Genomic DNA, 55543 nt, shown 5'->3' with positions numbered 1-55543 from the left:
CTCAACTGCTTCGGCGAGGACATGTACGCGGCCCTCATCGAAACCGACGACCTCGACTGGCGCCCCGATCTGAACGTCCCCATCTCCAGGTGGCACGTCCCGGACGAACTGGCCCGGCGCGTCAGCGCGGTACTGCGACGACTCGGCCTGCGCATGGGGATCATCGACATCAAACTCACGCCGGACGGTGAACCCGTGTGGCTGGAAGTGAACCCACAGGGACAGTTCCTCTTCCTGGAACCGCTCCTGGGCGAACCGCTGGCCGACCGCTTCCTGGACTACCTGATCTCACAGACCTGAGCGCCCGGGCGGCAGTTCGGCGCGCGCTGTCCGCGCGGCCACCGCCCGGCCGTCAGCGCGCCTCGGCCGCCCGCACCTCTTCCGGCGTCGGCGCCGTGCCGCCCAGGTGGGCCGGCATCCACCAGGTGTCCTCAGGACCCTTCGGGCGTACGGGATAGGCGCGCTGGGCGGCCTCCAGCAGCTCCTGGACGCGCTCGCGCAGCCGGCGGGTGATGGCGCCCGCGTACTGGTCGCGGGGAGCCTCCACCGGCTCGCCGACCCGGATGGTGATCGGGGTGTGGCTGCGCTTGAAGTTGCGCGGCTGGTCCTTGGTCCACAGCCGCTGCGTGCCCCACACCGCCATCGGGATCAGCGGGACGCCCGCCTCCTGAGCCAGCCGGGCGGCACCCGACTTGAAGCTCTTCAGTGCGAACGACTGCGAGATCGTGGCCTCCGGGAAGACCCCGATGATCTCACCGGACTTCAGCGAGTCCAGGGCGTGCGCGTACGCCGCTTCCCCCTGCTTGCGGTCCACGGGGATGTGCTTCATGCCGCGCATCAGCGGACCGGAGATCCTGTGCCGGAAGACGGACTCCTTCGCCATGAAGCGAACGAGACGTTTCTGCGGGAGCGCCGCCAGACCGTCGAAGATGAAGTCCAGATAGCTGATGTGATTGCTCACCAGCACGGCGCCGCCCGAGCGCGGGATGTTCTCCGACCCCTTGCAGTCGATCTTGAGGTCCCACACCTTGAACAACGTGCGCGCGAGTCCGATGACGGGGCGGTAGACCAGTTCAGCCATGGACGGAGTGGACCCTTCCTTCTCTGTCTGGGAAGGGATCTCCCAGCGGGAAACTTACGCAGCCGTAGGTTTACGGCATCTCGCAGATCGTGCCCGAAGAACGGCTGGGGAGCCAGTCCTGGTGCCCGGGTGTGGCGAGATCCTCGTCACTTCGGCCGCATGATCCACCTGCGCTTTTAACCCGCCTTTACTCTGCGCGGACCGTGACGCGCCGGATGAGCAGGTACATCTCGCAGCCGAGGCAGTACCCGAACGCGGCATTGAGGAAGGCCGCCGCGAGCGCGGCCCCGGTCGCCGCCAGACCCAGCCACTGCGGACCCGCCGTGAAGCCCAGGAGCCCGACGACAGTGAAGGCGAGCCCGACCGCCTGCGCGAACTGCGGTGGCTGGGGCGCCTCGAACTCCGTCGGCGGCCCGATCCGCGGCCGTACGAACGTGCGGAACAGCCAGCCGTAGGGCGAGCGGCTCACCCCGCCGGCCGCCCCCAGCGCGAACGCGAGCAGCTGCCAGGCCAACAGCCAGGCGTTTCCGGTGATCAGAACGACCGCCAGTACGACGGTCGTCAAGGCCGCCCCGAAGCGCGGTCCCCTCACATCGATGTCCATGAGTCAAGCATTCCGTAAGACAAACTCTTCCGGGGAGTCGGGAATCTTTGCAGTCTGGTGAACGCTTGTGCAGGCGATGACCGGACTTGTGGTGTGCGTGGTGGTGCTCGCGGCGGCGAGCGCCTACGGAGTGCTGCATCGGCGGCGGAGCGGGAGGGTACGCGTGCGCGGGCGCGACGACGGAAAGTGGCTGGGAGCCGCCCAGTTGGGTGAGGAACTCGGTGAGCGTGCCACGCTCGTGCAGTTCTCCAGCGCCTTCTGTGCGCCCTGCCGGGCCACCCGGCGGGTCCTCGGTGAGGTCGCCGGACTGGTCCCGGGCGTGACCCACGTCGAGATCGACGCCGAGGCCCACTTGGACCTCGTACGCGAACTCGACATCCTCAAGACCCCGACCGTGCTCGTCCTCGACGCGGACGGACGGGTCGTACGGCGTGCCACCGGTCAGCCGCGCAAGGCGGACGTCATCGCGGCACTCGGGGAGGCGGTTTGACGCCTGTGGCGCGAACGGTGAGGCACCTCCCATATGCCGGGACGCACTTGACTGCGCGTACCACCTATCGTCAGCCTGACCGTATGCCTACGGAACTCCTTCTCTTCGGGCGGGTGCACGTCGACCTCGCCCGCACTGCGAGCGCGCGCTGTCCGGGCTGCTGAGCAGCCACGAACCCGCTCGTCCCCTCCCTCAGAAGGACAACTCCATGACGGCCACGCCCGACCTCGGCACCCCCCAGCTCGCCTCTCCCGATCTGCTGCGCTCCGTCTTCCGGCGGCACGCGGCGGGAGTCGCCGTGATCACCGCCCGCGGCGACACGGGTCCGGTCGGCTTCACCGCCACCTCCCTCAGCTCCGTCTCCGCCGAGCCCCCGATGCTCTCCTTCGGCATCAGCACCGGCGCCTCCAGCTGGCCGGCCGTGTCCGAGGCCTCCCATGTCGGCGTCCACATACTCGGCGAGCATCAGCAGGAGCTGGCCGCCACCTTCGCCCGCAGCGGCGCCGACCGGTTCGGCGCCCCGACGGGCTGGCGCGAGGGTCCCGAAGGTGTCCCCGTCCTTGACGACGTCTCCGCCTGGCTGGTGTGCCGGGTTGTCACCCGGGTGCCCGCGGGCGACCACCGCATCGTTCTCGGCGAGGTCGTCCTCGGCGATCCCGCGGGCCCCGGCCGTCCGCTCATATACCACCAGGGCCGCTTCAACGCTCTGCGTGACTGATCACGTCGCCGTGCCCCTGCGAAGCCGTCGAGTTCCGATTACGCTGCGTTGCAAAGGTCACAGTTCAAAGCGCTTGCTTAGTGGGAACGAACTGGGTGTACTGACGAGTAATATTTCGGTCGGAGCGCGGGCCGCCCCGACCGGGATCGGCCGCTTGGGGCGCCTATGCTGCCTGCAAGTAGGCAGCCGAAATAGAGACGATGCAGTAGGAGAGCCGGCGTGAGCTTGAGGATCGTTGTCACTGTGAAGTACGTGCCCGACGCCACTGGCGACCGGCACTTCGCCGATGACCTGACCGTCGACCGGGACGACGTGGACGGTCTGCTCTCGGAGCTGGACGAGTACGCGGTCGAGCAGGCGCTGCAGATCTCCGAGAACTCCGACGACGACGTGGAGATCACCGTTTTGACGGTGGGCCCGGAGGACGCCAAGGACGCGCTGCGCAAGGCGCTGTCGATGGGCGCCGACAAGGCCATCCACGTCGAGGACGACGACCTGCACGGCACGGACGTCATCGGCACCTCCCTGGTGCTGGCCAAGGCCATCGAGAAGGCCGGCTTCGACCTGGTCATCTCCGGTATGGCCTCCACCGACGGCACCGCCGGCGTGGTCCCGGCGCTGCTGGCCGAGCGCCTGGGCGTCCCGCAGGTCACCCTGCTGTCCGAGGTCTCCGTCGAGGACGGCACGGTCAAGGGCCGCCGCGACGGCGACGCCGCCTCCGAGCAGCTCGAGGCCTCCCTGCCGGCCGTCGTGTCGGTCACCGACCAGTCGGGCGAGGCGCGTTACCCGTCCTTCAAGGGCATCATGGCGGCCAAGAAGAAGCCGGTTCAGTCCTGGGACCTCGAGGACCTCGAGATCGAGGCCGAGGAGGTCGGTCTCGAGGGTGCCTGGACGAAGGTCGACTCCGCGACCGAGCGCCCCGCGCGCACCGCCGGCACGATCGTCAAGGACGAGGGCGAGGGCGGCAAGCAGCTCGCTGAGTTCCTCGCGGGCCAGAAGTTCATCTAAGGCCCGCAGTCGCTGACCGCCCCTCAACTTATCCACGCAGGAGAGCAATCCCATGGCTGAAGTCCTCGTCTACGTCGACCACGTGGACGGTGCCGTCCGCAAGCCCACCCTCGAGCTGCTGACGCTGGCCCGCCGCATCGGCGAGCCCGTCGCCGTCGCCCTGGGCGCCGGTGCCGAGAACACCGCCGCCGCGCTCGCCGAGCACGGCGCGGTGAAGGTCCTCACGCACGACGCCGCCGAGTACGCCGACTACCTGGTCGTACCGAAGGTGGAGGCGCTGCAGGCCGCCGTCGAGGCCGTCTCCCCGGCCGCCGTGCTGGTCCCCTCCTCCGCCGAGGGCAAGGAGATCGCCGCCCGCCTGGCGCTGCGCATCGGCTCCGGCATCATCACCGACGCCGTCGACCTCGAGGCCGGCGACGAGGGCCCGGTGGCCACCCAGTCGGTGTTCGCCGCGTCCTTCACCACCAAGACCCGTGTCTCCAAGGGCACCCCGGTCATCACGGTCAAGCCGAACTCGGCCGCCGTCGAGGCCGCCCCGGCCGCCGGTGCGGTCGAGGCTCTGAACGTGTCCTTCTCCGACAAGGCCACCGGCACCAAGGTCACCGGCCGCACCGCCCGTGAGTCGACGGGCCGTCCGGAGCTGACCGAGGCCGCGATCGTGGTGTCCGGCGGCCGTGGCGTGAACGGCGCGGAGAACTTCGCGATCATCGAGGCGCTCGCCGACTCGCTCGGTGCCGCCGTCGGCGCCTCGCGTGCCGCGGTGGACGCCGGCTGGTACCCGCACACCAACCAGGTCGGCCAGACCGGCAAGTCGGTCTCGCCGCAGCTGTACATCGCCTCCGGCATCTCCGGCGCGATCCAGCACCGCGCCGGTATGCAGACCTCCAAGACGATCGTGGCCATCAACAAGGACCCCGAGGCCCCGATCTTCGACCTGGTCGACTACGGCGTCGTCGGCGACCTGTTCGACGTCGTCCCGCAGCTCACCGAAGAGGTCAAGACCCGCAAGGGCTGATCACCGCCAGGCTGTACGAGGCCCCCGTGACCGCACCGGTCACGGGGGCCTCGCCTCGTCCCAGGCTCAGTGAGGCCAGCACCGGCAGATGGTCGCTCGGGTACTGGCCGTTCACCCGGAACGTGTCGACCGACTCCCGGCGGACCGCGACATCCGGCGTCGCCAGGATCCAGTCGATGCGGTCACCGTCCGGCCTCAGCGCCCCGTACCCGTGGAACGTCCCGTAGGCGGGGCCGCGCCGCCGCGCGGTGACCCACGTGTCGACGAGGCCGGTGCCCAGCAGGGTGTCGTAGGCCGGGCTGTCGTGGGCGACGGCGTTGAAGTCGCCGGTGAGCAGGACCGGCAGGGAGCGGCCGAGGGCGGTGATGCGCTCGGCGATGAGGGTGGCGGCACGCGCGCGTGCGTACTCGCTCTTGTGGTCGAGGTGGGTGTTGAGGACGTGGAACTGCCGTCCCGCGTCGAGCAGATCGCGGAAGCGGACCTGCGTGACCAGGCGGGGGTAGGCACCGCCCCAGGTGTTGGAGCCGGGCACGTCGGGCGTGTCGGAGAGCCGGAAGGTGGTGTGCTCGACCGGGGCGAGCCGACGGGTGTCGTAGAAGACGGCCACCGACTCCTCGCGGCCGCCTCCGGCAGTGCCGATCCAGGCGTAGTGCGGCCCGAGGTCGGCCTCGATGTCGCTCAACTGGGGGAGCCGGCCCTCCTGGGTGCCGATGACGTGCGGGGCCGCCCCGCGCAGGAGGGCGCGCATCACGGGACGGCGGTCCGCCCAGCTGTTGGGCTCGCTGGTGCCGGCGACGCGGAGGTTGAACGTCATGACCTCCAGCGGGGGGACGGGCGACGGCTGCACGGGCGCGTAGCGTTCGTCCCGGGCCTCGGAGGCCCGTACCGTGCCGAGCAGGGGTACGGCGGCCACGGCGGCCACGAGGGTTCTCAGCCCCGCCCGCCGGGTGGGCCCTTTGGTGCTCGCCATGTGTTCCCCTCCCCTTGGGAGCCAGGATGAAGGGGGGACCGCCTGTACGGAAGAGGGCGCCGGGGTGCGGTGAACCGCGAGGGACCAGGGCGTGGACGGGGTGTTGACCAGCGGGAAGATCGGTGGATAATTTTGTTCTACGGATTGTTGATTCCGTAGAGCGGAAAACGGGAGGGTGTGGGATGGGTCAGGGCCGGCAGGAGAAGGTGGCGACGAGCCTCGCGGGCGCGGTCAGCGAGGAGATCAGCGCCTCCCTCGCGCCGGTCGACGCCGAACTGGAGCGGAACTACCCGGGAGACCCCGGCACCCGTCAGCCCGTCCACACCGTCTACGTCCCTGGTGACGTATTTGCGGCCGACACCATCCGTTCCTGGGGCGACCGGGCGCTGGCCACCCTCGACGAACACGCTCCCGACGCGGCCTCCTTCGCCGCCGTCCTCGGTCTGAGTGACGAACTCGCCGAGCCCGTGTACGCGCGCGTGCGTGCCAAGTTGGAGCGCGAGCCGATCGAGGACCTGCGCGTCGACTTCGAGGACGGCTACGGCCCCCGCCCGGACGCCGAGGAGGACGAGGCGGCCGCCCGCGCGGCCCGGCTGATCGCCGAGGCGTACGCGAACGGCACGGCGGCCCCCTACATGGGCATCCGCATGAAGTGCATGGAGGCCGCCGTGCGTGACCGGGGCATCCGCACTCTCGACATCTTCCTCACCGGCCTGATCGAGGCCGGCGGCCTGCCCGACGGGCTCGTGCTGACCCTGCCCAAGGTGACGTACCCCGAGCAGGTCACCGCGATGGTGCGGCTCCTGGAGGCTTTCGAGAAGGCGCACGGCCTCGAGCCCGGCCGGATCGGATTCGAGATCCAGATCGAGACCAGCCAGTCCATCCTCGCTGCCGACGGCACCGCCACCGTGGCCCGCATGATCCAAGCCGCCGAGGGCCGCGCCACCGGCCTGCACTACGGCACCTTCGACTACAGCGCCTGCCTCGGCGTCTCCGCCGCCCACCAGGCCAGCGACCACCCGGCCGCCGACCACGCCAAGGCGGTCATGCAGGTCGCGGCGGCGGGCACGGGCGTACGCGTCTCGGACGGCTCCACCAACGTCCTGCCGGTCGGCCCGACGGAGAAGGTGCACGACGCCTGGCGGCTGCACTACGGCCTCACCCGGCGCGCCCTGGCCCGCGCCTACTATCAGGGCTGGGACATGCACCCCGCCCACATCCCCACCCGGTACGCGGCCGTCTTCGCCTTCTACCGCGAGGGCTTCGAACAGGCGGCGGCCCGGCTCGCCCGCTACGCCAACCGTGCCGGCGGCGACGTCATGGACGAGCCCGCGACCGCCAAGGCCCTCAGCGGCTACCTGCTGCGCGGCCTCGACTGCGGCGCGCTGGACCTCGCCGAGGTGACCGCCGCGACCGGGCTGACCCGGGCCGACCTGGAGGGCTTCGCGGCGCCGAGGCGGGGCGACCTGACGGCATCCGCCAAGTAGCGGGGCCGCCGCGGCCATCAGCCGCCGACCCCGGTCTCGGGCCGGCTCGAGGACGCCGGCGTGGGCATCGTCCGGCGAGCCTCGACAAGGTCCTGGGCCGCCAGGCCGCCGCCCGGGAACTTCGCACCCGCACCAACGCCGACGCATCCGCACCGGTCGGCTGCGGATGCGGCGCGAGGCCCGTGCGGCGGCCCGGGTGCGCCACCCCGGAGTCGTTGCCGTGCACGCCATGGCCGCGGTGGCGGCAAGCGGGGGTGCGAGCGGATCCACGCGTGGTGGACGGCGGCGACATCGGCGTCCACGTCGGCGACGTCTACGTAGAGGGCGGCGACAACGGCGCTCCGGTTCCCGGACTCCCGGTCTGCTGCGGCCGTACGAACCTCTCCAGACCGGACGCCGTCACCAGCTTCTCCTCCACGAGCAGCCGCGTGCCCCGCGCGCACAGCGCGGCGTCGGCGCGGGCCCGGGCGCAGAAGTCCTCTGCGGTGACGCCGAACAGCTTCCGTAATCGGGCCGAGTCCAGCAGGAGTTTGGTGATCAGCTCACGCTGGCCGGGATGCCTGCGCGGGGCGCCGGTGCCGTCGTGCAGGACGCCGTGGCGGTTGACGTAGACGTACGCGCCGGGGAGTGGCCGGCCCGTCTCCAGCTCGATGCGCACCTCGGGCCCGGGCAGCCACGCGCGGTCGTAGTTGCCGCCCGGCACCGGCACTCCCTCGCTCGCGTCGACGACGGCGAGCTGCTCGGCGTCCAGCCAGATGACGAACAACTCCCGTACGGCTCCCGGAGCGTGGAACGGCGACGCGGAGACGTACCCCATGCGGCTGACGTGCGCGGAGACCCCGACGTCGATGCCCGTGACCCGCGTCCGCACCATCGGGATGGGCGAGGTGATCCCGGACTGGGCCATCTTGTGGCGGAGTTGGCCTGGGCAGGCGTTGGAGCCGACGGCCAGCACCGGGGTGCGGTCGTCGTGGGTGAGGTCCTCCAGCGGCAGCAGCCGGTCGCCGTCGAGGAGCCCCGAGCTCTCGGGCCAGGCGCCGGGATAGGCCAGTGGGTGGTCGCGCGGCGCCTCGGCCAGCCCCAGGTTCTCCAGGGTGCGGTCGTCCACGGGCCACTCAGTCCGCCGGCGGCAGCTCGCCCGAGCCGCGGGTGATCAGACGGGTCGGCAACTCGATGCGCTCCGGGACGATCAGGGAGCCGTCCAGCTGGCGGAAGAGCCGATCGGCGGCGGTGCGGCCGAGGGCCGCCGCGTCCTGGGCGACGACGGTGAGGCCCGGATGGAGCAGGTCGGCGAGCTCGATGTCGTCGAAGCCGACGAGGGCCACGCGGCGGGTCTGCTCGGCGAGGACACGGATCACCGTGACGGTCACCCGGTTGTTGCCCGCGAAGACCGCGGTCACGGGGGAGGGGCCGGAGAGCATGTCCGCGGCCGCCTTGCGCACCCGCTGCGGGTCGGTGACGCCCAGGGACATCCAGGAGTCCGCCACGGGTATGCCCGCGTCCTCCATGGCGGCCCGGTAGCCGCGCAGCCGCTCGGCCGCCGTGTGGATACGCGGCATGTCGCCGATGAAGCCGATCCGGCGGTGGCCGTGGGCGATCAGGTGGGCGACGCCGTCGCGGGCACCGCCGTAGTTGTCCGACAGGACGACATCGGCGTCGATCTTCCCGGCCGGCCGGTCGACGAAGACCGTCGCGACGCCCGCTCTGATCTCCGGCTCCAGATAGCGGTGGTCGTCGCCCGCCGGGATGATGACCAGCCCGTCCACCCGGCGCGCGCACAGCGCCAGCGCCAGCTCCTGCTCGCGGTCGGGGTCCTCCGCGCTGGAGCCGTTGATCAGCAGGGCGCCGTGGGCGCGGGCCACCTCCTCGACCGAGCGGCTGAGGGGGCCGTAGAACGGGTCGGCGAGGTCCTCCAGGACCAGGCCGATGCTCGCGGTGCGGCCCTTGCGCAGCACCCGCGCGCTGTCGTTGCGGCGGAAGCCCAGGGACTCGATGGCCTCGTGGACGCGGCGCTCCGTCTCCGGGGTGACACCCTGCTCACCGTTGACGACACGAGAGACCGTTTTCAGTCCTACCCCGGCTCGTGCGGCCACGTCCTTCATGGTCGGACGGTTGCCGTAGCGGTTCTCGGATCGGCGGGGCGTGTCGGGCACGGTGCGGTGTCCTGTCCTGTCGGCCACGGGGGATGCGTCGGTCCACGGGCATGTATGAGGATGTGGCTTCGAGCATAGGGCCTGGACAACGTTGTCAGGTGCGGGAGAGACTGTCCACCACAATCTACGGCCCACGTCCCCCACCGCTGGACCGGCCAGCCCTTTTCCACGGGGAGATCCCACACTGATGCACACCGACCTCGTGGCCGCGCTCGACATCGGCGGCACCAAGATCGCCGGAGCGCTGGTCGACGGCCACGGCACGATCCTGGTGCGCGCGCAGCGCCCGACGCCCGCGCAGGAGGACGGCGACACCGTGATGAGGGCCGTCGAGGAGGTGCTCGTCGAACTGAGCGCGGCGCCGCTGTGGGAGCGCGCGGACGCCATAGGCATAGGCAGCGCGGGCCCGGTGGACGCCTCCGCCGGCACGGTGAGCCCGGTGAACGTGCCGGGCTGGCGCGACTTCCCGCTCGTCGAGCGGGTCCGGGCCGCCGTCGGAGACCTGCCCGTCGAGCTCATCGGCGACGGCGTGGCGATCACGGCGGCCGAACATTGGCAGGGCGCCGCCCGTGGCCACGCCAACGCGCTGTGCATGGTGGTCTCCACCGGCGTCGGCGGCGGGCTGGTCCTCAACGGTCAGCTCCACCCGGGCCCCACCGGCAACGCGGGCCACATCGGCCACATCAGCGTGGACCTGGACGGCGACCCGTGCCCGTGCGGTGCGCGCGGGTGCGTGGAGCGCATCGCCAGCGGCCCCAACATCGCCCGCCGTGCCCTGGAGAACGGCTGGCGTCCCGGGCCCGACGGTGACGTCTCCGCCGCCGCGGTGGCCGCCGCCGCCCAGGCCGGAGACCCGGTCGCGGTGGCCTCCTTCGAGCGGGCGGCGCAGGCCCTGGCCGCCGGAATCGCGGCCACCGCGACGCTCGTCGAGATCGACATCGCCGTCGTCGGCGGGGGAGTGGGCAAGGCGGGGGACGTGCTCTTCGCACCGCTGCGCAAGGCCCTCGGCGACTACGCGACCCTCTCCTTCGTGCAGCGTCTGACCGTGGCGCCGGCCCAGATGGGCACGGACGCAGGGCTGGTGGGAGCGGCCGCGGCCGCGCTGGCGGGGATGTCGGGTACGACGGCGGCGGGAGTCTGAGGCGCTGGTTGCGGGAACGTCGACGCGGGGCCGCCGGCCCTGCGCGGCGGTCCCGGGGCGCGCCGTCCGAGGCATGGGCGTGACCCCGTACCCCCTTGCGTAGTTGAGCGGGGCATGAAGAAGCGCAGCATGCTCGCCCTCGCCTCCCTCGCCACCGGATTCGTGGTTGCCGCGATCACCCCGTCCCACGGGGCGGGCGCCGATGACCTCGGTGACCTGAACACGGGGGACAGCGTCAGCACCCCCGACCACACCGCCGCCGGCGCCGGCCTGGACGTCCACAAGGACACCTCGGGGCAGAGCGACTGAGGGTCGCGGCAGGCGGCCAGGGGGCCTGTATCTCGGATCAGGCCGACTTCTGTATACGGCGCCGGTGCCCCGTTCCAGGGGCGTCGGCGCCTCCGTACATGCACCCTCAACTGGAGCTGGTTTCCGTGGCAGGGTGGAGCGGGCAAGCCACAGGGGGCCAACAGAAGAGGGGGAACCGTGATCGTCTGGATCAACGGTGCGTTCGGTGCGGGGAAGACCACCACCGCACGGGAACTGATCGAACTGATCCCGAACAGCACGCTCTTCGACCCCGAGGTCATCGGCGCGGCACTCACGCACCTGCTGCCGCCCAAACACCTCGCCGAGGTCGGCGACTTCCAGGACCTGCCGATCTGGCGACGGCTCGTGATCGACACCGCGGCCGCGATGCTCGCCGAACTCGGTGGCACCCTGGTGGTGCCGATGACCCTGCTGCGCCAGGAGTACCGCGACGAGATCTTCGGCGGCCTCGCCGCCCGCCGGATCGCCGTGCGCCATGTGCTCCTCGCCCCGGCGGAAACGATCCTGCGCGAGCGAATAGCCAGGCGGGAGATCCCGCCGGACCTGCCCGACGGGGAGATGCGGGTACGCCAGTGGTCGTACGACCACATCGAGCCGTACCGCACCGCCCTCGCCTCCTGGCTCACCGCCGACGCGCACCCCGTCGACACCAGTGCTCTCACCCCGTACGAGACGGCCGTCCGTATCGCCGAGGCTGTCGGCAGCGGTGCCGTGGCCACCTGCGACATCGTGCAGACCCCGGAGCCGACGGCCGAGACGATCGCCGCCGGGGTGCTGCTCTTCGACGAACAGGACCGGGTGCTGCTCGTCGACCCGACCTACAAGGCCGGCTGGGAGTTTCCCGGCGGTGTCGTCGAACCCGGTGAGGCCCCCGCGCGGGCGGGCGTGCGCGAGGTGGCGGAGGAGACCGGGATACGCCTCGACGACCTGCCCCGCCTGCTCGTCGTCGACTGGGAGCGGCCGGTACCGCCCGGCTTCGGCGGTCTGCGCCTCCTCTTCGACGGCGGACGCCTCGACTCCGCCCGGGCCGCCGGGCTGCTGCTGCCCGGACCCGAACTGCGCGAGTGGCGCTTCGTCACCGAACAGGAGGCCGCCGACCTGCTCCCGCCCGTCCGCTACGAACGCCTGCGCTGGGCCCTGCGCGCGAAGGAACGCGGGGCGGCGCTGTATCTGGAGGCGGGCACACCGATCGGCGGCTGACGCCCGACGGGATGAACCGTCGGGCGGTCCGGAGCGCCTCGAACGGGTAAGGCGTCAGTCTGCTCTCCTGCTCACGCTGCTGGATGACCGCGCGCCGTCGGCGCACGCGCGGACGAAGGCCTCGCGGTCGTCGCGGCCGTAGCCATACAGGGCAATGACCAGCCAGTTCACCAAGTGGACGGTGTTGTAGGCGCGGTCGAAGAAGGCGCGCTCGTGCGGAGAGGGCCCCTCACTGTGTGCAGAGGGCCCTCTGCTGCGGGCAGCGCGGATCAGCCGCCCGCGTAGTTGCGCAGGAACAAAGCCTCCGCCACCGACAGCCGCTCCAGCTCCTCGGGTGACACGCTCTCGTTCACCGCGTGGATCTGCGCCTCCGGCTCGCTCAGGCCGATGAGGAGGATCTCCGCGCGCGGGTAGAGCGACGCCAGGGTGTTGCACAGGGGGATGGAGCCGCCCTGGCCGGCGTACTGCATCTCCTGACCCGGATACGCCACCGCCATCGCCTCGGCCATCGCCGCGTACGCCGGGCTGGTCGTGTCGGCGCTGAACGCCTGCCCCTGACCGATCTGCTCCGTCCGCACCCGCGCACCCCACGGCGTGTGCGCCTCCAGGTGGGCCCGGAGCAGCTTCGTCGCCTCGATCGCGTCGACGCCCGGCGGCACTCGCAGGCTCACCAGCGCGCGGGCGCCCGCCTGCACGGAGGGGGTCGCGCCGACGACCGGCGGACAGTCGATGCCGAGGACTGTGACGGCCGGGCGGGCCCAGATGCGGTCGGCGACCGTGCCGGACCCGATCAGTCCGACGCCGTCGAGCACCTTGGCGTCCTTGCGGAACTGCTCCTCGTCGTACTGGAGTCCGTCCCAGTGGGATTCGGGGGCGAGCCCGTCGACCGTCGTCGAACCGTCCTCGGCGCGCAGCGAGTCCAGTACGCGGATCAGCGCGGCCAGCGCGTCCGGCGCGGCGCCGCCGAACTGGCCCGAGTGCAGGTTGCCTTCGAGCGTGTCGACCTGCACGCGGACCAGAGTCATGCCGCGCAGGGTGGAGGTGACGGTCGGCAGGCCCACGCGGAAGTTGCCCGCGTCGCCGATGACGATCGTGTCGGCCTCCAGAAGGTCCGGGTGCTCCTCGGCGTACCGCTCCAGGCCGCCCGTGCCCATCTCCTCCGAACCCTCGGCGATCACCTTGACGTGCACCGGGACGCCGCCGTTCGCCTTCAGTGCGCGCAGGGCGAGCAGGTGCATGATGACGCCGCCCTTGCAGTCGGCGGCCCCGCGGCCGTACCAGCGGCCGTCGCGCTCGGTCAGCTCGAAGGGCGGGGTGGTCCACGCGGCCTCGTCCAGCGGCGGCTGCACGTCGTAGTGGGCGTAGAGGAGGACGGTCTTCGCGCCCTCCGGGCCGGGCAGGTAGCCGTACACCGACTGCGTGCCGTCGGGGGTGTCGAGCAGGGCCACGTCCGCGAAACCCTCGGCGCGCAGGGCGTCGGCGACCCAGTTCGCGGCGCCCTCGCTCTCGCTCTTGGGGAACTGGTCGAAGTCCGCCACCGACTTGAAGGCCACCAGCTCGGTGAGCTCCGCCTTCGCCCTGGGCATCAGCGAGGCGACGGTCTCGGCGACCGGATTCGACGACATGGGCACGCTCCTCGTAGGTGCGACGTTGTACTTGTGAGTACGGATGATCGTGTCAGCGTATGCGCACTTGTGTGTGCAGGGCACATACGCTGCTGATCCTCCCACAGCGGCCTGCGGCGACAGCGGCCGTAGGATGCGGGTGACAGGTGCGGCAGCGGCTTGATCGGGAGCAGTAGACCATCGTGAGCAGCGAGAACTCTTCAGCGGACGACGTGCGGCAGGTGTGGGACGTCGTCGTGGTGGGCGCGGGACCCGCGGGGGCCTCGGCAGCCTATGCGGCGGCGGTCGCGGGGCGCCGCGTTCTGTTGCTGGAGAAAGCGGAGCTGCCCCGCTACAAGACGTGCGGCGGCGGCATCATCGGCCCGTCGCGCGATTCTCTGCCGCCCGGCTTCGAGCTGCCGCTGCGGGACCGTGTGCACGCGGTGACCTTCTCGAACAACGGCCGTTTCACCCGTACCCGCCGCTCCAGGCGGATACTGTTCGGGCTGATCAACCGGCCCGAGTTCGACCAGCAGCTGGTCGAGCACGCGCAGAAGGCGGGCGCCGAACTGCGTACGGGCGTCACCGTGCAGCGGGTGGAGCAGCACGGGTCGGCCGTGCCGGATCGGCGTACGGTCGCCGTCGTGCTGCAGGGCGGCGAGACGCTCTTCGCGCGGGCGGTCGTCGGCGCGGACGGCAGCGCCAGCCGCATAGGGGCGCACGTCGGGGTGAAGCTCGACCAGGTGGACCTCGGCCTGGAGGCGGAGATCCCGGTGCCGGACACGGTCGCCGAGGACTGGCAGGGGCGGGTCCTCATCGACTGGGGGCCGATGCCCGGCAGCTACGGCTGGGTGTTCCCCAAGGGGGACACGCTGACGGTCGGTGTGATCTCGGCCCGCGGTGAAGGCGCGGCGACCAAGCGCTACTTGGAGGACTTCATCGCCCGGCTCGGCCTCGCCGGCTTCGAACCGAGCGTCTCCTCCGGCCACTTGACCCGCTGCCGGGCGGACGACTCGCCGCTGTCGCGCGGGCGGGTCCTCGTGTGTGGAGACGCGGCGGGGCTCCTTGAGCCGTGGACGCGCGAGGGCATCTCGTTCGCGCTGCGCTCGGGGCGGCTCGCGGGGGAGTGGGCGGTCCGGATCGCCGAGGCGCACGACGCCGTGGACGCACGCCGACAGGCCCTGAACTACGCGTTCGCGATCAAGGCAGGGCTGGGTGTGGAGATGAGCGTCGGCAAGCGGCTGCTGTCGGCGTTCGAGCGGCGGCCCGGTGTCTTCCACGCGGCTCTTACGGGGTTCCGGCCCGCCTGGCGGGCGTTCACGGACATCACGCGGGGTGCGACGTCGTTGGGTGAGCTGGTGCGCAGCCACCCCTTCGCCCAGCGCGCCCTGACCGCGCTGGACCGCCGGCCCGCGGCGGCGGCCGCGGGCGCCTCGGACGGTGGGGTCGCCGAGGTCCGCGAGGCCGGCGAGGCCGGTTCCTGATGCTGGTTCAGCTCTTGACGCTGATGCGGAAGACCGGGTGGTCCGGGGCGATCCGGCGCAGCTCGTCGTCGGGGGAGTCGGGGCCGACTCCGTTGAAGAAGACGCCGACCTCGGCCTTCCAGCGCTTGAGGTAGGCGCGCAGCAGCGGGACCTTGTCGTCGTCGGTGACCTCGGTCGCGGTGAACGTGTCCACGTTCTTGCCGAGGCGCAGTTCGCCGCCGCCCGCCGCGCGCATGTTGTGTGTCCACTGGACGTGACCGCGGGGGGCGACCAGGTACTGCAGGCCGTCCACCGTCAGGAGGTTCACGGGGGTGGTCCGCCACTCGCCGCTCTTGCGGCCGCGGACCGCCAGGACCCGGGAGCCCCAGACGCTGATGCCGCGGCGGGTCATCCACGCCACGGCACGGTTGAAGACGTTGACGGTGAACCAGCCGGGCTTCTTGACGTGCGTGGACATGGCAACTTCCTCCTGGAAGTCCTGGGCGCGCTGAGGGCCCGGGATGCGGACTTTGTGAGCAGTGCTCTCGCTTGAGAACAGTCTGCTGTAGATCGGTGATCCAAAGCAAGAGCACCGCTCTCTTTTTGGGGCGGTGCTCTTGAATGTGTTCGCCGCTCTTGAATGTGTGCACTGCTCCAAATACGTGGGACACTCGCTCCTATGAGCAACAGCGCACGCGGCACCACGCACGGAGCGACGAGCGGCGCCCGAGCCCGCGCCAGGATCGAAGTGACCGCGGCCATCAAGGACGAGGCGCGCAGACAGCTCGCCGCGGAGGGTGCCGCCAAGCTCTCGCTGCGGGCCGTGGCCCGCGAGCTCGGGATGGTCTCCTCCGCGCTGTACCGCTACTTCCCCAGCCGTGACGACCTGCTCACCGCACTCATCATCGACGCCTACAACTCCCTTGGCCAGAGCGCGGAGGCGGCGGAGGCCACGGTCGCCGAGGCCGGTCCGGTACAACGGTGGACCACGGTCTGCGAGGCCGCGCGCGGGTGGGCGATCGCGCACCCGCACGAGTACGCGCTGATCTACGGATCGCCGGTACCGGGATACTCCGCGCCCGAGACGACCGTCCCGGCCGCCGCCCGCGTCGGCGCCGTCCTCATCGGCATCGTGCGGGACGCGCACCGGGGACTCGGCGTGGCCAAGCCGCCGCTGCCGGCCGAGCTGCGCGCCGAGGCCGAGCGGATGGCGGCCGACCTCGCGCCCGATCTGCCCCCAGGGGTGGTCACGGCACTCGTCGCGGCCTGGGCGCAGCTGTTCGGGCTGATCGGGTTCGAGCTGTTCGGGCAGTTCAACCGGGTCGTGGAGGACCGGGAGCCGTTCTTCCGGCACGCCGTGACCCAGCTCGCGCACGGTGTGGGGCTGGTGTACCCGCAGCAGGGGCGGGCTGACTGAGCGCTCCGCTGGAAGCGCGGTCACGAACCTGCGGGCCGGTGGGGGCTGGTCGCGCCCACGCGGCGGAGCCGCATATCGACACAGCCCCGCGCCCCTTACCGGGGCGCGATACCGCACCGGACTTCGTCAAGGTTGCTGAGGACCTGTCTTAGGCCGTCTTGGGTTGTCTTGGGTCCGGATTGCTCAGGCGCATTTCGTCCGGGCTGTACCAAGGGCCCCGGGTAGGGCAGTGCGCAAGCCGGGGCACGGGACGTACTCCGCGGGGAGTACGCGTGATCGCCCCGCCCGGTGGACGCCCGCCGCGGTTCGCGGCGTCTAGCGTGGCGGGCATGGACGAGCAGCGCGTACCCGGCGGTGGCCCGCCCCAGTGGCGGCGGCACGGGCCGTCGTGGGGGAACCTCCGGGACGGCGGCGACTGGGGCGCCCGGTGGCCGTGGCGCTCCACCGTGCTGGTCACCGTGTTCGTGCTCATCGGGTCGAACTTCGCGGCCCACGCGCAGGAGGGCGGGCGGGCCTCACTCGACGTCTTCGCACGCGTGTTGCTGTTCGCGGGCGCGGGCCTGCTGCTGTGGCGGAAGCGGTATCCGGTGGTCGTCGCGTTCGGCACGGCTGCGGCCGCGATGGTCTACCTGGGCGCCGGATACGCCTACGGGCCGGTCTTCCTGACCGTCGCAGTGGCGTGCTTCAGCGCGGTCGTCGCGGGGCACCGCTGGGCCGCCTGGTCGGCGGCGGGGATGCTCTGGGCCGGGCATGTGCTGGTGGCGCACTGGCTCTACCGGTGGCTGCCGCCGTCCGGTGACTCGTCCGCCTCCTGGTGGCAGGAGGTCGGCGCCGCCACCTGGGTGGTGGCGATCGTGGCGCTGTCCGAGCTGGCCCGGGTACGACGTGAGCAGTGGGCCCGGGAACGGGCCGAGCGCGCGCAGGCCGCGCGGCGGCGCGCCGACGAGGAGCGGCTGCGGATCGCCCGGGAGCTGCACGACGTCCTCGCGCACAGCATCTCCGTGATCAACGTGCAGGCGGGCGTTGGCCTGGCGCTCCTCGACACGGACCCGGAGCAGGCGCGCACGGCGCTCACGACCATCAAGGCCGCGAGCAAAGAGGCGCTCGGGGAGGTCCGTCAGGTGCTCGACACATTGCGTACACCGGGTGACGCGCCGCGCACGCCGGCGCCCGGCCTCGGGAGGCTGCCCGAGCTGGTGGAACAGGCGGCGGGCGCGGGCCTCACGGTCGAGGTCGAGGGGCAGCCTCCAGGGCTTCCGCCCGGCGCGGACCTCGCCGCGTTCCGCATCGTCCAGGAGGCCCTCACCAACGTCGTACGGCACTCGGGTTCGCGGCACGCGCGCGTGCACCTCGAGTACGGGGGAGGGGCGCTGCGCCTGTGCATCGACGACGACGGGCCCGCGACCGGCGCCGACGTGGGAGGCAGTGGCAACGGCCTGGCCGGAATGCGGGAGCGGGCGGCCGCGCTGGGTGGCACGATCGAGGCGGGGCCGCGCCCGGACGGCGGCTTCCGGGTGCTCGCCGTACTGCCGCTGAAGGCCGAGGAGGACCGGTGATCCGTGTACTGCTCGCTGACGACCAGTCCCTGGTCCGGGCCGGTTTCCGGGCGTTGCTCGACGCGCAGTCGGACATCGAGGTGGCCGGGGAGGCCGCCGACGGCGAGGAGGCGCTGCACGCGGTGCGTGAACTGCGCCCCGACGTCGTCCTGATGGACATCCGCATGCCCCGCCTCGACGGCCTGGCCGCGACCCGCGGCATCACCGGCGACCCCGGCCTGACGGACGTCAAGGTGGTCATGCTGACCACCTTCGAGCTCGACGAGTACGTCTTCGAGGCGATTCGCTCGGGCGCCTCCGGCTTCCTGGTCAAGGACACCGAGCCCGACGAACTCCTGCGCGCTGTAAGGGCAGTGGTCGAGGGTGACGCGCTGCTCTCGCCGGGCGTGACGCGCCGGCTGATCGCCGAGTTCGCGGCCCGCTCGAAGGAGCCCGCGGCCGCCGACGCCCTCGACCGGCTCACCGAGCGGGAACGCGAGGTGATGGCCCTGGTCGGCATCGGCCTGTCCAACGAGGAGATCGCCCGCCGTCTGGTCGTCAGTCCGCTGACCGCGAAGACCCATGTGAGCCGCACGATGGTGAAGCTGGGCGCGCGTGACCGGGCCCAACTGGTCGTGCTGGCCTACGAGTCGGGGCTGGTGCGGCCGGGTTGGCTGGGCTGAGGTCCCTACCGGACATCGTCGTCGGCACCGGGGACGGCCCGGCCCCGGAAGCGGAGCAGCACACCGACCACGCGGGCGGCGAAGAGCACGGGCGCGAGTACGAGCGCAGTGCGCAGCAGCAGCGTCTCCACCGCACCCGGCAGTTCGAACAGCAGCGCAGGACCGGCGACCGCGCCGGAGACGACCGCCGCCGCGAACGCCGCGCTGCACAGCGCGTATCCGATCTCGACGGTGATCGCGTCCCGCTCCGCCTGGGTGCGCCGTCCCCCGTGACCAGTCATGCCGTGAGTCAAACAGGCGTGTGCCCGGCGGGGCAAGCAACCCCGCCGGGCCCACGCACTACTGGAGGCGGCGCCCCCTGAGCAGCCTTGACGAAGTCCGGTGCGGTATCGCGCCCCGTAAGGGGCGCTGGGCTGTGTCGATCTGCGGCTCCGCCGCGTGGGCGCGACCAGCCCCCACCGGCCCGCGGGTTCGTGACCGCGCTTCCGGCGGAGCGCTCAGTCGCGGACCGCAACGCGCTCCGCATCCGCCTCCTTCACGGTGGACTTGGCGACCACGACGGTCTGCTGCGCATGCGGGCGCACGCGTCGCAGGCCGGTGAGCGTGATCAGGAGTCCGGCGAGGGCGATACCCGTGACGACCACGAGCCCGGGGCGGTAGCTGTCCAGCACTGCCTGCGGATCGGCTTCGGCGGGGGTGTGCGCGGTGACGACCGCTGTCACGACGGCCAGGAAGATCGCGCCACCCACCTGCACCGAGGTGTTGAGCAGACCGGAGACCATGCCCTGCTCGTGGTCCTCGACGCCGTTGGTGGCCTGGATGTTGAGCGAGGGGAAGACCAGTGCGCAGGCCGCGCCGATCAGCAGCATGCTCGGCAGGATCACGGCCGCGTACACCGGGTCGAGGTCGACGCGCAGGAACAGCCCGTACCCGACGACCATGAGCGCGAAGCCCACGGCGATCAGCCGCTGCGTACCGAACCGGTCGACGATCGCGCCGACCTTGCTCGACGACATCGCCACCAGCGCGCCGGCCGGCAGGAACGCGAGCGCGGTGTGCAGCGCCGACCAGCCGAGCAGCGACTGCATGTACAGCGTGACCAGGAACTGGAAGCCGACGTACGACCCGAAGAAGGCCATCGCGCCGAGCTGGGCGCGGATCTGGCTGCCGGAGCGCAGCACGCCGAGCCGGATCAGCGGCCCCGGCGAGCGCCGCTCGACCAGGACGAAGACGGTCAGCAGGGCGGCGACGGCGAGGAAGGACAGCAGCGTGCGGGCCGATGCCCAGCCGGCCTCCGGTGCCTGGACGACGGTGAAGACCAGCAGCAGCATCGAGGCGGTGCCGAGGACGGCGCCGGGGATGTCGTAGCCCTGGTGGTCCTTCTCGCGTTCGCTGCGCGGCAGCAGCCGCAGTCCCGCCGCCAGCGCGACCAGGGCGATGGGCGCGGGCAGCAGCATGGTGAGGCGCCAGCTGGCCTCGGTGAGCAGGCCGGACAGCACCAGGCCCATGGAGAAGCCGGTGGCGGCGCAGGTGGTGTAGATGGACAGGGCACGGTTGCGCAGCGGGCCCTCGGGGAAGGTCGTCGTGATGATCGACAGGCCGGCCGGTGCCGTGAAGGCCGCGCTCAGGCCCTTGATGAAGCGGCTGGCGATCAGCAGTGGGCCCGAGTCGACGAGGCCGCCGAGCAGGGACGCCAGCGCGAACACACCCAGGGCCACCAGGAAGACCTGGCGCCGCCCCAGCAGGTCGGCGGTCCGGCCGCCGAGGAGCAGCAGGCCGCCGTAACCCAGGATGTAGCCGCTGACGATCCATTGCAGCGTCGAGGTCGACAGGTGGAGGTCGGAGCCGATGGACGGCAGGGCGACGCCGACCATCGACACGTCCAGCGCGTCCAGGAACATGGCGGCGCACAGCACCAGCAGGGTGCCCCACAGCCGCGGGGTCCAGCGTCCGTCGGACGCAGGAGTGGTGAGCGGAGAGGTCATGACGCCGAGACTACATGCGCATGCATCGAATGCAAGTGCATTTAATTCCGATGCAACAATCCCGTTTCTCTGCTACGGTGCCGACATGGCGGCGAAGAAGGCCGAGCAGGCGCTCGTGGATCAGTGGCGGGACATCCTGGCGCTCCATGCGCGCACCCAGTGCGAGCTCGACCGCGCCCTGCATCAACACGGCCTGTGCGCCAGCGACTTCGAGGTGCTGGAGGTGCTGTCCGAAGGGGCGGCGGCGGACGGCTCCTGCACCTACCGCGTTCAGGAGATCGCCGAGCGGGTCCATCTCAGCCAGAGCGCGCTGTCGCGGCTGATCGCCCGCCTGGAGAAGGACGGTCTCGTCGAGCGGGCCATGTGTCCGGAGGACCGACGGGGCGTGCGCGTGGCCCTCACCACCCAGGGCCGCGACCTGCACGGCGAGGTGCGGCCGGTGCAGCGCGCCGTGCTGACGCGGATGCTGGCGGACGGCCCCGCCGACTGACGCCCGCCGCCGTCGGCCTTCGGTGTCCGACGGTCAGTTGATCGCCGACTTCTCCCGCCACAGCGCGGCCAGCGACGCGTCCCCGGTCACGCTCGGCATCGGCCGCCGGTTCCACAGCGCCAGGTACAACTGCTCGGCCGTACCCGCCAGTTCGCACTCCGCGGTCCCCGTCTCGTCCCGCGTGGTCACGGGCGGTTCCGTCGACAGCCGTACGGTCCACACCGCGTCCGTGTCCGTCGCGCGCACCCGCAGTACGCGCGGAGCCTCGGTGCGGACCCGGCTCTTGGGCCGGGCGTGGAAGCCGCGCAGGAGCTCGTCGATGCCGTCCGCCGCGAAGTCCACGGCGACCGGGCCCGGGGTGCCGCCGAGCGCCGACTCCGCGTCGTAGCGGTGGACGGCCGTCTCGTGGGCCTGCCGGCGGGCCCAGAAGAACAGGGGGGAGGGCGCGGGCGCGGGGTGGAAGGTCCAGGCCGCCGTGTCGGGCGGCGCCGCGGTCAGGGTGTCGACGAGGAGGCGGTGGCTGTCGCGGTACCAGGCCAGGAGTTCGGCGCCGTCGAGGTCCGGAGCATCGTCGAGGGGCCGGGGCGCCGTGTGTCCCTCGGCGACGAAGGAGGCGGCCCAGCAGTGCACCGCTCCCGTGTGCCGCAGCAGGTCCCGCACCTGCCACCCCGGGCAGGTCGGCACCTTGGCGTCGACCCCCGCCGCCTCGGCGGCCGCGGCCAGCGACCGTCCCTCTCGGTCGAGGAAACCAATGAACTCGGCAGTTTGCATGGGGCGAGTGTGCCCGACGGAGTGCGGTCGAAGGCAAGCCGGGTACGGCCGCTGGTGGTTGCCCGGTGGCGGCTGTGTGTCGTGTGGTGGGTCCGAGGAGGGGTGGCGGTGCGGGCGAGGGCGGTGAGCGGTGGCGTGAGCAGGCCGGTCCGTGGGGTGAGTGTGCCGGGTGGAGTGCCGTGGAAGGCGGGATTGGTACGGCTGCCTGTGGCTACTCGGTGGCGGTTGCCCGCCGCGTGGTGAATCCGATGAGGGCGGCCACGCCGGCCAGTGCCGCGACGCTGGTGAGGGCGGTGGGCAGGGAGAACCAGTCGGCCATGAACCCGATGGCGGGCGGTCCGAGGAGCATGCCGCCGTAACCGAGTGTGGAGACGGTCGCGACGCCGGCCGGTCCGGCGAGGCTGCCGGCGTGCTCGACCGCGATCGGGAAGAGGTTGGCGAGACCGATCCCCGTGACGGCGAAGCCGAGCAGAGCCGCCCACGCGGACGGGGCGAGGGAGCCGACCAGCATGCCGACGGAGGCGACGGTGCCGCCCGCGACCACGGTGCGGGTGCGGCCCAGCCGCACGAGCAGCGCCGTACCCGACAGCCGTCCGGCCGTCATCGCGAGCGCGAAGCAGGAGTACCCCACCGCCGCGATCCCCGGCGAGGTGTCCAGGTCCTCTTTGAGGTGCAGGGCGCCCCAGTCGGCCATGGCTCCTTCGCCGTACGTCGTGCAGAGGGCGATCAGGCCGAGGACGGCGACCAGTCCCCGGATGCGGGTGTCCGGCCGGCGGGTGCCGTCCCGGCTGCCGGGGCGTGCGTCGTCCGGCGGCGTAGGGGGCTCGTGGCGCAGGAGCGTGCGCCCCGCGACAGCGGTCACCAGCAGGCCCGTGAGTGTGAGGCCGAGCAGGTGGCGGGTGGGCGAGAGCGAGGCCGCGACCAGACCGCCAAGACCCGCGCCGACCATGCCGCCCAGGCTGAAGGCCGCATGGAAGCTGGGCATCACCGGCCGTCGCAGCGCGGCGACCAGGTCTACGGCGGCGCTGTTGAAGGCGACGTTGATCCCGCCGTACGCGGCACCGAAGACCAGCAGTACGGCGCCGAGTGCCGGTGCGGAGTGCGTGAGCGGGGGCAGGGCGACACTCAGCGAGAGCAGGACGGCGCAGACGACGGTGACCTGATGGTTGCCGTAGCGGCGGCAGAGGCGGCCGGTGAGCGTCATGGTGATGACTGCGCCGGCGGAGACGCCGAGGAGGGCGAGGCCGAGCGTGCTGGGTGATGCGTCGGTCTGTTCCTTGATCGCGGGGATGCGGACGACCCAGCCGGCGAAGATGAAGCCGTCGAGGGCGAAGAAGACGGTGATGGCGATGCGGAGCCGGGTCAGGTCGTGGCCCGGCACGGCGTTGTGCGTTCGGGCTTTGTTTATTAGCGGCACAAATTCAGGCTAGGTGTCGGTCGGTGGCTGGGCAAGGGAGTCGACGGGCGGCCCGCCGCTCCACGCCGCCCCGAGACCCCCGAGACTGCAAGGCCCCGAGGTGCACGATGTGGTGCGCAATTTGACATTAGCTTCCCTTATGGAAGATAAAGAAGGTGCTTTGGGCATCGGTTCACGCAGTGTGACCTTCGAGGCCTGACAGTCGAAGATCGTCTACGCGAATGAGAAACCGTGTCCCACACCGCCGCCCCGGACCAGCCGACCGCCGACCCCGCAGGGGAGTGGCGGGAATGGTGTGCCGAGCGGCGGCGGTCGCTCACCGCGCCGACCGGCAACCTCGCCCTCGTCGAGACCCGCTGGCTCCCGGCCGGTGAGCGGTCCGACCTCGATGCGGCCCGTGCCGGACAGTCGGAGCACGTCACCGTCACCCCGGTCGAGCGTACCGACCTCGTCACCGGCGAGCCCGAGTACGGCCTGCGCTTCTGGGACGCCCGGTCGCCGGCCATCCAGCACTTCGAGCGCACCGACGTCTTCCCGTACGACCCGGCGTGGGTCCTGGAGGCCGCGTACACCCCGGTGCCGGGCGCGCGGAAGGTCGCCTTCGAGCACATCCGGGACAACGGCGGCAGCCGTGACCTCGTCGTACCCGGTGACATCACCCTCACCGTGGACGGCCGCGCCTACACGCTGAGCGCCTTCGACGACGACGGCACCCTCCTGCTGGTCTTCGGCGACCCCACCAACGGCGACAGCACCTACGGTGCCGGGCGCTTCCTCTTCGTGCAGCGCACCCCCGACGACGGCCGCGTCGTCCTCGACTTCAACCGCGCCTTCGTGCCGCCCTGCGGATTCTCCGACCAGTACAACTGTCCGATGCCGCCGCGGCAGAACCGCTTCCACCTGCCCGTCGAGGCGGGCGAGAAGCTTCCCGTTTTCCGCGACGGCTTCCTCGCGCAGCACTGATCACCGCTCCGGTGCCCGGCTGCTCCGGCGACCGGGCACTCCGGCTTCTCACTTTCCCGCATCACGAAGGCGCTAGTTCCTCATGAGTATCAAGAAGACCTCCCTGTACGGCGGCGCGACCGCGGCCGCACTCGCTCTCACTCTCACCGCCTGCGGCGGCGGTGCAGGCGGCGGCAGCGCCTCGGGCGGAGCGGTCGACAAGAACGCCACCGTCAACATCGGCTCCCTCTACGAGCCGCAGAACCTCGACAACACCGCGGGTGGCGGCCAGGGCGTCACCGAAGCCCTCAACGGCAATGTCTACGAAGGGCTGTTCGGGCTCACCGACGACGGCAAGGTCGAGAAGCTGCTCGCCCAGGACTACAAGGTCAGCGGTGACGGCCTCACGTACACCTTCACGCTGCGCGACGGCGTGAAGTTCCACAGCGGCAAGGCGCTCACCAGCCAGGACGTCAAGTACAGCCTGGAGAAGGTCATCGCGAAGGACTCGCAGTCCGCGCGCAAGAGCAACCTCGAAGTCATCAAGGACGTCGCCACGCCCGACACGAAGACCGTCAAGGTCACGCTGTCGAAGAAGTCGATCTCCTTCGTCTACAACCTCTCCTACGTCTGGATCATCAACTCCGAGGCGAAGGGTCTGAAGACGGGCGAGGACGGCACCGGTCCGTACAAGCTGAACAAGTGGACCCGCGGCTCCGCCCTCAGCCTCGACCGGTTCGCGGGCTACTGGGGCGACGCCGCGAGCAACAAGCAGGTCGTCTTCCACTACTACAAGGACGCGACGGCGCTGAACAACGCGTTGCTGACCAACGCGGTGGACGTCGTCACGAGCGAGCAGTCGCCCGACGCCCTCGACCAGTTCAAGTCCAACCAGAACTACAAGGTCAACGACGGCAATTCGACGACCAAGCTGCTGCTCGCCTTCAACGACAAGGCCAAGCCGTTCACGGACGTCAAGGTGCGGCAGGCCGTCTCCGCCGCGATCGACGACAAGAAGCTCCTCGAATCGGTCTGGGGCGGGTACGGCAAGCTCATCGGCTCGATGGTGCCGCCCACCGACCCCTGGTACGAGGACCTGACCAAGGTCAACGCGTACGACACCGCGCGCGCCAAGAAGCTGCTGAAGGAAGCCGGGTACGCGAACGGCTTCACCTTCACGCTCGACACCCCGAACTACGACCCGCACCCGACCGCCGCGACCTTCATCAAGTCGCAGCTCGCCAAGGTCGGCATCACCGTCAAGATCAACACGATCACGCCGGACGAGTGGTACACGAAGGTCTACAAGAACCACGACTTCACGGCCACCCTCCAGGAACACGTCAACGACCGCGACCTGGTCTGGTACGGCAACCCCGACTTCTACTGGGGTTACGACAACAAGCAGGTCACCCAGTGGGTCGAGCAGGCCGAGGAGGCCTCCAGCACGGCCGAGCAGACCGCCCTGCTGAAGAAGGTCAACCAGCAGACCGCCGAGGACGCGGCCAGCGACTGGCTCTACCTGTACCCGCAGATCGTCGTCGCGAGCAGCAAGCTGTCCGGCTACCCGCTCAACGGCCTCAACTCGCAGTTCTACGCCTACGACATCAAGAAGAAGGGCTGATGGCGCGCTATCTCCTGCGTCGCTTCGCCTTCCTGCTGGTGTCGCTGGCGCTCGCGAGCGTGGTGCTGTTCGTGCTGCTGCGCATGTTGCCCGGCGACCCCGCCAACGCGCTCACCTCGGTGGGCGCGAGCCCCGAGCAGATCGCGGCGGCACGGCACTCCATCGGCTCCGACAAGCCGCTGCCCGAACAGTTCACCCACTGGATCGGGCAGTTGGCCAGCGGCGACCTCGGTACCTCGTTCGTCAGCTCGCTGCCGGTCGGGCCCGAGGTCGGCTCGCGGCTGAACGTCACGATTCCGCTGACGCTCGCCGCGTTCGTCCTCGCCGTCCTCATCGCGGTACCGACCGGCTTCCTCGCCGCGTACAAACGACGCACCTGGTACGGCGCTCTCCTGAGCGGAGTGTCCCAACTGGGGATCGCCGTGCCGGTGTTCTGGCTCGGCATGATTCTCATCGACGTCTTCGCGCTGAACGCGGGCTGGCTTCCGGCGGGAGGTTTCCCGCCGGACGGCTGGTCCCAGCCCGGTGAGGCGATCCGCTCACTCGTGCTGCCGGTCGTGACCATCGCGCTCGTCATGAGTGCGTCCCTGATCCGCTACGTCCGCTCCGCCACCCTCGACATCCTGGGCAGCGACTACCTGCGGACCGCGCGGGCGCTGGGCTCGTCGTTCGGGCGGGCCATGTGGCGGCACGGGCTGCGCAACGCCTCCGTACCGGTGATCTCGATCCTCGGCATCGAGCTGGCGTCCACGCTGCTCGGCGCGGTCGTCGTGGAGTCGGTGTACGCGCTGCCGGGCCTCGGCTCGATGCTCGCCACCGGCATCGCCCAGCACGACTACCCCGTCATCCAGGGGGTGCTGTTCGTCTCCACGCTCGCGGTCCTGCTCATCGGCTTCGCGGCCGACCTCGTCCAGCGGATCATCGACCCACGGCTGCGCGGCAGGCTGTCGGGAGGCACCCGATGACGCACCTGTCGCAGACACCGCCCGTGACCCGGACGAAGCAGTCGGCCAAGCGCTCGTACACGCTCGTCGTCGGATGCGTCCTGACCGGTCTGATCGCCCTGCTCGCACTGGTCTCGGCCTTCTGGCTTCCGTACGCCGCCGACGACACGTCGGGCGGACGGCTCACCGGCCCCGGCGCAGGTCACCTCCTCGGCACGGACAAGCTCGGCCGCGACCTGTTCACCCAGTTGATGACCGGCTCCCGGATCGCCTTCGAGGCGGGCCTGGGATCGGTGCTCATCGCGGTCGCCGTCGGCGTCTCGCTGGGCATCCTCGCGGCGTTCGCGCAGGGCTGGCTCGACGACACGCTCTCCGCGTTCCTCGACATCCTGATCGCCTTCCCGACGCTGCTGCTGGCCATGCTCATCGTCGCCGCCCGCTCGGCCACACTGGGCTCCGCCGTGCTGGCCATCGGCCTCGCACAGAGCGCCGTCGTGGCGCGACTGGTACGCATCCTGGTCAAGCGGGTGCTGGCGCAGGACTACATCACGGCCGCCCGCACATCGGGTACGTCCTGGCCGCGGATCGTGGCCGGACACGTCCTGCCCAACATCTGGCCCACCCTCGTGGTGAACCTGGCGCTCCAGTTCGGCCTCGCGGTACTGGCCGAGGCCGGCCTGTCGTACCTGGGCCTCGGGGCGCCGCCGCCCAACGCCTCGTGGGGCCGCATGCTCCAGGAGGCTCAGGCCACCTTCACCACGGCCCCGGCGGGTGCGCTCGCTCCCGGCATCCTGCTCGTCCTGCTCGTGGTCGGCGTGAACCTCATCGCCGACGGCCTGCGCGACACCCTCGACCCGGCGACCCGGCGGAGGCGCACGTGACCATCCTCGACGTACGCGGACTGACGATCCGCACGGCGGACGGCCGCACCCTGGTCGACGACCTCTCGCTCACCATCGCCCCCGGTGAACGGCTCGGCCTCATCGGCGAGTCCGGCTCCGGGAAGTCGCTGACCACGCTCGCCGTGCTCGGTCTGCTGCCCGACGGCATGACGGCCACCGGCAGCGTCGAACTGGCCGGCACCCAGATCGTCGGAGCGCAGGAGAAACTGCTCACGGGCGTGCGTGGCCAGGACGCCGCCATCGTCTTCCAGGAGCCGCTCACCGCACTCGACCCGCTGATGCGCGTCGGCCGGCAGATAGCCGAACCGCTCGGCAGGAGGCGGGGGCTGAGGGGCGCGCAGCTGAAGCGGGCCGTCGCCGAGGCCCTGGAGCAGGTGCGGCTGCCCGAACCCGACCGCATCGCCCGCGCCTTCCCGCACGAGATCTCCGGCGGTCAGCGCCAGCGCGTCGCCCTCGCCATGGCGCTGGCCTGCGAGCCGAAGCTGCTCATCGCGGACGAACCGACCACCGCCCTGGACGTGTCCGTCCAGTCGGAGATGCTCGACCTGATCGACACCCTCGTACGCGAACGGGACATGGCCGTCCTCTTTGTCAGCCACGACCTCGCGGTCGTCGCGAGGATCACCGACCGTGCCCTGGTGATGAAGGACGGCCGCGCCGTCGAGGAGGGCGACGTCCGGCAGATCGTCCGGGCCCCCCGCGCCGAGTACACCAAGGCATTGGTCGACAGCGCTCGGCGACTGGAGTCAGCCCTGGACCTGAGGAGCGCCCGATGACCCCCGTACTGGAGCTGACCGAGACATCCCTGCGCTACCGGGGGAGCGCCGCCCCCGTCGTGCAGGACATCTCACTGGCGGTGGAGACAGGACAGAGCCTCGCCCTGGTCGGCGAGTCGGGTGCGGGCAAGACGACGCTGCTGCGCCTGCTGCTCGGGCTCGCCCGGCCCACCTCGGGCACCGTGCGCTTCGACGGTGACGAGCTGCGACTGCGCGACCGCGAGCAGATGCGCCGGTTCCGGCGCAGCGTGCAATGCGTCTTCCAGGACCCGTACTCGTCGCTGGACCCGCGCCGTCGCGTGGGCAGCATCGTGGCCGAGCCGCTGCGCTCCCTCGGTATCGACACCAGGCACTCGGCCGCGCCCAAGGTGGCCGAAGCCCTGGAGCGGGTCGGGCTGCCGGCCGACACCGCGGAACGCTATCCGCACGAGTTCTCCGGCGGCCAGCGCCAGCGCATCGCGATCGCCCGCGCCACCGTCTGCGATCCCCGGGTGCTGCTCGCCGACGAACCCGTCAGCGCGCTCGATGTCACGACCCGGGTGAAAGTCGTCGACCTGCTGGCCGAGTTGAAGGAGGAGCGGGGCCTGACGCTCGTCATGGTCTCCCACGACCTGTCGGTCGTCGCCTCCCTCTGCGAACGCACCGCGGTCCTCGAACGCGGTCGCGTCGTCGAACAGGGGGCCACTGACCAGGTGCTGGGCGACCCCGAACACCCGTACACCCGCCGCCTCATCGACAGCGTGCCGCGCCTGCCTGTCTGAGAGCGGAACCAGTACGTGGGGAGGGCTGCCAGGGCGTGGTGGCCGGCGGCATCCCGCGTCTCGGATCGGGGGCGAGCAGGGTCTCGTTGCCGTAGTCGAAGATGCACATGGTGTCGCCGTCCTAAGCGAAACCCCCACCAGTTGAAGACCCTGGTGGCGCTGCCGTGCTGTGCCTGATCACCAGACTGGTCGGGACGAGGTCGGTCCCGGGCTGGGAGCCGCCGCGGGTGTGGATCTGTCGCAGGACGCCCTGGACGCAGCGGCGACCCACCTCGGCGAAGTCCTGGTGGACGGTGGTGAGGGGCGGGACGAAGTAGGCGGCGTCGGCGATGTCGTCGAAGCCGACGACGCTGATGTCGGTGGGGACGGAGAGGCCGCGCTCATGGAAGGCGCGCAGCAGGCCCAGGGCCATCTGGTCGTTGGAGGCGAACACGGCGGTGCAGTCGGGTTCCCCGGCGAGCGCGAGACCGGCCGCGTAGCCGGATTCGGCCGACCAGTCGCCGTGCAGGGGTGGCGGCACGGGGCGTCCGGCCTCCTCCAGGACGGTGCGCCAGGCGTGGGTCCGGCGCTGGCCGGCGAAGGACGTCTGGGGGCCGGTCACATGCCATACGGTTCGGTGTCCCAGGTCGAGAAGGTGCCTGACGGCTTTCCGGGCGCCGTTGGCCTGGTCCGTGTCGACCACGCTGTAGCGGTCCCCGGCGTCGGAGTCCACGACGACGACCTGCACACCGGGCGGCAGCTGCACCGTGCCGGTGTCGAGCAGATGGATCTCCATGATGACGATGACGGCGTCGACGGCCAGCTCGCCCATCCGGGTGAAGGCCCCCAGTACGTTGTCCTGGGTCGGGACGTCGATGGGGATCAGGGTGATCGCGTATCCCTCGGCTGCGGCGTGTGTGGCGATCGCCTCCACGGTGCGGCTGTTGCCCGTCGAGGACAGGCTGAAGAGGATCACGCCGATGGTGTTGAACTGGCCGTAACGCAGGGCGCGCGCGGCGCTGTTGGGCCGGTAGCCCAGTTCCCGCATCGCTGCGAGCACCTGCTCCCGGGTCGAACTGATCACCCCGGGATGGCCGTTGGAGACCCGCGAGACCGTCTGTGACGAGACGCCCGCGAGTTTGGCGACATCGGCCATGGATACGCGCTGCTTACGGCGCCCGCCGGGCACGCCGGAGCCGCCCCGCTGGGCACCGCCCGCGGGTGCGGAGACCTGCTCGTCCTGGTGGTTCAGGTTCATCGCTCCACCACCCGCCTCTCTCGACCCCGGGGCCGGGGCTTCGTCATGCAGTGCAACGGATGTTACGCGTGGGAAACCTTGACGATCGCTGGAGCTGCTGTCACGATTCCGACGCCCTGAAGTTTACGTAAACATCGCCGCGGGAGCAGCGCCGATGCAAGATCCGGTCACCGTCGCGTCTCCCGGATGTTTACGTAAACATGGTGTCGCGGTTGGTGGAGCAAGGAGGAGCGCGTCGATGGTCCCAGCACCGCAGACGAGGCTGCACAGTGCGTGGCGGCCGTCCGCCTCGGGACGGCGATCCTGGACCGGCCGCCGGCGCGACGGCGCAAGCCCGCCCGCCGCTACGGGGACCGGCACCGCCAAGAACCCCGCCTTACGCGTTTCCTGAGGACTCCGACACCGACGTGGGCGTGCAGAGACGCGTCGGCGGTGCCCTCTCCGCGACTCCCGCGCAGCTGAGCTCTCCCGATTTCAGGGAGGGCGGCGGCGACATGCCGCCCGCGCGGACGGCATGACCGCCTTCCCCTCTCCTGCACGCCAACTGCAAAGGGCACTGAGACCCGCCCGTCATCACGGGCCAGCCAACGGCGAGCCGAGACCACGCCACCGGCCCGTCACACCTCCCGACGGCCGCTCCTCCGTGCGCAGACTCCCCCTGCGCCGAGCCGGCATTTCCTGAAAGGGCAAGCTGATGCGCAAGACCCCCGCCAGAACCCGCTTCACCCCTCGCCTGCGCGGCGCCTTCGTGGCGGTCGCGATCGCCGCGATCAGTGGTACGACCCTGGCCGGCACCCCCGCCTCCGCCGCCGCGCCGGGCACGGACACCACCCAGTTCAAGGGCGTCAACTGGGCCGACCCTCGCGACAACTTCGCCGACGACCCCGTCGTACTGTCCGGCTTGTCGCTCTCGGACAGCTACGCCCAGACCTACGCCAAGGCGAGCCGGATCATCTCGGCCTTCCGCGCCAACCTCGGCGCCAACACGGTCCGGCTGCCCATCAACCCGTACACGGTCAACGGGTCCTACTGGAAGTCGTACCGCGGGGTCATCGACGCGGCGTCCGACAAGGGCTTCAAGGTCATCGTCTCCTACTGGGAGGGCACGGGCGCCCAGAAGGACGGCTACATCGACGACGAGGCCACGTACTGGCCGATGTGGAACACGGTCGTCAAGGACTACAAGAACGACAAGCACGTCTACTTCGAGCCGATGAACGAGCCGCACGGCTACACCGAGACCGAGTGGGCCGACATCGCCGCGATGTGGCTCGCGACCTACCCGTCGGTCCCGCGCAACCGGGTCTTCGTCAGCGGCGCCGGCTACAACGACCACGTCACCTCGGTCTGTGCCGACCCGCGTCTGAAGGGCACTTACCTCTCCCTGCACCACTACGGCTTCTGGAAGGAGTACGCCACGTACGACCAGTGGGTGTCCGACCTGAAGGAGCGCATCGGCGACTGCGCGAACCGGACCGTGGCGGACGAGTTCGGCGCCCCGATGACGACCGGCCTGAACTACAACGTGAAGACCCCGGACGACAACTTCATCAACTACGTCCAGGCCGTCACCGACACCTTCCGCGAGCTGAAGATGGGCTCGGTGTACTGGCCGGGCCTGCGCACCGACGACACCTACTCGTTGCAGACGCTCACCGGCACCACCGCCCGCCCCTGGCTGGCCACCACCAACCAGTCCGGCGCCGACCGCCTCGCCTGGGGTTGGGGACGCGGCAAGCCCGTCCAGCCCTGACCAGGTCCTCGGTGTAACCGCCGGTCGGCCGCGGTGCTCGCGCGCGGCGGCCGACCGCACCCGTGGTGTGCGCAAACGAACAGGGCGCACATCGCTTCTTCCCCGTCCGTGGAGGCGCCGGCTCTACCGCGCCCGTACCGGGACCGCTGACCCGTCCTCCCTTCCGACAGCGCCCGCCGGGCGCCCTCCGGGATTCCACGCGGGCCGGTGCTCTGCCGGCGCGTCCCGCAGAGGGGGGGGCAAGCCCACGCCGGGAATCCTTAGGTTGCGGTGGCGGGAGTGCGGGGCGCGCCGACACCTGGTAGCCAGGGGTGGACGGCCCGCCCCGCGAAGCCGCCGTACGGCCTGCCGCTCCGGAGGGCCGTACTTCCTGCCACCCCGGGAGTCACCATGCCCCGCTCGGAAGCCCGCGTCGCCACCGACCGCCCGCACCGTTACGCCAAGCAACTCGCCGCCCACCTCGGTCGGCGCGCCGAGACCAGCTGGGACGAGGACACCGGCGAGGGCCGCCTCGTCTTCGCGGACGGGACCGGGTCCCTCGCCGCCACCGAGGGGGCCCTGCTGCTCACCGTGGAGGCCGAGACCGAACACCTGGCCAGGCTCGAGGACGTCGTGGGCCGTCACCTGGTCCGCTTCGGCACCAAGGACGAACTGGTCGTCGCGTGGCGGCGCGACAGCGGTGAGCCCGGCACCACGCAGCGGGGCGGGGGAGATCCCGCATGACGGCTCCGGGCCGGATCGGACCGTCACCCGTGCATCGAGTCCACGGCGCATCGGACCGTCACCCGTGCATCGAGTCCACGGCGCAGAGGCTGCGCAGCCGGCGTCGCTGAGGACGCCGAGCCGGTGCTTCGCCCGCGCTCGCGGCGAGGAGATCGATCTCGTGCACGTGACGCTGAGCTGAGCCCGCGCGCCAGGACGGCGCCGAGGGCCGCCCCACAGTGACCTGCGCTCCGACGGTCGCGAGCACCGCGTCGACCAGTTCCGGGACGGACCGGCCGTCGCCCGAGTCGACGCGGGCCGGGCCCGGCCGGTCCATGGTGCCCAGCCTGAGCTGCCGGTAGCGCGCGGTGCGGCCCAAGAACGGTCCATCAGGAGGCGTTCGCCGGCCGCCGGGCAGGCGCCACCGGGTGCGGCCGCGCAGGTACGCCTGGCGCATGGTGCGTTCGGCCGCCGGGCGCCGTTCCGTCTCGTACGTCGCGGGCAACCCCGGGCGCACCGTGCCGCGCGGCACCGCGGCCGGTTTCCGGGCGAGGTCGTGGGCGTCCGCGATGCCGGTGGTGCCGCCGAGGCACCCGGTGGGCGGCATCAGTGCGCTGCGTCTTCGGTGCCGATCCACATCCAGGTTTCTGCGCTGTGTCAAGAGTGCCGTGTGCAAGGGCAGTTCGACCAGGAAACCGATTCAGGCCGGCTGCCGGGCACCACCCCCGGCGGCGAGCCGTCGACGTCGCCGCGCCAATTCACCAGTCGTGTCAGAAGTGTTGACCGCCTCACTGAAAACGTTTTAACTACCTCTCACTCGACACCTTGAGGGGAGGACGCTCCGTGGCGACGTTGCTGCGAGAGAGCCCCGGTAAAGCGGCAGATGGCAAGTCGCTCCGCGGTCCGGGCGGCCCGGGAAGCAAGCGAAAACGTTTTCACTCAGGCCGCAGTCGGACGCTGTTCCTGCTGATGCTGCCCGGGCTCGCCTACTTCCTCGTGTTCCACTACGGGGCGCTGATCGGGAACGTCATCGCCTTCAAGGAGTACGTGCCGTTCGACGGCATCTGGGGCAGTCCGTGGGTGGGCTTCGGCAACTTCCAGCGGATGTTCGAGGACGGCGAGTTCTGGGACGCGGTCCTCAACACGCTCTGGATCGCGATCCTCCAGCTCGTCTTCTACTTCCCCGTCCCGCTCGCCCTCGCCCTGCTCCTGCACAGCCTGACCTGGAGCACGGTCCGCCGCTTCGTGCAGTCGGTGGCGTACCTGCCGCACTTCATCTCATGGGTGATCGTCGTCGCCCTCTTCCAGCAGGTCCTGGGCGACACCGGGATGTTGAACGGCTACCTCGGTGACGCGGGGCTGCACAGCGTCGACATCATCGGCAACCCCGACGCCTTCAAGCCACTCGTCGTCGCCCAGGTGATCTGGAAGGACGCCGGCTGGGGCACGATCATCTTTCTCGCCGCGCTCTCCCAGGTCGACGAGCAGCAGTACGAGGCCGCCGCGATCGACGGTGCCGGGCCCTGGCGGCGCTTCTGGCACGTCACCCTGCCCGCCATCCGCCCGGTGATCATCCTGCTGCTCATCATGCGCCTGGGGGACATCCTCTCCGTCGGCTTCGAGCAGATGCTGCTCCAGCGCGACGCGGTCGGCCCGCAGGCCGCCGAGATCATCGACACCTTCGTCTACTACCGGGGCATCGTGGGCGGCGACTACGGATTCGCCGCCGCCGCGGGCCTGTTCAAGGGCTTGATCGGCGCCGTGCTCGTCTACGCGGCCAACAAGGTCGCCCACCGCCTCGGCGAACAGGGGGTCTACAGGTGAGCGCCCAGGTCCGGCCCGGCTGGATGGAGAAGCCGAAGCCCGCCACCCAGGCAGCCAAAGCGGTCGCCCTCGTCGCGGTCGTCCTGCTGGTCTGCGTGCCGTTCCTCGTCATCCTGTCGACCTCGCTCGCCTCCCAGCGCGAGGTCGTGGCGAACGGCGGCTGGGTGCTGTGGCCGACGCACCCCACCCTCCAGGCGTACCGTGACATCCTCGACGGCGGGATCGTCACCCACGCCCTCGGCGTCAGCGCCGGCGTCACCGTTGTCGGCACCCTGCTCAGTCTCGCCTGCACGGTGAGCCTCGCCTACGCCCTGTCCCGCCCCGGCGTGTTCGGCGGCAGACCGGTCCTGCTGCTGATCCTGTTCACCTTCCTCTTCCCGCCCGGCATGATCCCGAGCTTCCTGCTCGTCAAGGAGCTCAACCTCCTCGACAACTACGGCTCGCTGATCCTCCCGGTGCTCGTCAACGTCTTCAACCTGGTCGTCCTGCGCGGCTTCTTCCAGGGAATCCCCGAGGAGCTGTACGAGGCGGCGCGCCTGGACGGGGCCGGCGACCTCCGGGTCCTGTGGTCGATCGTGCTGCCCCTGTCGAAGGCGGCCCTCGCCGTCGTCGGACTGTTCTACGCCGTGGCGTACTGGAACTCCTGGTTCTACGCCTCGCTCTACCTCGAGAGCGACCACTGGCCGCTCCAACAGGTCCTGCGTACTTACGTCGTGGCGGGCTCGGGCCTCACCGACACGACCACCGGCGAGGGCACGGTCAACGCGCCGCAGACGATCCAGATGGCGGTCCTGGTCATCGCCACCGTGCCGATCCTGCTCGTCTATCCCTTGCTCCAGAAGTACTTCACCAAGGGCGTGCTCACCGGCGCCATCAAGAGCTGAACACCGGCCGACTCCGGCCGACAGATCATCAAGAGCCGCATCCAGAAAGGTCGCTCGCCATGCCCAGCATGTCCCGACGCAAGCTGCTGCGCACCGTGGCCGCGGGTGGTGCCGTCGTCTCCGTCCCCGGTCTGCTGACCGCGTGCTCCACCGGTTCGGACGACGGTGACGTCTCCAACGCGGGGAAGAAACTGGCCCCTTGGCCCGCCTACACGGCGGCCGCCGGGCCGAAGCCCGACCTCGCCCCGACCGACGCCGGCGTCCAGGCCGGCTACACCTCCTACCCCGCCGACCTGGTCACCTCGGTCGCGCGCACGCCCGGCGACGGTTCCACGATCAAGGTCATGTCCGTCACGTTCGGCACACCGCCGAAGGGAGCGTCACAGAACCAGTACTGGCGGGCGGTCGAGAAGGCCCTGGGCGTCAAGATCGAGTTCACCGTGATCCCGCAGGCCGACTACCAGAAGAAGATGGCCACCGTGATGGCCGGCGACCCCGACTCGCTCCCGGACATCCTCAACGTCTTCTCCGGGTTCACGCTGCCCCGCGAGGCCCAGTTCGTACAGCGCAGGGCCGAGGACCTGACGCCGTACCTCTCCGGCGACGCGATCAAGGAGTACCCCAACCTGGCGGGCATCCCCACGCACGCCTGGCGCGACATGGGCCGCATCGGCGGGCAAATCTACGGCATCCCCCTCGAACGCCCGCTGCCCGGCTCGACGCTCTGGCTCAACCAGGGCCTGTTCACCGACGCGGGCATGAAGGAGGGCTGGACCTCCGAGGACTTCGCCGCCGTGGCCAAGAAGGGCACCCACGGCCGGACGTACGCACTCGGCGCCGCCGCCGGCTCGCTCTTCGGCAACGGAGTGCACGCCGCCGCCCACAACGCCCCCAACGCCTGGGCCGTGGACAAGAACGGCGCCTTCCACCCCAACTACACCGACGAGCGCTACAAGGCAGCCGTCGCCTACCAGGCACAGCTGCGCAAGAACGGCTCCTACCACCCAGACGCCACCTCGCTGTCGTCCGTGGACCTGAGCACCCTGTTCCTCAACGGAACCGTCGGCTCCCTCCAGGACGGCTTCGGCGCCTACCAGACCCGCTACCCCGACTCCAAGGGCCTGCTGACCCCGGCGCCCGCGTTGCCGTACAGCGTCGACGGCACCCCCGGCGGCATCGTCGCCGCCCGCCGCTCCTTCGGCTACACCATCCTGAAGAAGGCCAAGAAGGAACGCATCGAACTCCTGCTGCGCCTCCTCGACTACCTGGCCGCCCCGTTCGGCTCCAAGGAGTGGGAGCTCGCGCACTACGGCCTGGAGGGCGTGCACTTCACCCGTGGCAAGGACGGCTCGCCGGAGGCGACGAAGCTCGGCGAGGTGGAGAACGTCTCCAACCTGCCCTTCCGGTACCTCGCCGAGGGCCCTCAGGTGCTGTTCGTATCGGGCATGCCCGAAGCCGTTCGCGCCCTGCACGCCTGGCAGCAGAAGGTCGTCCCGGTCGCGATCCGCAACGCCTCCTACGGACTCAAGTCCACCACCGACACCGCCCAGGGCGCCACGCTCAAGGCCCTCATGGACGACACGATCACCGCGGTCGTCGCCGGCCGCTCCCCGATGTCCGACTACGACACCGCCGTGAAGAACTGGCGGTCCCGCGGCGGCGACAGAATGGCCGAGGAATACGCCAAGGAGCATGCCGCCAACGTGTGAGGCGGCACCGGCGGACACGTACACGGCGCGACACAAAGGGACGGGGAGACACATGGCGGCACAAGGGCGGGTGACCATCCGTGAGGTGGCGGAACGGGCGGGCGTGTCCGTGGCCACGGTCTCGCGCGTCCTCAGCGGCAACTACCCGGTCCCGCCGGCCACCCGCGCCCGGGTCCTGCGCGCCGCCACCGCCCTCGACTACGTCGCCAACGCCCACGCCCGGGCGCTGGTCGGCGGTGGCCGCAAGATGGTCGCCGTCGTCCTGCGCCAGGTCACCAGCCCTTTCTACGCCCAGGTCGCCGAGGGCGTGGAGGCGGAGGCCGCCACCCACGGCTGGCTCTGCCTGGTCGGCACCACGGGCGGCGACCCGCAGCGCGAGCTGGAGTTCGTGCAGCTCATGCGGGAGGAGGGCGCCCGGCTGGTGATCCTCGTCGGCGGGGTCGTCGAGGACGACGCCTACCGTGAGCGCGTCGCCCACTACGCGCAGGCCCTCGACTCCTCCGGCGCCCGGCTCGTCCTGTGCGGACGGCCTGCCCCCGACCCCGACATCCCGGCGCTGGTCGTCGAGTTCGACAACGAGGCCGGGGCCCGCGCCATCACCGCGCATCTGCTCTCCGCGGGGCACCGCAGGATCGTCTTCCTCGGCGGGCTGCCCGGCAACACGGCCCTGGACGCCCGCGTCACCGGCTACCGGGCCGCTCTCGCCGAGCACGGGCTGCCGCCCGAGGCCGCGCACGTCGTCGACTGCGGACTCGGCCGGACGGCCGGACACCACGCGATGACCGAACTCCTCAAGGAAGGCCCGGAGTTCACGGCCGTCTTCGCCGGGGACGACATGGTCGCCGCCGGCGCCCTGCGCGCCATCGCCGACGCGGGCCTGCGCGTACCCGACGACATCTCGGTCGTCGGCTACAACGACATACCGCTCGCCGAGGACTTCAACCCCCCTCTCACCACGGTCCGCACCCCCGCCGAGGAACTCGGCCGCGCCGCCGTGCGCATCGCCCTGCGCGACCCCGAACACGCCGCCGGCATCCACCACCTGCTCGGCACCCACATCGTCGTACGCGACAGCGTCGCCGCGCCCCCGCCCGGGCGCCCCCACTGACCGACGGAGGATCCACCCCCGTATGACCGCGCCGCACCTGTCGGCCGACGCCGGCCACCTGCCCTCCCCCGACCTCGCGCTGTCCCCCCGCACCGGCTACACCCGGGCCCACTGGGAGGCCACCGCCGACCGACTGCTGACCGGGCTCCGCCCGTACGCCACACCCGGCCTCGCCCAGTACCGCCTCCCCGGCCGCGCCAGTCACTCCGGTGCCTGGTCGGACGGGCTGGAGGGCTACGCCCGCTCCTTCCTGCTCGCCGCGTTCCGCATCGCCGGATCCGACGGGCAGGCTGGTCCCGAACTGATCGAGCGCTACGCCACCGGCCTCGCCGCCGGCACCGACCCGCACCATCCGGAACACTGGCCGCCGATCACCGACCGCTCCCAGCCCATGGTCGAGGCGGCGTCCGTCGCGATCGCCCTGCACGAGACCCGCCCGTGGCTCTGGGACCAACTGCCCGAAGCCGTACGGCAGAGGACCGCCGCATGGCTGGGCGGTTTCGTGGGCGCCACCGCCAACGACTCCAACTGGCGGCTCTTCCAGGTCATCACGGAGGAGTTCCTCGCCTCGGTCGGCGCCCCGCACAACCGCGCCGAGATCGACGCGGGTCTCGCTCGCCTGGACGACTGGTACCGGGGCGGAGGCTGGTACACCGACGGCGCCGGTCGGAAGTTCGACTACTACAACGCCTGGGCCCTGCACCTGTACCCCGTCCTGTGGGCGCGCATCGCCGGCCCGCACGCCGACCCCGCCCTCGTCGCGACACACCGCGCCCGGCTGCGGGAATTCCTGGAGGTCCATCAGTACTTCTTCGGCTCCGACGGTGCGCCCGTCCACCAGGGCCGCTCCCTGACCTACCGCTTCGCCACCGCCGCCCCGCTGTGGGCGGGCGCCCTCGCCGACGCCACCCCGCTGCCGCCCGGCCGTACCCGCCGTCTCGCCTCCGGCGCCCTGAAGCACTTCGCCGACCGCCAAGTACCCGATGAGAACGGCCTGTTGAGCCTGGGCTGGTACCGCCCCTACCTCCCGGTCACCCAGCCCTACTCGGGACCCGCCTCCCCGTACTGGGCGAGCAAGGCGTTCCTCGGCCTGCTGCTGCCCGCCGACCACCCGGTGTGGACGGCGCCCGAGGAGCCGGGCCCCGTCGACACCGCCGACCAGTACCTGGCGCTGCCCGCACCCGGCTGGCTGCTGCACTCCACGGCCGCCGACGGGATCGTACGACTGGTCAACCACGGCAGCGACCGGCTCCCGCCCCCGCCCGCCGCCTCCGACGACAGCCCGCACTACACCAGGTTCGCCTACTCCACCGCGACGGCCCCGCAGACCCCGCCCGGCGACGAACCCTACGTCCCCGACAATCACCTCGCCCTGCTGACGGCCGCCGGAGCCTCCCGCCGTGGCCGTATCGACCCGCTGTACGCCGACGGCCGCTGCGCCGCGTCGACGCACGCCCCGCTCGCGCCGGACGGCGACAACCTCGACGCCATCGTCACGACCAGCGTCGTGCACGGCCCCTGGGAGGTGCGCGTGCACCGCGTCGACGCGCCGGCCGGGACCGTCGTCCGCGAGGGCGGCTGGGCGGTCGCCTGCGACACCGCACCGCCGGTCGCGGACACCGGCCCGGGCTGGGCGGTGGCCCGGCGCGCCGACGGTCTGACCTCGGCGGCCGTGGGCCTGCTCGGCTGGGACGAGGCCGACACCGCCGTCGCGCGGACCCGCGGCCACAACGCCTACGGCGACCACTCGGCCGTCCCCGTACTCACCGCGTCCCACCCCGGCGGCACCCGCCTCCTGGTCACCCTGGTGGTCCTCACGGCCGACCCGCTCGTGTCCGGGGACACCCATGCCCTGCGGACGGGTGCGCAGGCGCGGTTGACCGGCGACGGAGACCTCGAGGTCCGCTTCCCGGACGGTACGACCGAACGCGTGGCGGCCGTCAGCCCAGGGCCCGGTCCAGGTTGAAGGCCGCGCTGATGAGGGCGAGATGGGTGAACGCCTGCGGGAAGTTGCCCTGCTGTTCGCCCGTCTGGCTGATCTCCTCGGCGTACAGGCCCAGATGGTTGGCGTACGTGAGCATCTTCTCGAAGGCCAGCCGTGCCTCGTCGACCCGGCCGGCGTGGACCATGGCCTCGACGTACCAGAAGGAGCAGATGGAGAAGGTGCCCTCGTCGCCGCGCAGGCCGTCCGGGCTGGCCTGGGGGTCGTAGCGGTAGACCAGCGAGTCGGAGACCAGGTCGTTGGTGAGCGCGTCGAGCGTGGACAACCACTTGGGGTCGGTGGGGGCGATGAACTTGCTGAGCGGCATCATCAGCACGGCCGCGTCCAGTACGTCGCTGCCCTCGTGCTGCACGAACGCCTGGCGCGTCTCGGACCAGCCCCGGCTGTGGATGCGCCGGTAGATCGAGTCGCGGCACTCCCGCCAGCGGATCAGGTCGGCGGGCAGGCCGCGCCGGTTGGCCATCCGGATGGCCCGTTCGATCGCCACCCAGCACATCAGCCGTGAGTACAGGAAGTTCTTGCGGCCGCCGCGGGTCTCCCAGACGCCCTCGTCGGGCTGGTCCCAGTGCTCGCAGACCCAGTAGACCAGCTCGCACACGTCGTCCCACTGGTCGCTGGAGATGGGCTCCGCCCACTTGTCGTAGAGGTAGATGGAGTCGATCAGGGCGCCGTAGATGTCGAGCTGGAGCTGCTCGGCGGCCGAGTTGCCGACGCGCACCGGCGCGGAGCCGTGATGCCCCTCCAGATGGGCCAGCTCACGCTCGGCCAGATCGGTGCGCCCGTCGATGCCGTACATGATCTGCAGCGGGCCGGAGGGTTTGCTGTCGCCCGGACTGACGTGCCGGGTCACGAACTCCATGAACGCCTTGGCCTCGCCGGTGAAGCCCAGTCGCAGCAGTGCGTAGACGCAGAAGGCGGCGTCGCGCACCCACACGTAGCGGTAGTCCCAGTTGCGTTCGCCGCCGAGCTGCTCGGGCAGGCTCGTGGTCGGCGCGGCCACGATCGCGCCCGAGGGGGCGTAGGTGAGCAGCTTCAGGGTGAGGGCCGAACGGTGCACCTGCTCCCGCCAGCGGCCCCGGTACTTGGAGGCGGACAGCCAGCGCCGCCAGTACGCGACGGTGGCGCAGAACTGCTCCTCCGCCTCCATGTGGGGGCACCGGCGCGGTGCCACCTCGGCGCCCAGCTGGTCGAGGGCGAACACCGCCGCCTCTCCCTCGCCGAGCTTGAAGTCCGCCCGCGCGTCCGGCCCGTGAACCTCCAAAGGCACCGTGGCTGTCAGCCCGAGCGAGAGCTTCTCGGATTCGAAGACGGCCACGTCGCCGGCCAGGCGGAGGGTGTGCGGCTCGGCGCCGTAGCCGAAGCGCGGTGCCACTCGGGTGCGGAAGGGGATGGAGCCGCGTACGCACAGCACGCGCCGGATCAGCCGGTGGCGTTCGGCCTCGGAGCCCGTCTCGCCGGTGATGGGCATGAAGTCCTGCACCTCGCCGACGCCGTCCTCGGTGAAGAACCTGGTGATCAGGACGTTGGTGTCGGGGAAGTAGAACTGCTTGGTCTTCGCCGGCACGGTCGCCGCCAGCTCGAAACAGCCGCCCCGCTCGGCGTCCAGGATCGAGCCGAAGACGCTGGGGGAGTCGAAGGAGGGGCAGCAGTACCAGTCGATCGTGCCGTTCGTCCCCACCAGGGCCACGCTGCGCAGGTCGCCGATCAGCCCGTGCTCGGCGATCGGCAGGTAGCGGGCGCCGCCGGGCACGTCCTGGCAGAACGATGTCTCCGCCATCGCAGCCTCCCTGGGTCGGCCCGTACCACGCGGGTCTCCAGCTTAGGCCGAACCGGCCCAGAGAGCGCCGGGAAGCTGTTCGACGCCGCGTACTGTCAGACGACGAGGACCCGGATCCCCGCCTCCTCGAACCGCCGTACCGTGTCGGCGTCGGCCGCCGTGTCCGTGACCAGCGTGTTCACCGACTCGGCCGCGCAGATCCGGGCGAAGGCCCGGCGGCCCAGCTTGCTGGAGTCAGCGGCGACGACCACCCGCTCGGCGCGCTCGCACAGCAGCCGGTTGATGGCGGCCTCCGCCTCGTCGTGGGCGGCGGCGCCATGGGTGACGTCGAAGGAGACGACACCGAGGACCGCGACATCCAGCGTGATCTGGCCCAGTACGCCGTCCGCGAGCGGTCCGATCAGCTCGTACGACTGTGCCCGCGCGACCCCGCCGGTCACCACGATCTTGAACTGTGGCCGAACGGCCAGTTCGGTGGCGATGTTGAGCGCGTTCGTCACGACGGTCAGCGCGGGTGAGCCGGAGGCGAGGTCGCCGCGTACGGCCAGGGCTCGTGCCACCTCGGTGGTGGTCGTACCGCCGGTCAGCCCGACCGCCTCGCCGGGCGTGATGAGCTCGGCCACGGCCTTGGCGATGCGCTGCTTCTCGGAGGCGCGGCGGGCGGTCTTGTAGCGCAGCGGCAGCTCGTACGACACCCCGTGTACGACCGCCCCGCCCCGGGTCCGGACGAGCATCTGCTGTTCGGCCAGCTGGTCGAAGTCGCGGCGGATCGTGGCGGACGAGACGTCCAGGTCGGCGGCCGCCTCCTCCACGTCCAGCCGGCCGCGCTCGACGAGCAGCTCCAGCAGCGCCTTCCAGCGGGCGTCGCGCGACATCCGCACCTCTCCGTTCGTCCACGGCACTCGATCGTTCCCGCGACCATAGCGCACCCCCACTTCCGCCAAATGCTTGAAGATGCTCGAAAGATCGCTATATCTTGCAAGAACAAGCATCACGGGGAGGGGTGCGACATGACCCATGTCGAGGACGAGCTGATCAGCCAGCCCGAGTGCTGGACACGCGCCGCCACGGAGGCGGCGGGACACGGCGGTGTGCTGCCGGCGCCGGGGGAGCGGGTCGCGCTCGTCGGCTGCGGCACCTCGTACTTCATGGCGCAGGCGGCGGCGGGGCTGCGGGAGGAGGCCGGCCTGGGGGAGACGGACGCCTTCGCCGCCTCGGAGTTCCCGTACGGCCGGACGTACGACCGGGTCGTCGCCCTCACCCGCTCGGGCACCACCACGGAGGTGCTGGAGCTGCTGGCGCGGCTGCGCGGCCGTACCCGCACGACCGCGCTCACCGCCGACCCGGACACGCCCGTGATGGCCGCGGCCGACGACGTGGTCCTGCTGGACTACGCCGACGAACGCTCCGTGGTCCAGACACGCTTCGCCACCACGGCTCTCACCCTGCTCCGCGCCCACTTCGGACTGCACTGCGACGCCGTGGTCGACGACGCCCGCACGGCGCTCACCGCCGACCTGCCCCAAGGGCTCGTCGACTGCGTCCAGTTCACCTTCCTCGGCCGCGGCTGGACGGTCGGCCTGGCCAACGAGGCCGGGCTGAAGATGCGCGAGGCCTCGCTGTCGTGGACCGAGGCCTATCCGGCGATGGAGTACCGGCACGGGCCCATCAGCGTCACCACCCGGGGGACGGCGACCTGGATGTTCGGCGCAGCGCCGGAGGGGCTGGCCGGACAGGTGGGCGCCACTGGCGGCCTGTGGGTCCACGGCAGCCTCGACCCGCTCGCCGAACTGGTGCGCGCCCAACGGCTCGCGGTCGCCGTCGCCGCGACCCGCGGCCTCGACCCGGACAGCCCGCGCCACCTCACCCGCTCGGTGATCCTCGCCCCCTGACGCCGCAGGACTCCCGGATCCTCCCCGCACCGGAAAGGAACGGCCGTGCCCCTCACGACCACCGGCGAGCTCGTCACCCGGGCCGCCGCGACCCGCTCCGCCGTCGCCGCCTTCAACATCATCACGCTGGAACACGTCGAGGCCGTCATCGCCGGCGCCGAGTCGGCCGAATCACCGGTCGTCCTCCAGGTCAGCGAGAACGCCGTCAGGTTCCGCTACGGCGGCCTGCTCCCGCTCGCCCGCGCGGCGGTCGCCGCCGCCGAACGCGCCACCGTACCCGTGGCGTTGCACCTCGACCACGTCCAGAGCGACGCCCTGCTGCGCCAGGCACCGGCCGCCGGCTTCAGCTCCGTGATGTATGACGCCGCCCGCCTGCCGTACGAGGAGAACCTCGCCGCGACCCGGGCTGCCGCCGACTGGGCACACGCCCAAGGGCTGTGGATCGAGGCGGAGTTGGGTCAGGTCGGCGGCAAGGACGGGGCACCGCCACTCGATCCCCATGCACCCGGCGCCCGCACCGATCCCGCCGGCGCCCGCGCCTTCGTGACCGACGCAGGCGTCGATGCCCTGGCCGTCGCGATCGGCAGCTCCCACGCCATGACCACCCGCACCGCGACCCTCGACCACGCCCTCCTCGAGCGCCTCTCCGGCGCCCTCGACGTCCCCCTCGTCCTGCACGGTTCGTCCGGACTCCCGGACGACGAACTGACCGCGGCGGTCACCGGCGGCATCGCCAAGGTGAACGTTGGCACCGCCCTCAATATCGCCATGACCGGCGCGATCAGACACTTCCTCGCCACACACCCCGAGGCGGTCGACTCACGCAAGTACCTCAGCGTGGGCAGGGCGGCGATGGCGGGGGTGGTGGCGCGGATCATCGGGGTGCTGGGCTGACTCGCGCCGGCGTCAGGGGTGGCCGCCGCGCACCGCGGGCTTTACTCCGAGCGCCCCCTGTGATCCTCTCTGTCATGTCATGTACAGGCGGCCTCTGGGGAGAGCGCCGCGCGGCAGGGGGGAGCGTGCGCCATGCGCACCGTCGTGGGGGAGACGGTTCAGCCGTGTCCCGAGTGCGGGGCCGAGATCCGTGTCGACAGCCGGTTCACCACGTGGTGTGCCGCCTGTGACTGGAACGTGGATCCGGCGCGGCCGGAGGAGAAGCCGGGACGGCTGGCCGGGGCCCGGCGTGCGCTGGCCCGACGCCACGGGGAGAAGCTGCTGGCCGAGGTGATGGCCGGCGGGACGCTGCGCGCGCGGCGGGATCTCTCGTCGGTCCTCGCCTACACGGTCGCGCTTGTCGTGCACGGCATGACCCTTGCGCTGGCCGCGGGCGGGATCTGGTTCGTCGTGAGGGGGTGGGGCGGCCTGTGGACGGTGCCGGGCGTGTTCCTCCTGGCACTGGCATGGTCACTCCGGCCGCGGACGCCCCGGCTGCCCGAGGACGTGCCGCTACTGCGGCGCGCCGACGCGCCCGCGCTGTTCGCGCTCGTCGACGAGGTCGCCCGGGAGGCCGGCACCCGCGGTGTCGACGTGATCGCGGTCGACGCCGAGTTCAACGCGAGCGTGATGACCTACGGCGTGCGTGGGCGCCGCCTGCTGACGCTGGGGGTGCCCCTGTGGGAGACCCTCGGTCCGCGGCAGCGGATCGCACTGCTCGGCCATGAACTCGGCCACTACGGCAACGGGGACACCCGTCACGGGGCGGTGGTCGGGACCGCGTACCGCTCCCTGACCACCTGGCACTTCTACTTCTCCCCGACCCCGAACCCGACGACCGCCATGCAGATGCTCATCAACCTGGCCTGTCTCGTGCCCTGTTGGCTCGTCCAGGGCGTGCTGATGCTGCTGGACCGGCTGACCCTGCGCGCCACCCAGCGCGCCGAGTACCTCGCCGACCGCATGGCCGCCCGCGCAGGGTCCACCGTGGCCGCGGTGGAACTCATGGACCGGCTCCTGGTCGCGGACTCGGCCGCCACCACTCTGCGGCGCGAGGTCAACAACGCGCGCGTGGGCGGACCGCGCGCCGCGAGGAAGACCGAGGATCCCGCGGACGGGCTGTGGGAGCGGCTCACCGCGCACATGGCGTCGATCCCGGACCACGAGCGCGAGCGCCAGCGGCGCGCCGGCGCCCTGCGGGGACACAGCGTCGACACGACCCATCCACCGACGCATCTGCGGCGTGCCTGCCTGCTGGTCGGTCCGCCGGTGCCCGCGGCCGTCGGGATCGACGACGACCGGGAGCGCCGGATCACGGCGGAGCTCACCGACGCGCGCGGCAAGGTGGCACGCCGGATCCTGCGGGACGGCTTCGAGGGCTAGCCGGCCGCCCCGCTCACCCCCGCTTGACCGCCTTGAGCACCACGAACTTCGGGTCGCTGGCGACCAGTTGACTGTTGCCGAACAGTCGCCGCAGCGTGACGTGGTAGCCCAGGTGCCGGTTGCCGATCACCCACAGCTCGCCGCCCGGCCGCAGGGCGCGCCGCGCCCCGGTGAACATCCGCCGGGCCGCCGCGTCGGTCGTCGCCTGGTGGGAGTGGAACGGGGGATTGTTGAGGACGACGTCCACGCTGCCGGCCGGCACCCCGGAGAGGCCGTCCCCGACCCGGAACTCGGCGTGCCCCGGCACCCCGTTCGCCTTGTACGTCGCTTCCGCCGAGGCCACGGCCTGGAACGACTCGTCGACGAACAGCACCTCGGCCTCCGGGTTGGCCAGCGCCACCGCCGTACCGACGACACCGTTGCCGCAGCCCAGGTCCACCACCCGCTGGGTGCCACGGCTGTCGGGCAGGTGCTGGAGGAAGAATCGGGTGCCGATGTCGAGGCGGTCGGCGCAGAAGACACCGGCGTGGTTGACGACCGTGCGTCCGGAGGCGGGGCCGATGCCGTCGGGGAGCGGGTAGGCATACGGCCACGGACTGGCGGGCCGTTCCAGCGCGGGATCCGGGGCGCAGAAGATCAGACGCGCCTTCTGCGCGGCCAGCGACGTGCGGGTCGGGCCGAGGATCCGCTCGAACAGCTGGAGCGTCGAGGTGTGGATCTCCTTCACCATGCCGGTGCCGACCACGACCGTGCCCTCGTGCACCGCGGGCGCCAGCCGCAGCAGCTGGTCCTCCAGCAGCGCCAGGCTCTTCGGCACCCGCACCAGGAGCACGTCGACCCGGTCGGGCGGGGGGTCCTGGGTCGTGAGCAGCCGTACGGACCCGGTCTCGACGCCGTTGCGGGCGAGGTTGGCCCGCGTCGCCTCCTGCGCGAGGAACGAGTCGGTGATCTGCGTCGGCCCGTGCGCCGCGAGCGCGGTGACCAAGGCGCCCCAGCGGTCACCGACGACCACGACCGTCCCGGACAGCGGAATGCGCTGCTCGGCGAGGTGTCGCAGGAGATACGCGTCGGAGGCGTCCCAGGCCCGCAGCTGCTCGCGGGGGTCCTCGGGGAAGCGGGCCAGCGCGAGCTCGCCCCAGGGAGTCGTCATACGGTCGTTCATCGTGTGTCAAGGCTAGCCGAGCCGCAGCTCACAGCTGGTGGGGGAGGATGGGGCCATGGACGCCGAGCTGTTCCCCCGGGACCGTACGGTCGTCGCGCCGGGCGCGGTGCACGTGCCGGACTGGCTCGACGCCCGGCACCAGCGGGAACTGCTCGACGCCTGCCGCGGGTGGGCCCGCCCGCCGGCCGGGCTGCGCACGGTCAGTACCCCCGGCGGCGGCACCATGACGGCCCGGCAGGTCTGCCTGGGCTGGCACTGGTACCCGTACGCCTACGCCCGCACGGTCGTCGACGGCGACGGTACCCCGGTGAAGCCCTTCCCCGCCTGGCTGGGTGAGCTGGGCCGGCGCGCGGTGGCCGACGCGCTCGGCCCGGCGGCGGCCGCGGGAGCGGGGTACGACATCGCACTGATCAACTTCTACGACGGCGACGCCCGTATGGGCATGCACCGCGACGCCGACGAGCAGTCCGACGCGCCGGTGGTGTCCCTGAGCCTCGGCGACACCTGCGTCTTCCGCTTCGGCAACACCGAGACGCGGACGCGTCCGTACACGGACGTCGAGCTGCGCAGTGGCGACCTGTTCGTGTTCGGCGGGCCGTCCCGGCTCGCGTACCACGGGGTACCGCGGGTGCACCCGGGCACGGCGCCGCCCGGGCTGGGCCTGACCGGGCGGCTGAACGTCACCCTGCGGGTGAGCGGGTTCCGGTGAGCCGCCGCCCCTGCCGCGCCGGGTTCCGGCGGGGGAGCGGCAGCGGGGGTGGCCAGGAGGAGCAGACCGGCGAGCGCGAGCGCCGTGCGGGGGCCGGCGAGACCGGCCGGCAGCTCCCACAGGGCCGTCAGGGCCGCGATGGTGGCCTTGCTGGAGACCGACCAGGCGGACAGCGCGCGGGATCTGGACACCGCAGTGGGCGCGGTGACCGGGCCGCGATCGCCGGCATGCGAGCGGATCATGGGAGACTCCCCCTTATGAGCGGCAAGGCGGACCCCCGGCAGGCGGGGGAAGGGACCACCTCGAGGACGCGGCTGGACCGGGGGCGCGGTGCGCTCGGGCCCGCGTTGGAGCTCGTGCACACCGGGCGCGCACCGACCCGCGCCGTGCTCACCGCCGAACTGGGCGTCACGCGCGCGACGGCGGGCGCGGTGGCCGCGGAACTGGAGGCGCTCGGCCTGATCAGGGTCGACGCCCGGCCCGGCGCCGCCGCCGGATCGCAGGGCCGTCCCTCGCACCGGCTCGAACTCGCCGAGGACGGCCCGGTGGCACTGGCCGCCCAGGTGCACGCCGACGGGTTCCGCGCCGCGCTGGTCGGACTCGGCGGCCGGATCGTCGCGACCGCGCCCGGCTGCGAGACCGTCGACGCCGACCCCGCGAAGGTGCTCGGCTCTGTCGTGGACGCGGGCGCGGAACTGCTGCGGCAGACCGGGCGGCGGTGCGTGGGCGCCGGGCTCGCCGTGCCGTCCGCGGTCGCCGAGCCGGAGGGCCTGGCGCTGAACCCGCTGCACCTGGCCTGGCCGGCGGGGGCGCCCGTACGGGAGATCTTCGCCGGCTGCGTCCGCGCCGCGGGCATCACCGGACCGGCCTTCGCGGCCAACGACATCAACCTCGCCGCGCTCGCCGAACACCGCCACGGCGCCGGCCGCGGATCCCGCGACCTGCTGTGCGTGGCCACCGGGCACCGGGGCGTCGGCGGCGCGCTGGTCCTCGACGGGCGCCTGCACACCGGCAGTTCGGGCCTGGCCCTCGAAGTCGGCCACCTCACCGTCAACCCCGAGGGCGGCCGCCCCTGTCACTGCGGCAGCCGCGGCTGCCTCGACGTCGAGGCCGACCCGCTGGCCCTCCTCATGGCGGCGGGCCGTGCGCCGGGCCCCGAGGTGTCGTTGCTGAAGCAGGCCGACGACCTGATCCGCGACGAGTACGACGACCCGACGGTCCGCGCGGCCGTCGCGGCCCTGATCGACCGGCTGGGCCTGGGACTCGCCGGCCTGGTGAACATCCTCAACCCGGACCGGATCATCCTCGGCGGCCTGCACCGTACCCTCATCGACGCCGACCCGGACCGGCTGCGCGCGGTGGTCGCCGACCGCAGCCTGTGGGGGCGCAGCGGAGGCGTGCCCATCCTGGCTTGTTCGCTGGACCACAACAGCCTGGTCGGCGCGGCGGAGTTGGCGTGGCAACCGGTGCTCGACGATCCGCTGGGAGCGCTGGCAGCGCAGTGAGCCCGGGTATCACCGGTACTTACAGCGCCGCCCCGCCGTCGATCACCAGATCCGTGCCCACGACGGACGCGGCCGCGTCCGAGGCCAGGTACAGCACGGCCTGAGCCACCTCCTCGGTCGACGAGACCCGGCCGAGCGGCGACAGCTCCTTCATCCGTGCGGCACGGTCCGCCGCCGACTCGCCGGGCCGCAACGACATGGCCGTGTCGGACGGGCCGGGGCTCACGGCGTTGATACGGACGCCGTCCGCGATGTGGTCGAGGGCGGCCCCGCGGGTGAGAGCGGAGACAGCGGCCTTCGACGCGCCGTAGGCGGCGATGCCGCGCGCCTGCCGGTGGGGGCCCAGGTTGGACGAGACGTTGACGATCGCGCCACCGTCCGGCTGGCTGCGCATCTGCCGGATCTCGGCCCGCAGGGCGAGGAAGACGCCCGTGACGTTGACGTCGAGCAGCGTCCGCCAGTCCTCCTCGGCCACATCCGCTACGGGCCCGGCGCCGCGGAAGACCCCCGCGTTGTTGACGGCGACGTCGAGCGCACCGAAGCGGTCCACCACCGCCCGGACCAGCGCGTCGACATCGGCAGCCCTCGTCACGTCGGCGACGAGGGCGACCGCGCTGCCGCCGGTTCCCTCCACCAGGGCGACGGTCTCGTCGAGCGCCGCCCGACCGCGCCCGGCCACCACGACCCGGGCCCCCTCGGCGGCGAACGCCAGGGCGACGGCCCGTCCGATGCCGGATCCGCCTCCGGTGACGAGGGCGGTGTGGTCGGTGAAGCGGGGGAGGGGCATGGCGTGACGTTCCTTCCGGGAAGGCTTTCTCAGGCTTTCGCATGCTCAGTTTTCTTGACCATTCATTCCAGAAAGGTCAGTGCCTGCTCCGCCGCGTCCCGCACCCGCGCCGGGTCCGTCGAGACCTTGCCCACCACCCGCAGCCCCTGCATCAGCACGAGCAGCATGCGGGCCAGCGCCCGGGGTTCGCGTGCCGCGGGCAGCTCGCCCTGCGCCTGGGCCCGTACGAGCGCCGAGTGCAGCAGGGTCTCCAGGTGCTCCCAGCTGAGCTCCACGCGGCGGGCCGCCGCGTCGTCGTGCGGGGCCAGTTCGGCCGCCGTGTTGGTGACGAAACAGCCGCGTGTACGACCGCTGTCGTCGGCGGCCTCCGCGGCGAACCGCCGCACCACCGCGCGTACGGCCGGCAGCGCCGGGCCAGGCTGGGACAGCTCGCGCAGCAGCCGGGAATCCCGCGTCTCGCCGTACCGCTCCAGCGCCTTGAGGTACAGGTCCCGCTTGTTGCCGTAGGTGGCGTAGATGCTCGCCCGTCCGATGCCGAGACGGTCCACGAGGTCGGCCACCGAGGTTGCCTCGTACCCCCGCCGCCAGAACAGTTCGAGGGCCGACTCCAGCGCCGCGTCCGGATCGAATTCCTTGCTCCTGGCCATGGAGCGACGCTAGAGCAATCAAGAACGATCGGTCAAGTAAGAGGCTGAGGAGGCTGACGGGTTGAGGAGGCTGAAGGGCTGCGGGGCTCAGGCGAGAGCCTTCTGCGCCGTGAGGCTCCACAGCGCCGCCACCGCCGCCCGACGCAGATCGGCCCGCCGCACGCACAGCCCGATCCGCAACGGCTCGGGCGACGGATCGGCGGGGATCACCGTCAGTCGGTCGCGCACCGCGCTGTGCTCCAGTACGAGGCGGGGGATCACGCCCGTGCCGCAGCCCAGCGCGACCAGTGTCAACAGCCCCTCGTGGCCGTCCGGTTCGCAGGCCACGTCGGGTGCCGTGCCGCGGGCGCGCAACCAGCGGTCGGCGGCCTCGCGGACCAGTCCGCGGTGCGGCAGGACGAAGGGGCCGTCCAGATCGGGATCGGGCACGTCCCGCGCGGTGACGAGGACCAGTTCGCTGACCGCGACCGTCCGGCTCACCAGCGGCTCCGGCAGCCGCGCCGGGATTCCCGCGAACGCCGCGTCGACCTCGCCCTCGTCGAGTCGGGCCAGGGCCGCCGCCGCGTCCCCGGTGCGCAGATCGAGGCGGACCTGGGGGTGCGCGGCGCGGAAAGGGGCCAGCAGGTCCGGCAGTAGGGCCTGGCAGGCGGTCACCGTGGCGAACACGGCCAGTCGGCCGGTGAGTTGAGCGGGGTCGGGATGCTCGTCGCGGTAGGAACGCCACAGCTCCAGTGCCTGGACGGCGTATTCACGGAACCGGTGCCCCTCCGCCGTCAACGACACCCCGCGCGGACCCCGGTCGAACAGCCGGTGCCCCAGGTCCGACTCCAGCCGCTGCACGGTCCGGGTGAGCGTCGCCGGGCTGACATGGCAGTCGAGGCTCGTCCGGCCGAAGTTCAGCGTCTGCGCCAGATGCAGGAAAAGGCGCAGCTCCCGTTGGTCGTCCCGCATGCCGTGACCTCGCCCTTTCGCTTTCCGCAACAGGCCGCTGCAGAAGTTGCGCTTGTCGCAACGATCGCGCGGAGCCTACAACTCGACCATGACCGAGACCACATACACCTCCCGCGTCTTCCCCCTCGAAACGATGGACGTGCCCGGCGGCACCGAGACCATCCTGCGCGGCGGCCGCCACCTCTTCCCGCTGCTGCCGCGGGCCTTCGCGGGCGTCCGGCGCATCGGCGTCATCGGCTGGGGCCCGCAGGGCCGCGCGCAGGCGCAGAACCTGCGGGACTCCCTCGCCGGCACGGACATCACGGTCGCCGTCGGCCTGCGCCGCGGATCGGCCTCGGCCGCCGACGCCCGCGCCCACGGCTTCACCGAGGAGGACGGCACGCTCGGCGACTGGCTCGCCGTCACCGCCGCCAGTGACCTGGTGATCCTGCTGATCGCGGACGCCGCACTGGCCGCCCACCACCAGGAGCTCTTCGCGACCCTCAAGCCGGACGCCGTCATCGGCCTCTCGCACGGCTTCCTGCTCGGCCACCTCCGGGAAACGGGCGGCGAGTTCCCGCCCGGACACGGGGTGATCGCCGTCTGCCCCAAGGGTATGGGCGACTCCGTGCGGCGCCTGTACCAGCAGGGCGAGGAGATCAACGGCGCCGGGATCAACAGCAGTTACGCCGTCCACGCCGACCCCGACGGACGGGCCACGGACCTCGCCCTCGGCTGGTCGGTCGCGCTGGGCTCGCCGTACACCTTCCGCACCACCCTCGACAGCGAGTACCTCTCCGACATCGTCGGCGAGCGCGCCGTCCTGCTCGGCGCCGTCCACGGCATCGTCGAGAGCCTGTACACCCGCTTCCGCCTCGCCGGGGACGACGAGGTGACGGCCTACGAGCGGTCCTGCGAGAACATCACAGGGCCGATCGCCCGCACCATCTCGCACACCGGCCTGCATGCCGTGCGCGAAGGCCTCGACGCGGCCGGTCGGGAGATCTTCGACCGCGCGTACACGGCCACCTACGAGCCCGCCCGGGAGATCGTGGCCGAGATCTACGACGAAGTCGCCGACGGCACCGAGCTGCGCAGTGTGATCCTCGCCGAACGGCGCCTCGGCAGCCGTCCGATGAGCGAGATCGGGGGCTCGCCGATGTGGGCGGTGAGCGACCGGGCGCATGCCCGCCGCGGCGAACACGACCTGCCGGTCGACCCGTTCACCGCGGGTGTGTTCGTCGCCACCATGACGGCCCAGATCGACGAGTTCGCCGAACGCGGCCACCCCTGGTCGGAGATCGTCAACGAGTCCGTCATCGAGGCCGTCGACTCCCTCCTGCCCTACATGCACGCCCGCAACGTGGCCTACATGGTCGACAACTGCTCCCGCACGGCCCGCCTCGGCGCCCGCCGCTGGGGCCCGCGCTTCCAGGCGGCCTACGAGCAGATCGCGTACCCGGGGGCCGAACATCCCGCGGACTCCGCCCTGTTGGCGGCCTTCGACAGCCACCCCGTCCACGAGGCCCTGGCCGCGGCGGCCAAGCTGCGGCCGTCGGTGGACATCTCCGTCACCTAGGGCGTGTGTCGAAAGTGGATCTTGAACGTGGGATGATCTCGGTTCGTGGCACGTGGAGATCTGACGGACGTGCAATGGGCGGTGCTGGAACCGCTGTTGTCGAAGGGCAAGAAGCCTGGACGGCCGCCGACCTGGGCCAGGCGGCATCTGATCGACGGCATACGGTTCCGGGTCCGCACCGGCGTCCCCTGGCGGGACCTGCCAGCCGAATACGGGCCGTGGGGCCGGGCGTACGACTTGTTCCGCCGCTGGCAGCGGGACGGCACCTGGCATCGGATCTTCACCGAACTCCAGGTGCGGGCCGACGCGAAAGAGCTGATCACCTGGGACATCAACATCGACTCCACCGTCGTCCGGGCCCACCAGCACGCTGCCGGGGCGAGGAAAGAGGGGAGCTGCAGAAGGAGCCGCCCGGCGGCGTCACCGCCGAGCCGAACGACCACGGGCTCGGGCGCCCGCGCGGCGGCCTGACCACCAAGCTGCACTTGGCCGTCGAACAGGGCCAGAAGCCCATGTCCATCGTGATCACCGCTGGCCAGCGCGGCGATTCCCCGCAGTTCGAGCCCGTCCTGAACAAGGTCCGTGTCCCGCGTCTTGGGCCGGGCAGGCCGCGCACCCGACCCGATCGTGTGCGCGCCGACAAGGCGTACGCCTCCCGGAAGAACCGTGCTTACCTACGGCGGCGCGGGATCCGCTGCACCATCCCGGACAAGGCCGACCAGGTACGCAACCGCAAGAAGCGCGGATCGCGCGGCGGCCGACCGCCGAAGTTCGACCCACAGGACTACAAGGCTCGGCACGCGGTCGAGTGCGGAATCAATCGCCTCAAAAGGCGCCGGGCTGTGGCCACACGGTACGACAAGCTCGCGGTCCGCTACGAGGCGACCGTCCTCGTCGCGGCAATCAACGAGTGTCTGCAGGTCTGCACGCTGTGTTCCCGCTGACGCTGTACTGGATGCACAGGCCAGCGCACGCCCTGGTGACCGCTGAACGCCCGGCATAGCCTGAGGGGTGAGTCGCACCAGCGGCCACTCGCCCGGACGGCGGGCAGGTCAGTACGAGTTGCAGTCCCAATAGCCGTTGTGCCAGTAGTGGTGACTGTCGTACCAGCCGCTGTGCCACGAGCAGCCCGTGGGAACCGAGGCGGTCGTCGTGGCGGGGGCGGCTGCTGCGGCAGTGCCCGCCGCTCCGATTGCGGTGCCGCCGGCCAGCAGGAAGCCGGCCGCGACGCAGGCGAAGGCGCGCTTGACGCGATGTGCTTGCATGGCTCTGCTCTTTCTTCCACGTTCTCGCGCTGTCCCAGCACGAAAGGGATGGCCGCGGCCTCACGCCGAAGCGTAGGGTCCGGCGATGGCTGGATGGTGCCGCTCGAAGACCGATGCGGCGCTGTCGTCGAGGTCGCCGCGTGAAAGCGAGGAACGCACGTCTCCCGGCTGCAGGCCCACCGTTGCGGGAGCGCGTCGCGGGACGTGTCCTGAATCGCGACCTCACCTCTTTCGACGGTAGCGG

The 55543-nt window shown here is 71.4% G+C and carries 54 protein-coding genes (1 of these 54 only partly in view); 34 read left to right on the top strand and 20 right to left on the bottom strand.

Going from position 1 to position 55543, the window contains the following annotated elements; translation table 11 throughout:
• On the top strand, positions 1 to 300 hold the 3' end of the coding sequence (locus ABT114_RS11755) for an ATP-grasp domain-containing protein (RefSeq protein ID WP_351141237.1). The gene continues 612 nt to the left of window position 1, outside the view; only the last 300 of its 912 coding nucleotides appear in the window; its start codon lies off the left edge, out of view; it ends in the stop codon at positions 298 to 300.
• Between the two features lie 52 nt (positions 301 to 352).
• Here ABT114_RS11755 and ABT114_RS11750 read toward each other — a convergent pair whose 3' ends face one another.
• Positions 353 to 1081, bottom strand: a complete 729-nt coding sequence (locus ABT114_RS11750; protein WP_351141235.1) for a lysophospholipid acyltransferase family protein — start codon at positions 1079 to 1081, stop codon at positions 353 to 355.
• A gap of 187 nt (positions 1082 to 1268) precedes the next feature.
• Complete coding sequence (locus ABT114_RS11745; protein ID WP_351141233.1) at positions 1269 to 1685, bottom strand: DUF4395 domain-containing protein; 417 nt, start codon at positions 1683 to 1685, stop codon at positions 1269 to 1271.
• A 76-nt stretch (positions 1686 to 1761) separates the two neighbouring features.
• Between ABT114_RS11745 and ABT114_RS11740 the strand changes: the two genes are divergently transcribed.
• The 4 genes from ABT114_RS11740 to ABT114_RS11725 all read left to right on the top strand — a co-directional run bounded on the left by ABT114_RS11740 (position 1762) and on the right by ABT114_RS11725 (position 4916).
• Positions 1762 to 2175: a thioredoxin family protein gene (locus ABT114_RS11740; protein ID WP_351141231.1), complete on the top strand. Its 414-nt coding sequence runs from the start codon at positions 1762 to 1764 to the stop codon at positions 2173 to 2175.
• Positions 2176 to 2383: 208 nt separating this feature from the next.
• The gene (locus tag ABT114_RS11735) at positions 2384 to 2893 is read left to right on the top strand and encodes a flavin reductase family protein (protein ID WP_351141229.1); all 510 of its coding nucleotides are present in this window, start codon (positions 2384 to 2386) and stop codon (positions 2891 to 2893) included.
• Between the two features lie 219 nt (positions 2894 to 3112).
• Positions 3113 to 3901, top strand: a complete 789-nt coding sequence (locus tag ABT114_RS11730; protein ID WP_351141227.1) for an electron transfer flavoprotein subunit beta/FixA family protein — start codon at positions 3113 to 3115, stop codon at positions 3899 to 3901.
• A gap of 52 nt (positions 3902 to 3953) precedes the next feature.
• Complete coding sequence (locus tag ABT114_RS11725) at positions 3954 to 4916, top strand: electron transfer flavoprotein subunit alpha/FixB family protein (protein ID WP_351141225.1); 963 nt, start codon at positions 3954 to 3956, stop codon at positions 4914 to 4916.
• On the opposite strand, the gene ABT114_RS11720 is transcribed toward ABT114_RS11725, so the two are convergent.
• The gene (locus ABT114_RS11720) at positions 4897 to 5886 is read right to left on the bottom strand and encodes an endonuclease/exonuclease/phosphatase family protein (protein WP_351141223.1); all 990 of its coding nucleotides are present in this window, start codon (positions 5884 to 5886) and stop codon (positions 4897 to 4899) included. The two genes, ABT114_RS11725 and ABT114_RS11720, sit on opposite strands and share 20 nt — an antisense overlap.
• Positions 5887 to 6068: 182 nt before the next feature.
• Here ABT114_RS11720 and ABT114_RS11715 point away from each other — a divergent pair, with 182 nt between their 5' ends.
• Positions 6069 to 7373: a DUF6986 family protein gene (locus ABT114_RS11715; protein ID WP_351141221.1), complete on the top strand. Its 1305-nt coding sequence runs from the start codon at positions 6069 to 6071 to the stop codon at positions 7371 to 7373.
• 313 nt (positions 7374 to 7686) lie between these two features.
• Here ABT114_RS11715 and ABT114_RS11710 read toward each other — a convergent pair whose 3' ends face one another.
• Both ABT114_RS11710 and ABT114_RS11705 read right to left on the bottom strand, forming a co-directional pair.
• Positions 7687 to 8481 (bottom strand): hypothetical protein, encoded by a 795-nt coding sequence (locus ABT114_RS11710; protein WP_351141219.1) that lies wholly within the window; start codon positions 8479 to 8481, stop codon positions 7687 to 7689.
• 7 nt (positions 8482 to 8488) lie between these two features.
• Complete coding sequence (locus ABT114_RS11705; protein ID WP_351141217.1) at positions 8489 to 9553, bottom strand: LacI family DNA-binding transcriptional regulator; 1065 nt, start codon at positions 9551 to 9553, stop codon at positions 8489 to 8491.
• A gap of 160 nt (positions 9554 to 9713) precedes the next feature.
• Between ABT114_RS11705 and ABT114_RS11700 the strand changes: the two genes are divergently transcribed.
• The 3 genes from ABT114_RS11700 (at position 9714) to ABT114_RS11690 (ending at position 12197) form a co-directional block, all read left to right on the top strand.
• Entirely contained in the window at positions 9714 to 10667 is a 954-nt protein-coding gene (locus tag ABT114_RS11700; RefSeq protein ID WP_351141215.1) for an ROK family protein, read from the top strand.
• Between the two features lie 114 nt (positions 10668 to 10781).
• On the top strand, positions 10782 to 10976 hold the full coding sequence (locus ABT114_RS11695) for a hypothetical protein (RefSeq protein ID WP_351141213.1): 195 nt from the start codon (positions 10782 to 10784) through the stop codon (positions 10974 to 10976).
• Positions 10977 to 11153: 177 nt separating this feature from the next.
• Positions 11154 to 12197 (top strand): NUDIX hydrolase, encoded by a 1044-nt coding sequence (locus ABT114_RS11690; protein ID WP_351141211.1) that lies wholly within the window; start codon positions 11154 to 11156, stop codon positions 12195 to 12197.
• Between the two features lie 269 nt (positions 12198 to 12466).
• On the opposite strand, the gene ABT114_RS11685 is transcribed toward ABT114_RS11690, so the two are convergent.
• A complete protein-coding gene (locus ABT114_RS11685; RefSeq protein WP_351141209.1) occupies positions 12467 to 13822 on the bottom strand; it encodes a dipeptidase in 1356 nt (451 codons plus the stop codon).
• Positions 13823 to 14004: 182 nt separating this feature from the next.
• Between ABT114_RS11685 and ABT114_RS11680 the strand changes: the two genes are divergently transcribed.
• The gene (locus ABT114_RS11680; RefSeq protein WP_351141207.1) at positions 14005 to 15285 is read left to right on the top strand and encodes a geranylgeranyl reductase family protein; all 1281 of its coding nucleotides are present in this window, start codon (positions 14005 to 14007) and stop codon (positions 15283 to 15285) included.
• A gap of 7 nt (positions 15286 to 15292) precedes the next feature.
• Here ABT114_RS11680 and ABT114_RS11675 read toward each other — a convergent pair whose 3' ends face one another.
• Complete coding sequence (locus tag ABT114_RS11675; protein WP_351141206.1) at positions 15293 to 15742, bottom strand: nitroreductase family deazaflavin-dependent oxidoreductase; 450 nt, start codon at positions 15740 to 15742, stop codon at positions 15293 to 15295.
• Between the two features lie 201 nt (positions 15743 to 15943).
• Between ABT114_RS11675 and ABT114_RS11670 the strand changes: the two genes are divergently transcribed.
• The 3 genes from ABT114_RS11670 to ABT114_RS11660 all read left to right on the top strand — a co-directional run bounded on the left by ABT114_RS11670 (position 15944) and on the right by ABT114_RS11660 (position 18899).
• Positions 15944 to 16681, top strand: a complete 738-nt coding sequence (locus tag ABT114_RS11670) for a TetR/AcrR family transcriptional regulator (RefSeq protein WP_351141204.1) — start codon at positions 15944 to 15946, stop codon at positions 16679 to 16681.
• A gap of 329 nt (positions 16682 to 17010) precedes the next feature.
• Positions 17011 to 18237, top strand: coding sequence for a sensor histidine kinase (locus ABT114_RS11665; protein WP_351141202.1), 1227 nt, complete (start codon positions 17011 to 17013; stop codon positions 18235 to 18237).
• Positions 18234 to 18899, top strand: a complete 666-nt coding sequence (locus ABT114_RS11660) for a response regulator transcription factor (protein ID WP_351141200.1) — start codon at positions 18234 to 18236, stop codon at positions 18897 to 18899. The genes ABT114_RS11665 and ABT114_RS11660 overlap by 4 nt, the downstream gene beginning before the upstream one ends.
• A gap of 5 nt (positions 18900 to 18904) precedes the next feature.
• Here the strand turns inward: ABT114_RS11660 and ABT114_RS11655 are convergent, their stop codons facing one another.
• Positions 18905 to 19180 (bottom strand): DUF6332 family protein, encoded by a 276-nt coding sequence (locus ABT114_RS11655; protein WP_351141198.1) that lies wholly within the window; start codon positions 19178 to 19180, stop codon positions 18905 to 18907.
• Positions 19181 to 19396: 216 nt separating this feature from the next.
• On the bottom strand, positions 19397 to 20884 hold the full coding sequence (locus ABT114_RS11650) for an MFS transporter (RefSeq protein ID WP_351141196.1): 1488 nt from the start codon (positions 20882 to 20884) through the stop codon (positions 19397 to 19399).
• An 85-nt stretch (positions 20885 to 20969) separates the two neighbouring features.
• Between ABT114_RS11650 and ABT114_RS11645 the strand changes: the two genes are divergently transcribed.
• Positions 20970 to 21374: a MarR family winged helix-turn-helix transcriptional regulator gene (locus tag ABT114_RS11645; protein ID WP_351141194.1), complete on the top strand. Its 405-nt coding sequence runs from the start codon at positions 20970 to 20972 to the stop codon at positions 21372 to 21374.
• Between the two features lie 33 nt (positions 21375 to 21407).
• On the opposite strand, the gene ABT114_RS11640 is transcribed toward ABT114_RS11645, so the two are convergent.
• Both ABT114_RS11640 and ABT114_RS11635 read right to left on the bottom strand, forming a co-directional pair.
• Positions 21408 to 22145, bottom strand: a complete 738-nt coding sequence (locus ABT114_RS11640) for a maleylpyruvate isomerase family mycothiol-dependent enzyme (RefSeq protein WP_351141192.1) — start codon at positions 22143 to 22145, stop codon at positions 21408 to 21410.
• A gap of 211 nt (positions 22146 to 22356) precedes the next feature.
• Positions 22357 to 23526 (bottom strand): MFS transporter, encoded by a 1170-nt coding sequence (locus ABT114_RS11635; RefSeq protein ID WP_351141190.1) that lies wholly within the window; start codon positions 23524 to 23526, stop codon positions 22357 to 22359.
• Between the two features lie 267 nt (positions 23527 to 23793).
• Between ABT114_RS11635 and ABT114_RS11630 the strand changes: the two genes are divergently transcribed.
• The 6 genes from ABT114_RS11630 to ABT114_RS11605 all read left to right on the top strand — a co-directional run bounded on the left by ABT114_RS11630 (position 23794) and on the right by ABT114_RS11605 (position 29511).
• Positions 23794 to 24525, top strand: coding sequence for a DUF1684 domain-containing protein (locus ABT114_RS11630; RefSeq protein ID WP_351141188.1), 732 nt, complete (start codon positions 23794 to 23796; stop codon positions 24523 to 24525).
• An 82-nt stretch (positions 24526 to 24607) separates the two neighbouring features.
• Positions 24608 to 26128 (top strand): ABC transporter substrate-binding protein, encoded by a 1521-nt coding sequence (locus ABT114_RS11625; protein ID WP_351141186.1) that lies wholly within the window; start codon positions 24608 to 24610, stop codon positions 26126 to 26128.
• A complete protein-coding gene (locus ABT114_RS11620) occupies positions 26128 to 27093 on the top strand; it encodes an ABC transporter permease (RefSeq protein ID WP_351141184.1) in 966 nt (321 codons plus the stop codon). The genes ABT114_RS11625 and ABT114_RS11620 overlap by 1 nt, the downstream gene beginning before the upstream one ends.
• Positions 27090 to 27953 carry an ABC transporter permease gene (locus ABT114_RS11615; protein WP_351141182.1) on the top strand — a complete coding sequence of 288 codons (864 nt, stop codon included), beginning with the start codon at positions 27090 to 27092 and terminating at the stop codon, positions 27951 to 27953. Before ABT114_RS11620 ends, ABT114_RS11615 begins: the two co-directional genes overlap by 4 nt.
• On the top strand, positions 27950 to 28750 hold the full coding sequence (locus tag ABT114_RS11610) for an ATP-binding cassette domain-containing protein (RefSeq protein WP_351141180.1): 801 nt from the start codon (positions 27950 to 27952) through the stop codon (positions 28748 to 28750). Before ABT114_RS11615 ends, ABT114_RS11610 begins: the two co-directional genes overlap by 4 nt.
• Entirely contained in the window at positions 28747 to 29511 is a 765-nt protein-coding gene (locus tag ABT114_RS11605) for an ABC transporter ATP-binding protein (protein ID WP_351141178.1), read from the top strand. The genes ABT114_RS11610 and ABT114_RS11605 overlap by 4 nt, the downstream gene beginning before the upstream one ends.
• A 121-nt stretch (positions 29512 to 29632) precedes the next feature.
• Here ABT114_RS11605 and ABT114_RS11600 read toward each other — a convergent pair whose 3' ends face one another.
• On the bottom strand, positions 29633 to 30646 hold the full coding sequence (locus tag ABT114_RS11600; RefSeq protein ID WP_351141370.1) for a LacI family DNA-binding transcriptional regulator: 1014 nt from the start codon (positions 30644 to 30646) through the stop codon (positions 29633 to 29635).
• 796 nt (positions 30647 to 31442) lie between these two features.
• Between ABT114_RS11600 and ABT114_RS11595 the strand changes: the two genes are divergently transcribed.
• The gene (locus ABT114_RS11595; RefSeq protein WP_351141176.1) at positions 31443 to 32501 is read left to right on the top strand and encodes a glycoside hydrolase family 5 protein; all 1059 of its coding nucleotides are present in this window, start codon (positions 31443 to 31445) and stop codon (positions 32499 to 32501) included.
• A gap of 390 nt (positions 32502 to 32891) precedes the next feature.
• Entirely contained in the window at positions 32892 to 33224 is a 333-nt protein-coding gene (locus ABT114_RS11590; protein ID WP_351141174.1) for a DUF2218 domain-containing protein, read from the top strand.
• Positions 33225 to 33282: 58 nt separating this feature from the next.
• Here the strand turns inward: ABT114_RS11590 and ABT114_RS11585 are convergent, their stop codons facing one another.
• On the bottom strand, positions 33283 to 33810 hold the full coding sequence (locus ABT114_RS11585) for an FAD-dependent monooxygenase (RefSeq protein ID WP_351141172.1): 528 nt from the start codon (positions 33808 to 33810) through the stop codon (positions 33283 to 33285).
• A gap of 362 nt (positions 33811 to 34172) precedes the next feature.
• Here ABT114_RS11585 and ABT114_RS11580 point away from each other — a divergent pair, with 362 nt between their 5' ends.
• Genes ABT114_RS11580 through ABT114_RS11560 form a run of 5 tightly spaced genes read left to right on the top strand, consistent with a single transcriptional unit; the run spans position 34173 to position 40694 of the window.
• Positions 34173 to 35027: an ABC transporter permease gene (locus ABT114_RS11580; protein WP_351141170.1), complete on the top strand. Its 855-nt coding sequence runs from the start codon at positions 34173 to 34175 to the stop codon at positions 35025 to 35027.
• Positions 35024 to 35911 carry a carbohydrate ABC transporter permease gene (locus ABT114_RS11575; RefSeq protein WP_351141168.1) on the top strand — a complete coding sequence of 296 codons (888 nt, stop codon included), beginning with the start codon at positions 35024 to 35026 and terminating at the stop codon, positions 35909 to 35911. Before ABT114_RS11580 ends, ABT114_RS11575 begins: the two co-directional genes overlap by 4 nt.
• A 59-nt stretch (positions 35912 to 35970) precedes the next feature.
• Positions 35971 to 37620, top strand: a complete 1650-nt coding sequence (locus tag ABT114_RS11570) for a type 2 periplasmic-binding domain-containing protein (protein WP_351141166.1) — start codon at positions 35971 to 35973, stop codon at positions 37618 to 37620.
• 52 nt (positions 37621 to 37672) lie between these two features.
• Positions 37673 to 38728, top strand: a complete 1056-nt coding sequence (locus ABT114_RS11565; RefSeq protein ID WP_351141164.1) for a LacI family DNA-binding transcriptional regulator — start codon at positions 37673 to 37675, stop codon at positions 38726 to 38728.
• Between the two features lie 22 nt (positions 38729 to 38750).
• Positions 38751 to 40694 carry a DUF2264 domain-containing protein gene (locus ABT114_RS11560; RefSeq protein ID WP_351141162.1) on the top strand — a complete coding sequence of 648 codons (1944 nt, stop codon included), beginning with the start codon at positions 38751 to 38753 and terminating at the stop codon, positions 40692 to 40694.
• On the opposite strand, the gene ABT114_RS11555 is transcribed toward ABT114_RS11560, so the two are convergent.
• The gene (locus ABT114_RS11555) at positions 40669 to 42507 is read right to left on the bottom strand and encodes a glycoside hydrolase family 15 protein (protein ID WP_351141160.1); all 1839 of its coding nucleotides are present in this window, start codon (positions 42505 to 42507) and stop codon (positions 40669 to 40671) included. The genes ABT114_RS11560 and ABT114_RS11555 overlap by 26 nt on opposite strands.
• 95 nt (positions 42508 to 42602) lie before the next feature.
• Positions 42603 to 43382: a DeoR/GlpR family DNA-binding transcription regulator gene (locus ABT114_RS11550; protein ID WP_351141157.1), complete on the bottom strand. Its 780-nt coding sequence runs from the start codon at positions 43380 to 43382 to the stop codon at positions 42603 to 42605.
• Positions 43383 to 43517: 135 nt separating this feature from the next.
• On the opposite strand from ABT114_RS11550, the gene ABT114_RS11545 reads away from it, so the two are divergent.
• From ABT114_RS11545 to ABT114_RS11535, 3 genes are all read left to right on the top strand, one after another.
• Positions 43518 to 44399: an SIS domain-containing protein gene (locus tag ABT114_RS11545; protein ID WP_351141155.1), complete on the top strand. Its 882-nt coding sequence runs from the start codon at positions 43518 to 43520 to the stop codon at positions 44397 to 44399.
• Positions 44400 to 44444: 45 nt separating this feature from the next.
• On the top strand, positions 44445 to 45293 hold the full coding sequence (locus ABT114_RS11540; RefSeq protein ID WP_351141154.1) for a class II fructose-bisphosphate aldolase: 849 nt from the start codon (positions 44445 to 44447) through the stop codon (positions 45291 to 45293).
• Between the two features lie 132 nt (positions 45294 to 45425).
• Positions 45426 to 46715 carry a M48 family metalloprotease gene (locus ABT114_RS11535; RefSeq protein WP_351141152.1) on the top strand — a complete coding sequence of 430 codons (1290 nt, stop codon included), beginning with the start codon at positions 45426 to 45428 and terminating at the stop codon, positions 46713 to 46715.
• A 13-nt stretch (positions 46716 to 46728) separates the two neighbouring features.
• Here ABT114_RS11535 and ABT114_RS11530 read toward each other — a convergent pair whose 3' ends face one another.
• Positions 46729 to 47865, bottom strand: coding sequence for a methyltransferase (locus ABT114_RS11530; protein ID WP_351141150.1), 1137 nt, complete (start codon positions 47863 to 47865; stop codon positions 46729 to 46731).
• Between the two features lie 67 nt (positions 47866 to 47932).
• On the opposite strand from ABT114_RS11530, the gene ABT114_RS11525 reads away from it, so the two are divergent.
• Both ABT114_RS11525 and ABT114_RS11520 read left to right on the top strand, forming a co-directional pair.
• On the top strand, positions 47933 to 48586 hold the full coding sequence (locus ABT114_RS11525; RefSeq protein ID WP_351141148.1) for an alpha-ketoglutarate-dependent dioxygenase AlkB family protein: 654 nt from the start codon (positions 47933 to 47935) through the stop codon (positions 48584 to 48586).
• 257 nt (positions 48587 to 48843) lie between these two features.
• A complete protein-coding gene (locus ABT114_RS11520; RefSeq protein WP_351141147.1) occupies positions 48844 to 50091 on the top strand; it encodes an ROK family protein in 1248 nt (415 codons plus the stop codon).
• A 19-nt stretch (positions 50092 to 50110) separates the two neighbouring features.
• Here ABT114_RS11520 and ABT114_RS11515 read toward each other — a convergent pair whose 3' ends face one another.
• From ABT114_RS11515 to ilvY, 3 genes are all read right to left on the bottom strand, one after another.
• Positions 50111 to 50878, bottom strand: coding sequence for an SDR family NAD(P)-dependent oxidoreductase (locus tag ABT114_RS11515; RefSeq protein ID WP_351141145.1), 768 nt, complete (start codon positions 50876 to 50878; stop codon positions 50111 to 50113).
• A 62-nt stretch (positions 50879 to 50940) separates the two neighbouring features.
• Complete coding sequence (locus tag ABT114_RS11510; RefSeq protein ID WP_351141143.1) at positions 50941 to 51525, bottom strand: TetR/AcrR family transcriptional regulator; 585 nt, start codon at positions 51523 to 51525, stop codon at positions 50941 to 50943.
• An 87-nt stretch (positions 51526 to 51612) separates the two neighbouring features.
• Positions 51613 to 52476, bottom strand: a complete 864-nt coding sequence (ilvY, locus tag ABT114_RS11505) for an HTH-type transcriptional activator IlvY (RefSeq protein WP_351141141.1) — start codon at positions 52474 to 52476, stop codon at positions 51613 to 51615.
• 88 nt (positions 52477 to 52564) lie between these two features.
• On the opposite strand from ilvY, the gene ABT114_RS11500 reads away from it, so the two are divergent.
• Together ABT114_RS11500 and ABT114_RS11495 are read left to right on the top strand one after the other, a co-directional pair.
• A complete protein-coding gene (locus ABT114_RS11500) occupies positions 52565 to 54034 on the top strand; it encodes a ketol-acid reductoisomerase (RefSeq protein ID WP_351141139.1) in 1470 nt (489 codons plus the stop codon).
• A gap of 45 nt (positions 54035 to 54079) precedes the next feature.
• Positions 54080 to 54978 (top strand): IS5 family transposase gene (locus ABT114_RS11495; protein WP_502988305.1). Its coding sequence is split into 2 segments (ribosomal slippage): positions 54080 to 54470 and positions 54470 to 54978, totalling 900 coding nucleotides; the frame shifts between segments, so codons are not numbered across the junction.
• 108 nt (positions 54979 to 55086) lie between these two features.
• On the opposite strand, the gene ABT114_RS11490 is transcribed toward ABT114_RS11495, so the two are convergent.
• Entirely contained in the window at positions 55087 to 55299 is a 213-nt protein-coding gene (locus ABT114_RS11490) for a hypothetical protein (RefSeq protein ID WP_351141137.1), read from the bottom strand.
• Between the last annotated feature and the right edge of the window lie 244 nt (positions 55300 to 55543).

The sequence above is a fragment of the Streptomyces sp. NPDC002088 genome, assembly GCF_040296605.1.
Taxonomy (GTDB): domain Bacteria; phylum Actinomycetota; class Actinomycetes; order Streptomycetales; family Streptomycetaceae; genus Streptomyces.
This window is presented reverse-complemented; position numbering and strand designations above follow the sequence as displayed.

Excerpts from the sequence above, each read along its gene's own strand:
- ABT114_RS11570 (WP_351141166.1), top strand. The coding sequence starts at position 35,971 with ATGCCCAGCATGTCCCGACGCAAGCTGCTGCGCACCGTGGCCGCGGGT.
- ABT114_RS11500 (WP_351141139.1), top strand. The coding sequence starts at position 52,565 with ATGACCGAGACCACATACACCTCCCGCGTCTTCCCCCTCGAAACGATG.
- ABT114_RS11675 (WP_351141206.1), bottom strand. The coding sequence starts at position 15,742 with ATGTCCACGCACGTCAAGAAGCCCGGCTGGTTCACCGTCAACGTCTTC.
- ABT114_RS11625 (WP_351141186.1), top strand. The coding sequence starts at position 24,608 with ATGAGTATCAAGAAGACCTCCCTGTACGGCGGCGCGACCGCGGCCGCA.
- ABT114_RS11510 (WP_351141143.1), bottom strand. The coding sequence starts at position 51,525 with ATGGCCAGGAGCAAGGAATTCGATCCGGACGCGGCGCTGGAGTCGGCC.
- ABT114_RS11520 (WP_351141147.1), top strand. The coding sequence starts at position 48,844 with ATGAGCGGCAAGGCGGACCCCCGGCAGGCGGGGGAAGGGACCACCTCG.
- ABT114_RS11750 (WP_351141235.1), bottom strand. The coding sequence starts at position 1,081 with ATGGCTGAACTGGTCTACCGCCCCGTCATCGGACTCGCGCGCACGTTG.
- ABT114_RS11545 (WP_351141155.1), top strand. The coding sequence starts at position 43,518 with ATGACCCATGTCGAGGACGAGCTGATCAGCCAGCCCGAGTGCTGGACA.
- ABT114_RS11665 (WP_351141202.1), top strand. The coding sequence starts at position 17,011 with ATGGACGAGCAGCGCGTACCCGGCGGTGGCCCGCCCCAGTGGCGGCGG.
- ABT114_RS11530 (WP_351141150.1), bottom strand. The coding sequence starts at position 47,865 with ATGACGACTCCCTGGGGCGAGCTCGCGCTGGCCCGCTTCCCCGAGGAC.
- ABT114_RS11695 (WP_351141213.1), top strand. The coding sequence starts at position 10,782 with ATGAAGAAGCGCAGCATGCTCGCCCTCGCCTCCCTCGCCACCGGATTC.
- ABT114_RS11590 (WP_351141174.1), top strand. The coding sequence starts at position 32,892 with ATGCCCCGCTCGGAAGCCCGCGTCGCCACCGACCGCCCGCACCGTTAC.
- ABT114_RS11645 (WP_351141194.1), top strand. The coding sequence starts at position 20,970 with ATGGCGGCGAAGAAGGCCGAGCAGGCGCTCGTGGATCAGTGGCGGGAC.
- ABT114_RS11550 (WP_351141157.1), bottom strand. The coding sequence starts at position 43,382 with ATGTCGCGCGACGCCCGCTGGAAGGCGCTGCTGGAGCTGCTCGTCGAG.
- ABT114_RS11560 (WP_351141162.1), top strand. The coding sequence starts at position 38,751 with ATGACCGCGCCGCACCTGTCGGCCGACGCCGGCCACCTGCCCTCCCCC.
- ABT114_RS11655 (WP_351141198.1), bottom strand. The coding sequence starts at position 19,180 with ATGACTGGTCACGGGGGACGGCGCACCCAGGCGGAGCGGGACGCGATC.
- ABT114_RS11735 (WP_351141229.1), top strand. The coding sequence starts at position 2,384 with ATGACGGCCACGCCCGACCTCGGCACCCCCCAGCTCGCCTCTCCCGAT.
- ABT114_RS11700 (WP_351141215.1), top strand. The coding sequence starts at position 9,714 with ATGCACACCGACCTCGTGGCCGCGCTCGACATCGGCGGCACCAAGATC.
- ABT114_RS11685 (WP_351141209.1), bottom strand. The coding sequence starts at position 13,822 with ATGTCGTCGAATCCGGTCGCCGAGACCGTCGCCTCGCTGATGCCCAGG.
- ABT114_RS11725 (WP_351141225.1), top strand. The coding sequence starts at position 3,954 with ATGGCTGAAGTCCTCGTCTACGTCGACCACGTGGACGGTGCCGTCCGC.
- ilvY (WP_351141141.1), bottom strand. The coding sequence starts at position 52,476 with ATGCGGGACGACCAACGGGAGCTGCGCCTTTTCCTGCATCTGGCGCAG.
- ABT114_RS11585 (WP_351141172.1), bottom strand. The coding sequence starts at position 33,810 with ATGCCGCCCACCGGGTGCCTCGGCGGCACCACCGGCATCGCGGACGCC.
- ABT114_RS11650 (WP_351141196.1), bottom strand. The coding sequence starts at position 20,884 with ATGACCTCTCCGCTCACCACTCCTGCGTCCGACGGACGCTGGACCCCG.
- ABT114_RS11615 (WP_351141182.1), top strand. The coding sequence starts at position 27,090 with ATGACGCACCTGTCGCAGACACCGCCCGTGACCCGGACGAAGCAGTCG.
- ABT114_RS11670 (WP_351141204.1), top strand. The coding sequence starts at position 15,944 with ATGAGCAACAGCGCACGCGGCACCACGCACGGAGCGACGAGCGGCGCC.
- ABT114_RS11720 (WP_351141223.1), bottom strand. The coding sequence starts at position 5,886 with ATGGCGAGCACCAAAGGGCCCACCCGGCGGGCGGGGCTGAGAACCCTC.
- ABT114_RS11525 (WP_351141148.1), top strand. The coding sequence starts at position 47,933 with ATGGACGCCGAGCTGTTCCCCCGGGACCGTACGGTCGTCGCGCCGGGC.
- ABT114_RS11640 (WP_351141192.1), bottom strand. The coding sequence starts at position 22,145 with ATGCAAACTGCCGAGTTCATTGGTTTCCTCGACCGAGAGGGACGGTCG.
- ABT114_RS11555 (WP_351141160.1), bottom strand. The coding sequence starts at position 42,507 with ATGGCGGAGACATCGTTCTGCCAGGACGTGCCCGGCGGCGCCCGCTAC.
- ABT114_RS11595 (WP_351141176.1), top strand. The coding sequence starts at position 31,443 with ATGCGCAAGACCCCCGCCAGAACCCGCTTCACCCCTCGCCTGCGCGGC.
- ABT114_RS11535 (WP_351141152.1), top strand. The coding sequence starts at position 45,426 with ATGCGCACCGTCGTGGGGGAGACGGTTCAGCCGTGTCCCGAGTGCGGG.
- ABT114_RS11745 (WP_351141233.1), bottom strand. The coding sequence starts at position 1,685 with ATGGACATCGATGTGAGGGGACCGCGCTTCGGGGCGGCCTTGACGACC.
- ABT114_RS11580 (WP_351141170.1), top strand. The coding sequence starts at position 34,173 with ATGCTGCCCGGGCTCGCCTACTTCCTCGTGTTCCACTACGGGGCGCTG.
- ABT114_RS11565 (WP_351141164.1), top strand. The coding sequence starts at position 37,673 with ATGGCGGCACAAGGGCGGGTGACCATCCGTGAGGTGGCGGAACGGGCG.
- ABT114_RS11740 (WP_351141231.1), top strand. The coding sequence starts at position 1,762 with ATGACCGGACTTGTGGTGTGCGTGGTGGTGCTCGCGGCGGCGAGCGCC.
- ABT114_RS11620 (WP_351141184.1), top strand. The coding sequence starts at position 26,128 with ATGGCGCGCTATCTCCTGCGTCGCTTCGCCTTCCTGCTGGTGTCGCTG.
- ABT114_RS11600 (WP_351141370.1), bottom strand. The coding sequence starts at position 30,646 with ATGGCCGATGTCGCCAAACTCGCGGGCGTCTCGTCACAGACGGTCTCG.
- ABT114_RS11605 (WP_351141178.1), top strand. The coding sequence starts at position 28,747 with ATGACCCCCGTACTGGAGCTGACCGAGACATCCCTGCGCTACCGGGGG.
- ABT114_RS11515 (WP_351141145.1), bottom strand. The coding sequence starts at position 50,878 with ATGCCCCTCCCCCGCTTCACCGACCACACCGCCCTCGTCACCGGAGGC.
- ABT114_RS11715 (WP_351141221.1), top strand. The coding sequence starts at position 6,069 with ATGGGTCAGGGCCGGCAGGAGAAGGTGGCGACGAGCCTCGCGGGCGCG.
- ABT114_RS11490 (WP_351141137.1), bottom strand. The coding sequence starts at position 55,299 with ATGCAAGCACATCGCGTCAAGCGCGCCTTCGCCTGCGTCGCGGCCGGC.